The sequence below is a fragment of the Streptomyces sp. HUAS 31 genome, assembly GCF_028198125.1.
GTDB classification, from domain to species: Bacteria; Actinomycetota; Actinomycetes; order Streptomycetales; family Streptomycetaceae; genus Streptomyces; species Streptomyces chartreusis.
Genome location: NZ_CP116353.1, coordinates 5,971,973 through 6,026,664 on the forward strand (window position 1 = coordinate 5,971,973; position 54,692 = coordinate 6,026,664).

61 protein-coding genes (2 of these 61 running past the window's edge) are annotated in these 54,692 nt (G+C 70.3%); 35 read left to right on the plus strand and 26 right to left on the minus strand.

Annotation, left to right across the window (positions count from 1 at the left end):
* Positions 1-276: the beginning of a Maf family protein gene (locus PGH47_RS26740; protein WP_107903748.1), read on the minus strand. The gene continues 345 nt to the left of window position 1, outside the view; only the first 276 of its 621 coding nucleotides appear in the window; it begins with the start codon at positions 274-276; its stop codon lies off the left edge, out of view.
* A gap of 31 nt (positions 277-307) precedes the next feature.
* Positions 308-436, minus strand: a complete 129-nt coding sequence (gene mmpB / locus PGH47_RS26745; protein ID WP_093747104.1) for a morphogenic membrane protein MmpB — start codon at positions 434-436, stop codon at positions 308-310.
* 120 nt (positions 437-556) lie between these two features.
* Here mmpB and PGH47_RS26750 point away from each other — a divergent pair, with 120 nt between their 5' ends.
* Positions 557-1,687, plus strand: coding sequence for an SGNH/GDSL hydrolase family protein (locus tag PGH47_RS26750; RefSeq protein WP_271665523.1), 1,131 nt, complete (start codon positions 557-559; stop codon positions 1,685-1,687).
* Here PGH47_RS26750 and PGH47_RS26755 read toward each other — a convergent pair.
* Both PGH47_RS26755 and PGH47_RS26760 read right to left on the minus strand, forming a co-directional pair.
* Positions 1,684-1,893 carry an acyl-CoA carboxylase epsilon subunit gene (locus PGH47_RS26755; RefSeq protein WP_093747106.1) on the minus strand — a complete coding sequence of 70 codons (210 nt, stop codon included), beginning with the start codon at positions 1,891-1,893 and terminating at the stop codon, positions 1,684-1,686. The two genes, PGH47_RS26750 and PGH47_RS26755, sit on opposite strands and share 4 nt — an antisense overlap.
* A 17-nt stretch (positions 1,894-1,910) precedes the next feature.
* Complete coding sequence (locus tag PGH47_RS26760; protein WP_271665524.1) at positions 1,911-3,533, minus strand: acyl-CoA carboxylase subunit beta; 1,623 nt, start codon at positions 3,531-3,533, stop codon at positions 1,911-1,913.
* Between the two features lie 110 nt (positions 3,534-3,643).
* On the opposite strand from PGH47_RS26760, the gene PGH47_RS26765 reads away from it, so the two are divergent.
* The 5 genes from PGH47_RS26765 (at position 3,644) to hutH (ending at position 10,936) form a co-directional block, all read left to right on the plus strand.
* Complete coding sequence (locus PGH47_RS26765) at positions 3,644-4,504, plus strand: biotin--[acetyl-CoA-carboxylase] ligase (RefSeq protein WP_107903739.1); 861 nt, start codon at positions 3,644-3,646, stop codon at positions 4,502-4,504.
* Positions 4,505-4,700: 196 nt separating this feature from the next.
* The gene (locus PGH47_RS26770) at positions 4,701-5,831 is read left to right on the plus strand and encodes an adenylate/guanylate cyclase domain-containing protein (protein ID WP_126897847.1); all 1,131 of its coding nucleotides are present in this window, start codon (positions 4,701-4,703) and stop codon (positions 5,829-5,831) included.
* A gap of 1,388 nt (positions 5,832-7,219) precedes the next feature.
* A complete protein-coding gene (locus tag PGH47_RS26775; RefSeq protein WP_126897848.1) occupies positions 7,220-8,038 on the plus strand; it encodes an enoyl-CoA hydratase/isomerase family protein in 819 nt (272 codons plus the stop codon).
* 92 nt (positions 8,039-8,130) lie between these two features.
* A complete protein-coding gene (locus PGH47_RS26780) occupies positions 8,131-9,279 on the plus strand; it encodes a GGDEF domain-containing protein (RefSeq protein ID WP_271665525.1) in 1,149 nt (382 codons plus the stop codon).
* 88 nt (positions 9,280-9,367) lie between these two features.
* The gene (hutH, locus tag PGH47_RS26785; RefSeq protein ID WP_271668163.1) at positions 9,368-10,936 is read left to right on the plus strand and encodes a histidine ammonia-lyase; all 1,569 of its coding nucleotides are present in this window, start codon (positions 9,368-9,370) and stop codon (positions 10,934-10,936) included.
* A gap of 55 nt (positions 10,937-10,991) precedes the next feature.
* Here the strand turns inward: hutH and PGH47_RS26790 are convergent, their stop codons facing one another.
* Both PGH47_RS26790 and PGH47_RS26795 read right to left on the minus strand, forming a co-directional pair.
* Positions 10,992-11,753, minus strand: a complete 762-nt coding sequence (locus PGH47_RS26790; RefSeq protein ID WP_271665526.1) for a hypothetical protein — start codon at positions 11,751-11,753, stop codon at positions 10,992-10,994.
* A gap of 42 nt (positions 11,754-11,795) precedes the next feature.
* Entirely contained in the window at positions 11,796-12,134 is a 339-nt protein-coding gene (locus PGH47_RS26795) for an LPXTG cell wall anchor domain-containing protein (protein WP_256338233.1), read from the minus strand.
* Positions 12,135-12,282: 148 nt separating this feature from the next.
* On the opposite strand from PGH47_RS26795, the gene PGH47_RS26800 reads away from it, so the two are divergent.
* The 6 genes from PGH47_RS26800 to PGH47_RS26825 all read left to right on the plus strand — a co-directional run bounded on the left by PGH47_RS26800 (position 12,283) and on the right by PGH47_RS26825 (position 20,913).
* The gene (locus PGH47_RS26800) at positions 12,283-12,597 is read left to right on the plus strand and encodes a hypothetical protein (RefSeq protein WP_229914889.1); all 315 of its coding nucleotides are present in this window, start codon (positions 12,283-12,285) and stop codon (positions 12,595-12,597) included.
* A gap of 222 nt (positions 12,598-12,819) precedes the next feature.
* Positions 12,820-14,061: a L,D-transpeptidase gene (locus tag PGH47_RS26805; RefSeq protein WP_271665527.1), complete on the plus strand. Its 1,242-nt coding sequence runs from the start codon at positions 12,820-12,822 to the stop codon at positions 14,059-14,061.
* A gap of 165 nt (positions 14,062-14,226) precedes the next feature.
* Positions 14,227-15,693: an ABC transporter permease gene (locus tag PGH47_RS26810; RefSeq protein WP_271665528.1), complete on the plus strand. Its 1,467-nt coding sequence runs from the start codon at positions 14,227-14,229 to the stop codon at positions 15,691-15,693.
* A gap of 116 nt (positions 15,694-15,809) precedes the next feature.
* Positions 15,810-16,493 (plus strand): ABC transporter ATP-binding protein, encoded by a 684-nt coding sequence (locus PGH47_RS26815; protein WP_271665529.1) that lies wholly within the window; start codon positions 15,810-15,812, stop codon positions 16,491-16,493.
* A gap of 196 nt (positions 16,494-16,689) precedes the next feature.
* Positions 16,690-20,001: a S8 family peptidase gene (locus tag PGH47_RS26820; protein ID WP_271665530.1), complete on the plus strand. Its 3,312-nt coding sequence runs from the start codon at positions 16,690-16,692 to the stop codon at positions 19,999-20,001.
* A 141-nt stretch (positions 20,002-20,142) separates the two neighbouring features.
* On the plus strand, positions 20,143-20,913 hold the full coding sequence (locus tag PGH47_RS26825) for a group II truncated hemoglobin (protein WP_271665531.1): 771 nt from the start codon (positions 20,143-20,145) through the stop codon (positions 20,911-20,913).
* Between the two features lie 54 nt (positions 20,914-20,967).
* Here PGH47_RS26825 and PGH47_RS26830 read toward each other — a convergent pair whose 3' ends face one another.
* A complete protein-coding gene (locus PGH47_RS26830; protein WP_176575771.1) occupies positions 20,968-21,351 on the minus strand; it encodes a VOC family protein in 384 nt (127 codons plus the stop codon).
* A 202-nt stretch (positions 21,352-21,553) separates the two neighbouring features.
* Positions 21,554-22,594 (minus strand): NAD(P)-dependent alcohol dehydrogenase, encoded by a 1,041-nt coding sequence (locus PGH47_RS26835; protein WP_271665532.1) that lies wholly within the window; start codon positions 22,592-22,594, stop codon positions 21,554-21,556.
* A 183-nt stretch (positions 22,595-22,777) separates the two neighbouring features.
* Between PGH47_RS26835 and PGH47_RS26840 the strand changes: the two genes are divergently transcribed.
* Positions 22,778-23,710, plus strand: coding sequence for a helix-turn-helix domain-containing protein (locus PGH47_RS26840; RefSeq protein ID WP_271665533.1), 933 nt, complete (start codon positions 22,778-22,780; stop codon positions 23,708-23,710).
* Between the two features lie 9 nt (positions 23,711-23,719).
* Here the strand turns inward: PGH47_RS26840 and PGH47_RS26845 are convergent, their stop codons facing one another.
* Complete coding sequence (locus PGH47_RS26845; protein WP_271665534.1) at positions 23,720-24,184, minus strand: SRPBCC family protein; 465 nt, start codon at positions 24,182-24,184, stop codon at positions 23,720-23,722.
* Positions 24,185-24,348: 164 nt separating this feature from the next.
* On the opposite strand from PGH47_RS26845, the gene PGH47_RS26850 reads away from it, so the two are divergent.
* The 8 genes from PGH47_RS26850 to PGH47_RS26885 all read left to right on the plus strand — a co-directional run bounded on the left by PGH47_RS26850 (position 24,349) and on the right by PGH47_RS26885 (position 29,636).
* On the plus strand, positions 24,349-25,143 hold the full coding sequence (locus PGH47_RS26850; protein ID WP_271668164.1) for a carbon-nitrogen family hydrolase: 795 nt from the start codon (positions 24,349-24,351) through the stop codon (positions 25,141-25,143).
* Between the two features lie 127 nt (positions 25,144-25,270).
* Positions 25,271-25,690, plus strand: coding sequence for a YciI family protein (locus PGH47_RS26855; RefSeq protein WP_271665535.1), 420 nt, complete (start codon positions 25,271-25,273; stop codon positions 25,688-25,690).
* 5 nt (positions 25,691-25,695) lie between these two features.
* Positions 25,696-26,850 (plus strand): RNA polymerase sigma factor, encoded by a 1,155-nt coding sequence (locus PGH47_RS26860; RefSeq protein WP_271668165.1) that lies wholly within the window; start codon positions 25,696-25,698, stop codon positions 26,848-26,850.
* A gap of 68 nt (positions 26,851-26,918) precedes the next feature.
* A complete protein-coding gene (locus PGH47_RS26865) occupies positions 26,919-27,140 on the plus strand; it encodes a hypothetical protein (RefSeq protein ID WP_271665536.1) in 222 nt (73 codons plus the stop codon).
* A 33-nt stretch (positions 27,141-27,173) separates the two neighbouring features.
* Positions 27,174-27,680, plus strand: a complete 507-nt coding sequence (locus PGH47_RS26870; RefSeq protein ID WP_271665537.1) for a DUF6233 domain-containing protein — start codon at positions 27,174-27,176, stop codon at positions 27,678-27,680.
* Between the two features lie 209 nt (positions 27,681-27,889).
* Positions 27,890-28,234 carry a hypothetical protein gene (locus tag PGH47_RS26875; protein ID WP_271665538.1) on the plus strand — a complete coding sequence of 115 codons (345 nt, stop codon included), beginning with the start codon at positions 27,890-27,892 and terminating at the stop codon, positions 28,232-28,234.
* On the plus strand, positions 28,231-28,848 hold the full coding sequence (locus PGH47_RS26880; RefSeq protein WP_271665539.1) for a MerR family transcriptional regulator: 618 nt from the start codon (positions 28,231-28,233) through the stop codon (positions 28,846-28,848). Before PGH47_RS26875 ends, PGH47_RS26880 begins: the two co-directional genes overlap by 4 nt.
* Positions 28,794-29,636, plus strand: coding sequence for a hypothetical protein (locus tag PGH47_RS26885; protein ID WP_271665540.1), 843 nt, complete (start codon positions 28,794-28,796; stop codon positions 29,634-29,636). Before PGH47_RS26880 ends, PGH47_RS26885 begins: the two co-directional genes overlap by 55 nt.
* Before the next feature lie 70 nt (positions 29,637-29,706).
* Here the strand turns inward: PGH47_RS26885 and PGH47_RS26890 are convergent, their stop codons facing one another.
* The gene (locus tag PGH47_RS26890; protein WP_271665541.1) at positions 29,707-30,150 is read right to left on the minus strand and encodes a hypothetical protein; all 444 of its coding nucleotides are present in this window, start codon (positions 30,148-30,150) and stop codon (positions 29,707-29,709) included.
* Between the two features lie 89 nt (positions 30,151-30,239).
* Positions 30,240-30,761 (minus strand): ATP-binding protein, encoded by a 522-nt coding sequence (locus tag PGH47_RS26895; protein ID WP_271665542.1) that lies wholly within the window; start codon positions 30,759-30,761, stop codon positions 30,240-30,242.
* A 235-nt stretch (positions 30,762-30,996) separates the two neighbouring features.
* Here PGH47_RS26895 and PGH47_RS26900 point away from each other — a divergent pair, with 235 nt between their 5' ends.
* The 6 genes from PGH47_RS26900 (at position 30,997) to msrA (PGH47_RS26925) (ending at position 34,091) form a co-directional block, all read left to right on the plus strand.
* Entirely contained in the window at positions 30,997-31,221 is a 225-nt protein-coding gene (locus PGH47_RS26900) for a hypothetical protein (protein WP_271665543.1), read from the plus strand.
* A 151-nt stretch (positions 31,222-31,372) separates the two neighbouring features.
* On the plus strand, positions 31,373-31,651 hold the full coding sequence (locus PGH47_RS26905; RefSeq protein WP_269639910.1) for a hypothetical protein: 279 nt from the start codon (positions 31,373-31,375) through the stop codon (positions 31,649-31,651).
* Positions 31,652-31,729: 78 nt separating this feature from the next.
* On the plus strand, positions 31,730-32,110 hold the full coding sequence (locus PGH47_RS26910; protein ID WP_271665544.1) for an amphi-Trp domain-containing protein: 381 nt from the start codon (positions 31,730-31,732) through the stop codon (positions 32,108-32,110).
* Positions 32,111-32,273: 163 nt separating this feature from the next.
* Complete coding sequence (locus PGH47_RS26915) at positions 32,274-33,047, plus strand: DinB family protein (protein ID WP_271665545.1); 774 nt, start codon at positions 32,274-32,276, stop codon at positions 33,045-33,047.
* A gap of 20 nt (positions 33,048-33,067) precedes the next feature.
* Positions 33,068-33,328, plus strand: coding sequence for a hypothetical protein (locus tag PGH47_RS26920; RefSeq protein ID WP_271665546.1), 261 nt, complete (start codon positions 33,068-33,070; stop codon positions 33,326-33,328).
* A gap of 250 nt (positions 33,329-33,578) precedes the next feature.
* Positions 33,579-34,091 carry a peptide-methionine (S)-S-oxide reductase MsrA gene (msrA, locus tag PGH47_RS26925; RefSeq protein ID WP_030948957.1) on the plus strand — a complete coding sequence of 171 codons (513 nt, stop codon included), beginning with the start codon at positions 33,579-33,581 and terminating at the stop codon, positions 34,089-34,091.
* Between the two features lie 83 nt (positions 34,092-34,174).
* Here the strand turns inward: msrA (PGH47_RS26925) and PGH47_RS26930 are convergent, their stop codons facing one another.
* Positions 34,175-35,263: a MerR family transcriptional regulator gene (locus PGH47_RS26930; protein WP_271665547.1), complete on the minus strand. Its 1,089-nt coding sequence runs from the start codon at positions 35,261-35,263 to the stop codon at positions 34,175-34,177.
* A gap of 79 nt (positions 35,264-35,342) precedes the next feature.
* Positions 35,343-36,011 (minus strand): HEAT repeat domain-containing protein, encoded by a 669-nt coding sequence (locus PGH47_RS26935; RefSeq protein WP_271665548.1) that lies wholly within the window; start codon positions 36,009-36,011, stop codon positions 35,343-35,345.
* 130 nt (positions 36,012-36,141) lie between these two features.
* Here PGH47_RS26935 and PGH47_RS26940 point away from each other — a divergent pair, with 130 nt between their 5' ends.
* Entirely contained in the window at positions 36,142-36,861 is a 720-nt protein-coding gene (locus PGH47_RS26940; RefSeq protein WP_271665549.1) for a hypothetical protein, read from the plus strand.
* Positions 36,862-37,294: 433 nt separating this feature from the next.
* On the opposite strand, the gene PGH47_RS26945 is transcribed toward PGH47_RS26940, so the two are convergent.
* Together PGH47_RS26945 and PGH47_RS26950 are read right to left on the minus strand one after the other, a co-directional pair.
* Entirely contained in the window at positions 37,295-38,161 is an 867-nt protein-coding gene (locus PGH47_RS26945; RefSeq protein WP_271665550.1) for a GNAT family N-acetyltransferase, read from the minus strand.
* Between the two features lie 339 nt (positions 38,162-38,500).
* Positions 38,501-39,094: a DUF4291 domain-containing protein gene (locus PGH47_RS26950; protein ID WP_271665551.1), complete on the minus strand. Its 594-nt coding sequence runs from the start codon at positions 39,092-39,094 to the stop codon at positions 38,501-38,503.
* Between the two features lie 310 nt (positions 39,095-39,404).
* On the opposite strand from PGH47_RS26950, the gene PGH47_RS26955 reads away from it, so the two are divergent.
* Positions 39,405-40,178, plus strand: coding sequence for a hypothetical protein (locus PGH47_RS26955; RefSeq protein ID WP_271665552.1), 774 nt, complete (start codon positions 39,405-39,407; stop codon positions 40,176-40,178).
* Between the two features lie 127 nt (positions 40,179-40,305).
* Here PGH47_RS26955 and msrA (PGH47_RS26960) read toward each other — a convergent pair whose 3' ends face one another.
* Entirely contained in the window at positions 40,306-41,019 is a 714-nt protein-coding gene (msrA, locus tag PGH47_RS26960) for a peptide-methionine (S)-S-oxide reductase MsrA (RefSeq protein ID WP_271665553.1), read from the minus strand.
* A gap of 187 nt (positions 41,020-41,206) precedes the next feature.
* On the minus strand, positions 41,207-42,325 hold the full coding sequence (locus PGH47_RS26965; protein ID WP_271665554.1) for a hypothetical protein: 1,119 nt from the start codon (positions 42,323-42,325) through the stop codon (positions 41,207-41,209).
* A gap of 405 nt (positions 42,326-42,730) precedes the next feature.
* Between PGH47_RS26965 and PGH47_RS26970 the strand changes: the two genes are divergently transcribed.
* Entirely contained in the window at positions 42,731-43,885 is a 1,155-nt protein-coding gene (locus PGH47_RS26970) for a cystathionine gamma-synthase (RefSeq protein ID WP_093866061.1), read from the plus strand.
* Between the two features lie 20 nt (positions 43,886-43,905).
* Here the strand turns inward: PGH47_RS26970 and PGH47_RS26975 are convergent, their stop codons facing one another.
* The 3 genes from PGH47_RS26975 to PGH47_RS26985 form a co-directional block, all read right to left on the minus strand.
* Entirely contained in the window at positions 43,906-44,154 is a 249-nt protein-coding gene (locus PGH47_RS26975) for a hypothetical protein (protein ID WP_271665555.1), read from the minus strand.
* Entirely contained in the window at positions 44,151-44,663 is a 513-nt protein-coding gene (locus PGH47_RS26980; RefSeq protein WP_271665556.1) for a sigma factor-like helix-turn-helix DNA-binding protein, read from the minus strand. The genes PGH47_RS26975 and PGH47_RS26980 overlap by 4 nt, the downstream gene beginning before the upstream one ends.
* Positions 44,664-44,894: 231 nt before the next feature.
* Entirely contained in the window at positions 44,895-45,401 is a 507-nt protein-coding gene (locus PGH47_RS26985) for a MarR family winged helix-turn-helix transcriptional regulator (RefSeq protein WP_126897875.1), read from the minus strand.
* A gap of 163 nt (positions 45,402-45,564) precedes the next feature.
* Between PGH47_RS26985 and ilvA the strand changes: the two genes are divergently transcribed.
* The 3 genes from ilvA (at position 45,565) to PGH47_RS27000 (ending at position 48,868) form a co-directional block, all read left to right on the plus strand.
* The gene (gene ilvA, locus PGH47_RS26990; RefSeq protein ID WP_107903643.1) at positions 45,565-46,794 is read left to right on the plus strand and encodes a threonine ammonia-lyase; all 1,230 of its coding nucleotides are present in this window, start codon (positions 45,565-45,567) and stop codon (positions 46,792-46,794) included.
* Between the two features lie 195 nt (positions 46,795-46,989).
* Positions 46,990-48,009, plus strand: a complete 1,020-nt coding sequence (locus PGH47_RS26995) for an ATP-binding cassette domain-containing protein (RefSeq protein ID WP_271665557.1) — start codon at positions 46,990-46,992, stop codon at positions 48,007-48,009.
* 61 nt (positions 48,010-48,070) lie between these two features.
* Complete coding sequence (locus tag PGH47_RS27000) at positions 48,071-48,868, plus strand: ABC transporter permease (RefSeq protein ID WP_107903638.1); 798 nt, start codon at positions 48,071-48,073, stop codon at positions 48,866-48,868.
* 88 nt (positions 48,869-48,956) lie between these two features.
* Here the strand turns inward: PGH47_RS27000 and PGH47_RS27005 are convergent, their stop codons facing one another.
* The 3 genes from PGH47_RS27005 to PGH47_RS27015 all read right to left on the minus strand — a co-directional run bounded on the left by PGH47_RS27005 (position 48,957) and on the right by PGH47_RS27015 (position 50,799).
* Positions 48,957-49,442, minus strand: coding sequence for a hypothetical protein (locus tag PGH47_RS27005; protein ID WP_271665558.1), 486 nt, complete (start codon positions 49,440-49,442; stop codon positions 48,957-48,959).
* A 246-nt stretch (positions 49,443-49,688) separates the two neighbouring features.
* Positions 49,689-50,189 (minus strand): transcription elongation factor GreA, encoded by a 501-nt coding sequence (gene greA, locus PGH47_RS27010; protein WP_030951085.1) that lies wholly within the window; start codon positions 50,187-50,189, stop codon positions 49,689-49,691.
* Between the two features lie 211 nt (positions 50,190-50,400).
* The gene (locus PGH47_RS27015; RefSeq protein WP_125528530.1) at positions 50,401-50,799 is read right to left on the minus strand and encodes a DUF4307 domain-containing protein; all 399 of its coding nucleotides are present in this window, start codon (positions 50,797-50,799) and stop codon (positions 50,401-50,403) included.
* A 224-nt stretch (positions 50,800-51,023) separates the two neighbouring features.
* Here PGH47_RS27015 and mca point away from each other — a divergent pair, with 224 nt between their 5' ends.
* Together mca and PGH47_RS27025 are read left to right on the plus strand one after the other, a co-directional pair.
* Positions 51,024-51,884, plus strand: a complete 861-nt coding sequence (gene mca / locus PGH47_RS27020) for a mycothiol conjugate amidase Mca (protein WP_271668166.1) — start codon at positions 51,024-51,026, stop codon at positions 51,882-51,884.
* Entirely contained in the window at positions 51,877-52,113 is a 237-nt protein-coding gene (locus tag PGH47_RS27025) for a hypothetical protein (protein ID WP_271665559.1), read from the plus strand. The genes mca and PGH47_RS27025 overlap by 8 nt, the downstream gene beginning before the upstream one ends.
* A gap of 135 nt (positions 52,114-52,248) precedes the next feature.
* On the opposite strand, the gene PGH47_RS27030 is transcribed toward PGH47_RS27025, so the two are convergent.
* The 3 genes in view from PGH47_RS27030 to PGH47_RS27040 are tightly spaced (at most 4 nt apart) and all read right to left on the minus strand, a layout consistent with a single transcriptional unit that may run on beyond the window.
* Positions 52,249-53,226 carry a hypothetical protein gene (locus PGH47_RS27030; RefSeq protein WP_271665560.1) on the minus strand — a complete coding sequence of 326 codons (978 nt, stop codon included), beginning with the start codon at positions 53,224-53,226 and terminating at the stop codon, positions 52,249-52,251.
* Positions 53,223-54,512 (minus strand): hypothetical protein, encoded by a 1,290-nt coding sequence (locus tag PGH47_RS27035; RefSeq protein WP_271665561.1) that lies wholly within the window; start codon positions 54,510-54,512, stop codon positions 53,223-53,225. The genes PGH47_RS27030 and PGH47_RS27035 overlap by 4 nt, the downstream gene beginning before the upstream one ends.
* 4 nt (positions 54,513-54,516) lie before the next feature.
* Positions 54,517-54,692, minus strand: the final stretch of a protein-coding gene (locus PGH47_RS27040) for a DUF6879 family protein (RefSeq protein ID WP_271665562.1). 1,093 nt of this gene lie beyond the right edge of the window; 176 of the gene's 1,269 nt are visible here — the last part of the coding sequence; the start codon falls outside the window, past its right edge — the gene reads right to left on this strand; the stop codon is at positions 54,517-54,519.

A 54,692-nucleotide genomic window follows, 5' to 3' on the forward strand; every position in this document is an offset into this window, starting at 1 on the left:
GGCGTCGGCCGGCTTGCCCAGGGCCTCGCCGTCCAGGTCGAGGACCGAGTCGCAGCCGATCACGATCGCGCCCTTGACCTCGGGCCGCGCGGCGACGACGGAGGCCTTCGCCTCGGCCAGGGCCAGCGCCAGCTCGGCGGGGGTGGGTGCGCTCACGGCGTCCTCGTCGACGCCGCTCACGATGACCTCGGGGGCCAGCCCTGCCTGCCGGAGCAGATTGAGGCGGGCGGGGGACTGGGAGGCGAGGACGAGCCGGCGGCGGGGCTGATCAGTCATGCCGTCAGCGTATCGGCGGGCCCGGCCGGTCTCACCTCAGTCCGAGCACGATCATCGTGAGGACCATGGCCAGCGCCATGAGAACGCCCAGCCGCCGCAACATCTCCTGCATGTCGCGCAGTTCTTTGGGCGGCTCGTTCTCGGGGTCGGACCACAGCATGCCTTCCATCGTCGGTCGGGGATCCGGGGCGGCGCCTGAGTACGCATACTCAACTTCCCTATAAACGGTGCTACGGTTCCATTAGGTAAAGGTACTTCAGTTCCGTTTGGAGGGTGTGTCATGTTCACCGCTTCCTGGATCGCGTCACCTCAGCGCCCCAGCGAGGGCTTCACGCCCAACTGGTCCCGAGAGGGCTTCTGGCGCCAGTCGCTGCGGCAGGTCGTCCGGCTGTCGGCGGGCGGCGGCCTGGTGCGGGTACGGCTGTCCAACGCGTACGGCGAATCGCCGGTCCGCGTCGCGGGCGCGAGCGTGGGGCGCGCTGGCGAAGGGGCGGCGGTGCGGCCGGGGTCGCTGACACCGCTCACCTTCGGGGGCGCCGCTGGAGTCGCGATACCGGCGCGTGGCGAGGTCGTCAGCGACGCCGTACGACTCGCCGTCGCCGCCGGGGAGGCGGTGGCCGTGACGCTGTACTTCGACGCCGCCACCGGGCCCGCGACCTTCCACGCGCAGGCCTTCGCGTCCGGTCACCGGGGCGAGGGCGACCTGTCGCAGGCGTCCGGCGGTGAGGGGTTCGACGCCGTGAGCGAGTCCTGGTACTTCCTGTCGGCGGTGGAGACCGACGCCGGCCGCACGGACGCCGTCGCGCTCTTCGGCGACTCGATCACGGACGGGTTCGGCTCCGCGGTCGGCGCGGACCGGCGCTGGTCGGACGCGCTCGCGAAGCGCACGGGGCGGCCCGTCCTCAACGCCGGCATCGGCGGGAACCTGCTGCTCAACGACTCGGCCTGGTACGGCGACGGAGGCGTCCGGCGGCTGCGCCGGGACGTCCTCGGCCTGCCCGGGGTGGACACGCTGGTGGTTCTGCTCGGGCTGAACGACATCGGCTTCAGCGAGACGGACGAGCAGCCGACGTACAAACCGGCGCCGGTGGTGGAGGCGGCGGAGCTGATCGCCGGGCACCGGGAGCTGCTGCGGCAGGGCAGGGCGGCCGGGCTGCGGGTGATCGGCGGCACGCTGCTGCCGTTCGGCGGCTCGGACCACTGGGGCGAGCACGCGGCCAAGGTGGGCCACGAGCTCAACGAGTGGATCCGGTGCGCGGGGGAGTACGACGCGGTCGTGGACCTGAACCGGGCGCTGGCCGATCCGGAGGACCCGGATCGGCTGCGCCCGGCCTACGACTTCGGCGATCATCTGCACCCCAATGACGCGGGGTACGAGGTGATGGCCGAAGTCCTGGCGATCGCTCTCTAACCGGGCCAGTACGTACGTGCCCACGTCGCCGGACCCGGCTGTGGCAGTCGTTGGCGGGCGATGCGGGACGGGTCCGACCACCCGTCCCGCGGCTTGGGTGCGCCGGGCGGGATGGCTGCCTCCGCCGCGGCGCGGGCGCGGACCACCGCCAGTGCGGCGGCCAGCTCCTCCGGTGTCGGGTTGCCCCGTAGGACCTTGATGTTCATGGCGGCTCCCAGCAGGCCTAGAGGGGGATGTTGCCGTGCTTCTTCGGAGGCAGGGATGCCCGCTTGGTGCGCAGCTGACGCAGGCCGCGGACGACATGGCGGCGGGTCTCGGACGGCATGATCACCGCGTCGATGTAGCCCCGCTCGGCAGCGACGTAGGGGTTGAGGAGGGCGTCCTCGTACTCCTGGATCAGCCGCGCGCGCACCGCCTCCAGGTCCTCACCGCTCGCCTCGGCCTGGGCGAGGGTGCGCCGGTGCAGGATGTTGACCGCGCCCTGGGCGCCCATGACGGCGATCTGGGCAGTGGGCCAGGCGAGGTTGATGTCGGCACCCAGGTGCTTGGAGCCCATGACGTCGTAGGCGCCGCCGAAGGCCTTGCGCGTGATGATCGTGATCAGCGGGACCGTGGCCTCGGCATAGGCGTAGATCAGCTTGGCGCCGCGGCGGATGATGCCGGTGTGCTCCTGGTCCACGCCCGGCAGGAAGCCGGGGACGTCGACGAAGGTGAGGACCGGGACGTTGAAGGCGTCGCAGGTGCGCACGAAGCGCGCGGCCTTCTCGGAGGCGTCGATGTCCAGGCAGCCGGCGAACTGCATCGGCTGGTTGGCGACGATCCCGACGGGGCGCCCCTCGACCCGGCCGAAGCCGGTGATGATGTTCGGCGCGAACAGCGGCTGCGTCTCGAAGAACTCGGCGTCGTCCAGGACGTGCTCGATCACCGCGTGCATGTCGTACGGCTGGTTCGCGCTGTCCGGCACGATCGTGTCCAGCTCGCGGTCCTCGTCGGTGAGGGAGAGGTCCGCCTCCTCCTCGAACACCGGGGGCTCGGAGAGGTTGTTGGACGGCAGGTACGACAGCAGCTGCTTGACGTACTCGATGGCGTCCTTCTCGTCCCCGGCCATGTGATGTGCCACACCGGACGTCGAGTTGTGGGTGCGGGCGCCGCCCAGTTCCTCGAAGCCGACGTCCTCGCCGGTGACCGTCTTGATGACGTCCGGGCCGGTGATGAACATGTGCGAGGTCTGGTCGACCATGACCGTGAAGTCGGTGATGGCGGGGGAGTAGACCGCGCCGCCCGCGCAGGGGCCGACGACCAGGCTGATCTGCGGGATGACGCCGGAGGCGTGGGTGTTGCGGCGGAAGATCTCGCCGTAGGCGCCCAGCGAGGCCACGCCTTCCTGGATGCGGGCGCCGCCGGAGTCGTTGATGCCGATGACCGGGCAGCCGGTCTTCAGCGCGAAGTCCATGACCTTGACGATCTTCTGGCCGTAGACCTCGCCCAGCGCGCCGCCGAAGACGGTGAAGTCCTGGGAGAAGACGGCCACCGGACGGCCGTCGACGGTGCCGTACCCGGTGACGACACCGTCGCCGTAGGGGCGGTTCTTCTCCAGGCCGAAGTTGGTGGAGCGGTGCCGGGCGAACTCGTCGAGCTCGACGAAGGAGCCCTCGTCGAGGAGGAGCTCGACCCGCTCACGGGCCGTCAACTTGCCTTTGGCGTGCTGCTTTTCGACGGCGCGTGCGGAGCCGGCGTGCGTCGCTTCCTCGATACGGCGCTGGAGATCCGCGAGCTTGCCCGCGGTGGTGTGGATGTCGATCCCAGGGGTCCCTTGGATCTCGTGACGCTCTTCCGGCTCGGACATCGGGATGTGGCTCCCTGCCTGCTCAAAAGGGGGGACGGTTACTCATCCGTAGAGTAGTGGGGTGCCTACCAATCGGCAGTGCGGCGTTTACCACACCTAGGGTGGGTTGCATGACGCCGCGAGATGCATCAGACGACAGTCGTTGGTCGGATCTGGAACGGCCACCGCTCAACATCGCCGCGCTGCGGCGGGGGCTCGTGCGGGAGGGCGGCCTGTGGCGCCGGGTGGAGGTGGTGGAGCGCACCGGCTCCACCAACACCGACCTGGTGGACCTGGCGACCGCGGGCAAGGCGGAGGAGGGCACCGTCCTGGTCGCCGAGGAGCAGACCGCGGGCCGGGGCCGCCTGGACCGCAACTGGACGGCACCGCCCCGCTCCGGGCTGTTCTTCTCCGTGCTGCTGAACCCCTCCGAGGTGCCGGTGACCCGCTGGGGATGGCTGCCCCTGCTCACCGGGGTCGCCGTCGCCACCGGGCTGTCCCGGGCGGCCGGCGTCGACACGGCACTCAAGTGGCCGAACGACGTGCTGGTGACCGTCGGCGGCGAGGAACGCAAGACCGGCGGCATCCTGGCGGAGCGGGCCGGGGAGGCCGGCGTGGTCATCGGAGTCGGCATCAACGTCACCCTGCGCGCGGACGAGCTCCCGGTGCCCCAGGCGGCCTCCCTCGTGCTGGCCGGCGCGGCCAGCACGGACCGGGATCCGCTGCTGCGGGGAATGCTGCGGTCCCTGGAGGACTGGTACGGGCGTTGGCGGGCAGCCGTGGGGGACCCGTTGGTCAGCGGGCTCCAGGAGACGTATGCGGCGGGGTGCGCGACGCTGGGGAAGACGGTGCGGGCCGAGCTGCCGGGCGATCGGGCGATCACCGGGGAGGCGGTCGCCATCGACGGCGACGGACGGCTCGTGCTGGCGACGGAGGAGGGCGTGCAGGAGCCGGTGGGGGCGGGAGACATCGTGCACCTGCGGCCGGCGTGAGGAGCGTCCGGCGTGCGGCCGGCGGCCGTGCCCCGTCCCGTGACCGGGGACGCGGCCCCGAACCCCGCGCCGGGCACCTCACCAGCGGTAGTACGGCATGGTGGGCTTTCTCTTACGGAGTGAGCTGGCGCACACCTGCCGTAAAGTGAAGGGCCGGTCGATGACCGACCGCGGCAGATCGGAAGGGCAGCTAGGCGTGACCGTCGACGATTCGGGCTCCGGCACGGGCGCGGACGGCAGGGTGGACCCCAACGCCGCCGACCCCGGCGACGACCCGCTCGCCCTGCGTCTGGAGCAGCTCATCCTCGGCGCGGAGCGGCGCTACACCCCGTTTCAGGCGGCCCGCAGCGCCGGCGTCTCCATGGAGCTGGCGTCCCGCTTCTGGCGGGCGATGGGCTTCGCCGACATCGGGCAGGCCAAGGCGTTGACCGAGGCCGACGTGCTGGCGCTGCGGCGCCTGGCCGGTCTCGTCGAGGCGGGGCTGCTCAGCGAAGCCATGGCCGTGCAGGTGGCGCGGTCCACCGGGCAGACCACCGCCCGGCTGGCGGAGTGGCAGATCGACTCGTTCCTGGAGGGCCTGACCGAGCCGCCGGAACCGGGGATGACGCGCACCGAGGTGACGTACCCGATCATCGAGCTGCTCCTGCCCGAGCTGGAGGAGTTCCTCGTCTACGTCTGGCGGCGTCAGCTCGCCGCCTCCGCGGGCCGGGTCATCCAGGCCGCCGACGACGAGGAGATGGTCGACCGGCGTCTCGCCGTGGGCTTCGCCGACCTGGTCGGCTTCACCCGGCTGACCCGGCGCATGGAGGAGGAGGAACTCGGCGAGCTCGTCGAGGCCTTCGAGACCACGGCGGCCGACCTCGTGGCCGCGCGCGGCGGACGGCTGGTCAAGACGCTCGGCGACGAGGTGCTGTACGCGGCCGACGACGCCGGGGTCGCCGCGGAGATCGCGCTGCGCCTGATCGAGACGATGGCGGGCGACGAGACGATGCCGGAGCTGCGTGTCGGCATCGCGTTCGGCACGGTGACCACCCGGATGGGCGATGTGTTCGGTACGACCGTGAATCTCGCCTCCCGGCTGACGTCGATAGCCCCTCGTGACGCGGTCCTCGTCGACACGGCGTTCGCGGAGGAGCTCATTCGAACGGGTGAGGCGCCGGCGTCCGAGGCGGAGGCGGCCGAGGCCGCGGCGACGGCCGAGAAGGAGGGCGAGGAGCCTCCGGTGTACCGCTTCGCGCTTCAGCCGATGTGGCAGCGGCCGGTGCGAGGTCTGGGTGTCGTGGAGCCGTGGTTGCTGACTCGGAGGGCTTCCGCGGACGGCGAGTGAGTGCCGAAGGGCAGCGCCGCGGGGGTGGGGGTCGTCGGTCGGCTGCGGGCTCGTCGTGGCTCGTCGCGCAGTTCCCCGCGCCCCTGGGGTGCCGCGGTCATCTTGTGTCCGCGGGTCCGTCGTGGCCGGTCGCGCAGTTGCTCGCGCCCCTTGGGGGCGTTGCGGTCCGGGCGGTTCAGTCGTCAAGGGGCAGTGGGTCCACGCACAGGCCGATGATCGGGACGCAGACGGAGTTGTCGTCGGGGCGGGGCTGCTGAGTGGGGGGCGGGGTCGTCGGTGGTCGGCCCGTGTCTCGGGTGCGGGTGTGGTCGGGCGAGGTGCCCGGGGTGTCGTCGTCGGTGGCTCGGGGGCCTGCGTGCCCGGCTGGGCGGCCGGTGGCGTGGGGGCCGGGGCGCCGCCCTGGCCGTGCGGTGCGGTCGTCGTGGTCCGAGCCGGGGTGGGTACGACGATCGAGTCCGTCGTCGGTGCCGTGCCCAGGCCGCCCATCGCCGAGGTCGCCGACGGGGTCGCCTTCGGAGCGTTCGGCGTGAGGGTGGCTGCGGCGTTCGTCGAGCGGTCCGGTTCGGCGTCCGTGCCGGGGGCCGGGGCGGGGTCCGACTCCGCCGCGCCGAGGCCGCTGACACCGGAGTCCGGTGACATGCGTACGAGGCTCAGCGCACCGGCGGCCAGGGCGAGACCGCCGGCCGCGAGGAGGACCTTGCGCGGGCGGGGACGACGGTGCCGGCCGCGGGGGCCGAAGAGACGGGTGGCGGCGCCGGCGTTCGGTTGGGCTTCCGCAGCGGATTCCCGCACTTCCCGCCCAGCCTGCGCAGAGGTCCCGGCCGCTTTCGGTCGCACCTCTGCGGCAGCCCCGGCGGGCTGCCGTCGCGTTTCCCCGACGGCCCCCTGCGCCTGCCGCCGAGCCTCCGAGGCAGCCGCGGCCTCTTTCCGTCGAGTCTCAGCCGCGGCCCCCTGCGCCTGCCGCCGAGTTTCCGCGGCAGCCCCGGCTTCCTTCCGCCGAGCCCCCGCGGCGGCAGCGGCTTCCTTCCGTCGAGCCTCTGCAGCGGCCCCCTGCGCTTGGCGCCGGGGCTCCGCTGTGGACCCGGTCCCGGCGCGCCGGGTCTCCGCAGTCGCCGTGGTCTCCGCGATCCCTGCCTTCTCCCGTGTTCTCGGACCTCGCGCCGTTCCGCTCATCTCGACCCTCCCCTTGCGCTCGCGCCCCCAATGCGCCGTGGCGTCGCGCACGTTATGCGGTGGCATGGGTGATCGGGGGAGGGTTGGGCGGGATGTCACTCGAACGGGGTGTCGGACCTGGACAGGAGTGGCGGTCGTGGTGGCTCTTTCCCCGGAGGGGTCCGGCTGCGATGATCGGGGCGAGTGTTGTTAACCCGCGTTAACCGGAGGGCGTCATGACTGAGGAGCGGTTCGGGGAGTTCGTGCTGGTGCGGCGACATGGTGCGGGGGGTGCCGGAGGTGCCGGGCATGTCGCGGAACTCGCCCTCGACCGCCCCAAGGCCATGAACGCCGTCTCCACGGAGATGGCCCGCTCGATCGCGGCGGCCTGCACCGCGCTCGGCGCCGACCGTGACGTACGCGTGGTGGTGCTGACCTCGACGCACGAGCGGGCGTTCTGTGTCGGGGCGGACCTGAAGGAGCGGAATTCGTTCAGTGACGCCGATCTGGTGCGGCAGCGGCCCGTGGCGCGGGGTGCCTACACCGGCGTGCTGGAGCTGCCGGTGCCCACGATCGCGGCCGTGCACGGCTTCGCGCTGGGCGGCGGCTTCGAACTGGCGCTGTCGTGCGATGTGATCGTCGCCGACGGCACGGCCGTGGTGGGGCTGCCCGAGGTGTCCGTCGGCGTCATCCCGGGCGGCGGCGGTACGCAGCTGCTGCCTCGCCGGGTCGGCGCCGCCCGCGCCGCGGAGCTGATCTTCACGGCGCGCCGGGTGGAGGCCGCCGAGGCCCGTGAGCTGGGGCTGGTGGACGTACTCGTGGAGGACGGGCGCGACCGGGAGGAGGCCCTGGCCATGGGGTCCAGGATGGCGGCGAACTCGCCGGTGGGTCTGCGCGCCGCCAAGCGCGCCCTGCGTCTCGGGCACGGGCTGGATCTGCGGGCCGGCCTGGAGGTCGAGGACGCGGCGTGGCGTGCGACGGCCTTCTCGGGCGACCGGGCCGAGGGCGTGGCCGCCTTCAACGAGAAGCGCAAGGCCGAGTGGCCCGGGGAGTGACGAGCCCCGCTGGATCGAGCTGAATGCCTCGTGACCTCCCCGTTCGCCACGCCAACGTCCCAAATTCGGGCAAAACTCCCTAGCCTGGAGTGATGGGTGAGGACGGACGACTCACGGCCGTGGTGGCGTTGGCGCAGGGGATGGCGGCGGCACACACCCCGCGCGAGTCCTGGCGGGCGGCGGCGCTCGGGGCGTGCCGGGCGTTGGGCGGGAGTTTCGCCGCGCTGTCGGTGTGGGAGCGGGAGCTCGGGCGGCTGCGGGTGCTGGTGAACGTGGGGGATCGTGCCCAGGGCGAGGAGGAGTTCCCGGGCGGCGAGACCTATCCCGTGCACCAGTTCCCTGAGATCACCGAGTTCCTGCACGAGCGCTGGGTGGCCGGCGGTGAGCCCAACGCCTGGGTCGAGACGGCCGAGGGGCCTGCCGCCGGACAGCCCGGGTACTGCCATCAGCGGGTCGCCGCCCTCCGGCGCCGTGGCCGGGGGTGCTGTGTCGTCGCGCCGATCGTGCTGAACGGGCGGGCCTGGGGAGAGCTGTACGTCGCCCGGTCCGCCGGGGTGCCGGTCTTCGGCCGCGGGGACGCCGACTTCGCGACCGTGCTCGCCTCCGTCGTGTCCGCCGGACTGGCTCAGAGCGAGCGGCTGGAGGAGGCCAGGCGGCTGGCGTTCACCGACGCGCTGACCGGGCTCGCGAACCGGCGTGCCGTCGACGTGCGGCTGGAGGAGGCGATCGAGCGGCATCGCGACCAGGGTGTCGTCGTCAGCCTCGTGGTCTGCGACCTCAACGGGCTCAAGCACGTCAACGACACCCGCGGGCACGCCGTCGGGGACCGGCTGCTGGAGCGGTTCGGGTCGGTGCTCTCGCTGTGCGGGGCGATGCTGCCGGGGGCCCTGGCCGCGCGGCTCGGCGGCGACGAGTTCTGTCTGCTGGTCGTCGGGTCGCCGGCCGATGACGTGGTGAAGGCCGCGGACGAACTGTGCCGTCGCGCCGCGGAGTTGGAGCTGGGCGAGGGAGTGGCGTGCGGAGTCGCGTCGACGGAGGACCCCATCGGGCCCGTGCGTTCCGCCCGGCGGCTGTTCCGGCTGGCCGACGCGGCCCAGTACCAGGCCAAGGCGATGCGCGCCGACCGGCCCGTGGTGGCGGGGCGGGAGGGTGAGGACGACCCGGTGGTCCGGCTCGCGGACGCGGAGCCGTCGGGTGAGGACGCCGTGGAGCGGCGGCGCTTCCGGGGCCGCCTCCCGTAGGTCGCGTGTGTCCGGGCGCTGTAAGGGGTGTACCGCTCACCCACTAGTGACATCTTCGTCTTCACTGCGTACGCTCCTGAATATGGATATGCACACTGTGGTGGTGAGGACGTCCGGGGTCACCGCGTCCGACGTTCTTGCCGTGGCGCGGGGCGGGGCCCGTGTCGAGCTGTCGGCCGAGGCGGTCGCGGCGCTCACCGCGGCCCGCGAGATCGTGGACGCGCTGGCGGCCAAGCCCGATCCCGTCTACGGCGTCTCCACCGGCTTCGGCGCCCTGGCGACCCGGCACATCAGCCAGGAGCTGCGGGCCCAGCTGCAGCGCAACATCGTCCGCTCGCACGCCGCCGGCATGGGGCCGCGCGTGGAGCGTGAGGTCGTACGGGCCCTGATGTTCCTGCGGCTCAAGACCGTCTGCTCGGGACACACCGGCGTGCGGCCCGAGGTCGCGCAGACCATGGCCGACGTGCTCAACGCCGGCATCACGCCCGTCGTCCACGAGTACGGCTCCCTCGGCTGCTCCGGCGACCTCGCCCCCCTCTCGCACTGCGCGCTCACACTGATGGGCGAAGGGGACGCCGAAGGCCCGGACGGGGTCGTGCGGCCCGCCGGCGAGCTGCTCGCCGCACACGGCATCGCGCCCGTCGAGCTGCGCGAGAAGGAGGGGCTCGCCCTCCTCAACGGCACCGACGGCATGCTCGGCATGCTGGTCATGGCCCTCGCCGACCTCGACACCCTCTACAAGTCCGCCGACATCACCGCCGCCCTCAGCCTCGAGGCGCTGCTCGGTACCGACAAGGTGCTCGCGCCCGAGCTGCACGCCATCCGGCCGCACCCCGGGCAGGGCGCCTCCGCCGCCAACATGCTGGCGGTGCTGGAGGGTTCGGAGCTGACCGGGCACCACCAGGACGACGCGCCCCGCGTGCAGGACGCGTACTCCGTGCGCTGTGCGCCGCAGGTCGCCGGTGCCGGGCGGGACACCATGGCGCACGCCCGGCTCGTCGCCGAGCGCGAACTCGCCTCCGCCGTCGACAACCCGGTCGTGCTGCCTGGGGGCACCTCCCAGGCTTTCGGCACTGGGGGAGGGCGCGTGGAGTCCAACGGCAACTTCCACGGGGCGCCCGTCGCCTACGTCCTCGACTTCCTCGCGATCGCCGCCGCCGACCTCGCCTCCATCGCCGAGCGCCGCACCGACCGGCTCCTTGACAAGAACCGCAGCCACGGCCTGCCGCCGTTCCTGGCCGACGACGCGGGTGTCGACTCCGGGCTGATGATCGCCCAGTACACGCAGGCCGCGCTGGTCAGCGAGCTGAAGCGGCTGGCCGTGCCCGCATCCGCCGACTCGATCCCGTCGTCGGCGATGCAGGAGGACCACGTCTCCATGGGCTGGTCCGCCGCCCGCAAGCTGCGCACGGTCGTGGACAACCTCACGCGTGTCCTCGCGATCGAGCTGTACGCCGCCACCCGCGCCATAGAACTGCGCGAGGGCCTTGCCCCGGCCCCGGCCTCGCAGGCGGTCATCGAGGCCGCACGGGCCGCCGGCGTCCGGGGCGCGGGCCCGGACCGGTTCCTGGCGCCCGACCTCGCCGCCGCCGACGCGTTCGTGCGGGCCGGGGAGCTCGTCACCTCCGCCGAGAAGGTCACCGGACCGCTCCGGTGACATGGCAGGGGCCCTGTCGTACGACCGACAGGGCCCCGATCCGGCAGGTGCGGGTCTACTTCAGCTTGGCGGCCTGCGCGTCGATGACGGCGGCCGGTACGTCGTACGGCTTGTCCGTGATCATCAGGCCGAGGTTCATCGTGTAGTACGTGGCGATCGTGCTGCCGTGCCGCACCACCTCGACGTGCGTGGTGGCCACGTCGCCGTCCTCCGCGTCGCTCTTCGCGGTGAAGCCGACGGACTCGTCACCGCTGCCGGACCCCTTCTCGGCGGCGATCCCCGTCACCTTCTGATCGGTGCCCTGCATGGTGACCGGGAAGCCGCCGGAGCAGCTCTCCACCGCGTCCGACACGGACTTGAAGGTCTCCTCGGCGCCGTCACCGTCGTACGAGGAGAGCCCGACGACCGTCAGGGTCATGTCCATCGCACTGGTGATGGAGTCCTCGATCTCGCTCTCCGTGAGGTCCTCGAGCTTGGAGGCGCCGTCGGTGGGCTTCTTCTTCTCCTGCGTGACCATGACGGACGTCTCCGAGGCGGCCTCGCCCGGCGCCTGGCCGCCCATGGCGTAGGCCAGCGGCGCGCACTTCTCCTCGCCGCTCTTGACCTGGTCCTTGGACTTCGGCAGCTGCTTGCCGGACGCGTCCACCTTGTAACCCTCGACATCGCCCTGGGCGATGATCGACTTCTTCAACTCCGCGGCACTGAGCGCCTTCGCGTCGGAACCGCCGGAGTCACCCCCGCAGCCCGTGACAAGGGCGAGCGACAGCGCGCTCACGGCAACCGTGGCGGCTACACGCACGCCCGATGATCTCTTCATGGGCGGACTATGAAGCCCAGGTCAACGGGGCGTCAAACGAATTTAAAACCCGAGGCGTTCGCGGCGGACCGAGTAGGCGATGAAGCCCGCGCCGAGGGACAGGAAGAGCGTGCCGCCGATGACGTACGGCGTGGTGTCGAAGCTTCCGGTGTCGGCGAGCCGGGTGTCGTCCGCGGTGCTGCCGTCGGTACTCTCCGAGGCGGCCCGTGCCTGCTGGGTGACCTGCGTCGTGGGCGTCGCCGAGGGATCAACTCTCGCCGGCTCGTCGCCCGTCGCGTTGGCCGAGGGGACGAACCACAGGGCGCCCAGCAGGGCACCCGCGGCGGTGGCGGTCAGCAGCGATCGGCGTGCGGTGGACGACGATCGGTGAGCGGCGGGCACGGAATATCGATCCCCTTGTGGTGCTGGCGAATTGGCCGTGTGGGGCGATGTTAGTGAAAGTCGCGGGTCACGGGAAAGTCACGGGAGAAATGAGCCGTACTCTCCCCGCATGAGTACTCCAGAAACATCACGTTTTGTGCGGCTTCGCGTGGAACTCGTCCTCGAAGTGGACGACGCCGATGCCGTCACCACGGCCGCGCTGCGGCGGATCGCCGACGACAGCACCGTGCCGGTCGACGAACGGGTCCACGCCGAGAGCGCTGTGACGGAAGACACTGCGGAGGCCGTCGCGTATCTGGTCGATCCGTTCGACCTGGTCAGCGAGGTACCGGGGGTCGAGCTCGTCCAGGCCTCCTGGTCCAGCGAGCGCATCGAGTACGACCCTGATTCGCCGGACTGGGACCTCGACGAGGATGATGGCGAAGAGGACTTCGACGGCGAAGGGGCCGCGCGGGTCGGCTGAGACGTCTTGGGGAATTCGTGACCCCGGACGGCAACCGCCGCCCGGGGTTTCGTCGTCTCATGGGGCGCACTGACCGAACATCCGCACCACCTGCCACGGCGAACGTGGTGTGCCCCACACATCCAAGGGATGGGGAACGGGACGAACCGGTCGTAGCGTTGAAGATTCTTACGGGGACTCTCGGGCTTTTTGGGGATTCGGGAAAGTATGGAGAAGCGTGTGATGACGAACAGTAGGCGGCGCAAGGGCCTGACGGTCGCGTCCGCACTGCTCGGTGGTGTCCTGGCCCTCTCGGCCTGCTCCAGCGGCGGTGACGCCTCCGCGAGCGACGATGACACCTCGCAGGCCAAGGTCGACGAGGCGGCAGCCAAGAAGACCTCCGAGGCGCAGATCAAGATCACGCCGGAGGACGGCAGCGACAACGCCTCCATCAACAGCTCCGCCGTCACCGTGAGCAAGGGCTCGCTCACCGAGGTGAAGATGACGACCGCCGACGGCGCCGCCGTCGAGGGCCAGATATCCGCCGACAAGGCCAGCTGGAAGCCCAGCGCCCAGCTGCAGCGCTCCACGACCTACAAGGTCGCGGTCACGGCGAAGGACTCCAAGGGCCTGGAGGCCCACGAGAACGCCTCCTTCACCACGGTCTCCCCGAACAACAGCTTCCTCGGCTACTTCACGCCGGAGGACGGCTCCACGGTCGGCGTGGGCATGCCCGTCTCGATCAACTTCGACAAGTCGATCAGCAACAAGGCGGCCGTCCAGAAGGGCGTCACCGTCACCTCGACCAGCGGCCAGGAAGTCGCCTGCCACTGGTTCAACGACACCCGCATGGACTGCCGGCCCGACGAGTACTGGCAGGAGGGCTCGACCGTCACCCTGAAGCTGGCCCTGGACGGCGTCGAGGGCGCCAAGGGCGTCTACGGCGTCCAGGAGAAGACGGTCACCTTCAAGATCGGCCGCAACCAGGTCTCCTACGTCGACGCGAAGACCAAGCAGATGAAGGTCACGCAGGACGGCAAGACCGTCAAGACCATCCCGATCTCCGCCGGGTCCCCGGAGAACAAGACCTACCAGGGCGTCATGGTGATGTCCGAGAAGTTCAAGGAGACGCGCATGAACGGCGCGACCGTGGGCTTCACGGACGACGACGGCAAGGGCGAGTACGACATCAAGGACGTGCCGCACGCCATCCGCCTGTCCAGCTCCGGCACCTTCATCCACGGCAACTACTGGGGTGCCAAGTCCATCTTCGGCAGCGTGAACACCAGCCACGGCTGCGTGGGCCTGTCCGACACCAAGGGCGCCAACGACAAGGGCACCGCGGGCTACTGGTTCTTCAACAACTCCATCGTCGGTGACGTCGTGGTCGTCAAGAACACCGGCGACAAGACGATCGCCCCGGACAACGGCCTCAACGGCTGGAACATGGACTGGGCGCAGTGGAAGGCCGGTTCGGCCGTCTGACCGGACCCGGACACCGGGCGCACAGCCGCCTCACGGTTCACGCACAGGTAACCGATGCCGCCCCCAGGGGCGGCATCGGTGTTTCCGGGGCCGCCGCCAGTCTTCTCATGCATCTCTTATTTCGGCCTTATCCCTTCATCACGCGCCATCCCTAGCTTGCGGCCCATGTTCTTCACCTACCTGAGGCGCGAGCTGCGCCGCCGCAGAAAGGCGGCCCTCGTCGTCGCCTCCGGGCTCGCGCTGGGCATCGCGCTGGTCATCGTGGTCAACTCCGTGTCCTCCGGCATGAGCCAGGCCCAGGACAAGGTCCTGCAGTCGCTGTACGGCCTCGGCACGGACATGACCGTCACCAAGGCCGCCGAACCGGCGGCGAGCTCCTCGGAGCGCCCGCGCTTCCAGTTCGACGCGCAGGCCGACGGCGAGGACGAGGAGCAGTCCACCGACCGCGTCATGGTCCAGGGCTTCCAGACGCTGTCGAGCTCGACCGTCACCGAGGTCGGCTCGCAGAGCGGGGTCTCCGACGTCGTCGGCGGGCTGAGCCTCCAGGTCATCAAGGTCAGCGGACAGTTCACCCGCGGCCAGTTCCAGCAGGACCAGAACGGCGGCGGCCAGCAGGGCGGCCCCGGGGGCGGCGGCACCGGGCAGCCGCAGGGCGAAGTGCGCGGCGGCGGCGCCGACTTCGACGTCAACAACTACTCCGTCTACGGCGCCGACGTCACCAAGCCGGCGCTCGGCCCGCTGACCTCCTCGAAGATCACCAGCGGCCGTACGTTCAAGTCGACGGAGACCAATGCCAAGGTCGTCGTCGCCGACACCTCGTACGCCAAGGAGAAGAAGCTCAAGGTCGGCTCGACCGTCACGGTCAAGGGCACCAAGTTCAAGGTCATCGGCATCGCCACGCCGGACAGCGGGGACGCGGCCGCCAACCTGTACATCCCGCTGAAGCAGGCGCAGACGCTCGCCGACGCCAAGAACAAGGTCACCACGATCTACGTCAAGGCGACCGACTCCCAGCGGATCGACTCCGTCAAGTCGGCCATCCAGAAGAACATCTCCGGTACGACGGTGACGACCTCCGCGGACCTCGCGGACACGGTGTCCGGCTCCCTGTCCACGGCCTCCTCCCTCGCGACGAGCGTCGGCAAGTGGCTGTCGATCGCGGTGCTCGTGGCCGCGTTCCTGGTCGCCGGTCTGCTCACCTCCTCGGCGGTGTCCCGCCGGGTGCGGGAGTTCGGCACGCTCAAGGCGCTGGGCTGGAAGTCGGGCCGGGTGACCCGGCAGGTGGTCGGCGAGGCGATCGTGAACGGGCTGCTGGGCGGCGCGCTGGGCATCGCGGTCGGACTGGCCGGCGCCTACGCGGTCACGGCGATCAGCCCGACCCTGGAGGCACAGCTGGGCGGTGGTGGCGGCGGCACGGGCGGCGGCCCGGGTGGCGGCGGCTTCGGGGGCGGCGGCCCCATGCGGCAGACGGCGAGTTCGACATTGGACGTCGCACTGACGGCGCCGGTGAGCCTTACGACGGTCGCCCTGGCCGTGGGCCTGGCGGTGGCCGGCGGCCTGATCGCCGGAGCGTTCGGCGGCTGGCGCGCCTCACGACTGCGCCCGGCGGACGCACTGAGGCGCGTCGAGTAGCGGACGCGTTGCCGCAACACCCCCAGGGGCGCGGGGAACTGCGCGACCAGCCCCCACTCACCCGCGGCCGGACAGCAACTTCCACCACCGCGAACCCCACCCAGGAGCCACCCACCATGTACGAACTCAGAAACGTCACCAAGCGCTACACCCGGGGCAAGGAGACCATCAACGCCCTCGACGGTGTCGACCTCACCATCGCCGACGGCGACCGGCTCGTCATCCAGGGCCCGACCGGCGGCGGCAAGTCCACCCTGCTCCAGATGCTCGGCGGCCTCGACCGGCCCACCTCCGGCGAAGTCGTCCTCGACGGCACCGACCTGGCCAAGCTCCCCGAAGCACGGCTCACCAGGGTCCGCAGCGAGAGCATCGGCTTCGTCTTCCAGTCCTTCAACCTCATCCCCACCCTCACCGCCCAGGAGAACGTCGAGACCGCCCTCGTCCCCCTCGGCATGAAGGCGAAGCAACGGCGGGAACAGGCCGCCGAGGCACTGAAGTCGGTCGGCCTCGGCGAACGCCTCACACATCTGCCGTCCGAGATGTCCGGCGGCCAGCAGCAGCGCGTCGCCATCGCCCGCGCACTCGTCAAGGAACCGAAGGTGCTGCTGGCCGACGAACCCACCGGAAATCTCGACGAGTCGATGCGCGACGAGATCATGGACGTACTCGAACGCATGTGGAAGGAACTGGGGTTGACCTTCATCATGGTCACCCACGACTCCGCGATCGCGAAGAAGGCCCCGCGGCTGGCCACCATCCGCAAGGGCCGCATCAGTGTCAAGGAGAACGCGGGGGCGTAACCCCGCGACTGCGTAACGGAGTTCGCGCCGTCGCGTAACAGACGGCAGGCGCGCTTCTCATTCTCCTCTCATCTATTGAGGAGCCTGATCACCCCTCGGCATACTGCGTATTCCGGGGGGTGACGCGCGTGCGTACGGGACCACCCCCGGCCGGGTGAACGGGGAACTTCGCCCGGACCTTCTGCAAGGGGGAAACTTGCGCAGAAAAGTCAATAGAGTCGGCGCGGCCACGGTCGCCACAGCCGCCGCCGTCGCCCTCGCCGCGGGAATGACCAGCCCGGCGTCGGCCGAACCGGAGCAGCGCCCCACCGGGGCCACCGCCTCCCTCACGTCCCCCCACCGCATCACCCTGATCACGGGTGACCGGGTCTCCGTCGACTCCAAGGGCCGCGTGGTCGGCCTGGAGCGGGCGAAGGGACGCGAGCACATACCCGTACAGATACGCCAGGCCTACGGACACACCCTCGTGATCCCGGCCGACGCCGCCCGGCTGCTCGCCGGCGGCAAGCTCGACCAGCGCCTCTTCGACATCGCCGAGCTGAGCAGGTCCGCGACCCGCACCTCCCAGGCCAAGGGCCTGAAGGTCATCGTCGGCTACCAGGGCGCCGCGGCCGGCGCCAAGGCCGACGTCCGTGACGCGGGCAAGCTGCGCCGGACCCTGAAGTCCCTCAACGCGGACGCCGTGCAGACCCCGCACCAGGACGCGCCCGAGCTGTGGGACGCGCTCACCAACGGCGACCGGACGGCCTCCGGCATCGCGCACGTCTGGCTGGACGGCGTCCGCAAGGCCAGCCTCGACAAGTCCGTGCCGCAGATCGGCGCCCCCAAGGCATGGGCGGCCGGCTACGACGGCAAGGGCGTCAAGATCGCCGTTCTGGACACCGGCGTCGACGCGACCCACCCGGACCTCAAGGACCAGGTGATCGCGGCCAAGAACTTCACGCCCGCCGCCACCGCCGAGGACAAGGTCGGCCACGGCACCCACGTCGCGTCCATCGCGGCCGGCACCGGCGCCAAGTCCGGCGGCAAGTACAAGGGCGTCGCGCCCGGCGCCGACATCCTCAACGGCAAGGTCCTCGACGACACCGGCTCCGGTGACGACTCGGGCATCCTCGCCGGCATGGAGTGGGCCGCCGAGCAGGGCGCCCAGGTCGTCAACCTCAGCCTCGGCGGCATGGACACGCCGGAGATCGACCCGCTGGAGGCGGCGGTCAACAAGCTGTCCGCCGAGAAGGGGATCCTGTTCGCCATCGCGGCCGGCAACTCCGGTCCGGAGACGGTCGGTTCGCCCGGCAGCGCCGAGGCCGCGCTCACCGTGGGCGCCGTGGACGACAAGGACGCGCTCGCCCCCTGGTCCAGCACCGGCCCGCGGGTCGGCGACGGGGCGATCAAGCCGGACGTGACCGCGCCGGGTGTGGCCATCACGGCCGCGTCCGCCAAGGGCAGCCTCATCGAGCAGGAGGTCGGCGAGAACCCGCCCGGCTACCTGACCATCGAGGGCACCTCCATGGCGACCCCGCATGTCGCGGGCGCCGCGGCGATCCTCAAGCAGCAGCACCCGGACTGGACGTACGCCGAGCTGAAGGGCGCGCTGACCGGCTCCGCCAAGGGCGGCAAGTACACACCGTTCCAGCAGGGTTCGGGCCGTATCCAGGTCGACAAGGCCATCAAGCAGTCCGTGATCGCCGAGCCCGGGTCGGTGAGTTTCGGCACCCAGCAGTGGCCGCACACCGACGACAAGCCCGTCACCAAGCAGCTGACGTACCGAAACCTCGGCACGAAGGACGTCACCCTCCAGCTCGCCGCGACCGCCACCAACCCGGGCGGCCAGGCGGCTCCCGCGGGCTTCTTCAAGCTCGCGGCGACGAAGGTGACGGTCCCGGCGGGCGGCAAGGCCTCCGTCGGCTTCACCGTCGACACCAAGCTGGGCGGGACCGTCGACGGCGCCTACTCCGCGTACGTCACGGCGACCGGCGGCGGCCAGAGCGTGCGCACCGGCGCCGCGGTGCAGCGTGAGCTGGAGTCGTACGACGTCACGGTCAAGCACATCGGCCGGGACGGCAAGCCGGCCCCCGAGTACAACACCGCCCTGCTCGGCTTCTCGGGCCTGGCCGCGAACCGGGGCTACCAGGTTCCGCTCGCCGAGTCCGGCGTCACCAAGATGCGGCTGCCCAAGGGCTCGTACCTGCTGGACGCCTGGATCGCCAAGGACTGGGTGAACCTGGAGGGCGGCCTCGACTGGCTGGTCCAGCCGAAGCTGAACGTCACCAGGAACACCTCCGTGACGATCGACGCCCGCACCACGAAGTCGGCCGACATCACCGTCCCGGACGCGCAGGCGAAGCAGGTCATCGCCAGCAGCAACTACTTCTACGACCCCGCGGGCATCGGCATCGGCGTCGGCCTCGACTCCTACGCCAACCTGCGCATGGCCCACCTCGGCCCGGAGGTCCCGACCGGTCTGACCCAGACCTGGAACGGCCAGTGGACCAAGGGCGCCGGCGCCGAGTACGACGTCGCCACCACCGCCAAGGTCAAGAAGATCCAGGGCGACAAGGTCCGCCACTTCAAGGCGGCCGAACTCGCCAAGGTGACCAACAACCTGGGTGCCTCGTCGTCGAACAAGACCGGCGCGCTGCTCCCGCTGGGCGTGTTCCCCGACGACGTCGTGTTCAGCTCGCCGATCGAGCAGAAGCTGACCGGGGCGCGGACGCTGTACCTGTCGACGTCCGAGAAGATCCAGTGGACGTTCGACTTCGAGCAGCACGCCGGAGTGGACGCAGAGGGCTTCCCGATCATCGACGCGTACTACACGCTGGGGAACCCGCAGACCTTCAAGGCGGGCCAGAGCTACACGAAGACCTTCAACACGGCCGTGTTCGGCCCGCACATCAACAAGGACTTCGGGCTCTTCCGCGAGGGCAACGACATCTACGGCTTCCTGCCGCTGTTCGCCGACGGCAGCAAGCACGCGGGCTCGTCCGAGTTCAGCGCGGTCAGCACCAGCCTGTACCGCAACGGCGCCAGGCTCGCCACCAACGACGACCCGTTGTTCGGTGAGCAGATGTTCCGCGTGCCCGCCGGGGACGCCGAGTACAAGCTGACGACCTCGGTCAAGCGCAGTGTCAAGGTCGCGGCCGCCTCCACGCGGATCGACGCGAGCTGGACCTTCCGCTCCAAGAGGTCGGCCGCCGAGCAGGTCAGGCTCCCGGCCTCCACGGTCCGCTTCGACGCCAAGACCGGGCTGGACAGCCGGGTCGAGGCCGACAAGAAGGTGACGTTCCCGGTCACCGTCGTGGGCTCCGCCGCGGGCGCGAACCTCAAGTCGCTGCATGTGTACGTGTCGTACGACTACGGCCAGACCTGGAAGAAGCTCGAGGTCAAGGACGGAAAGATCACCGTGAAGAACCCGGCCAAGGGCAAGGCGATCTCCTTCCACGCCAAGGTCGCCGACAAGAAGGGCAACAAGGCGACGGTCTCGATCTACAACGCCTACTACGGCAAGTAGCGCGTACTCGTGATCGGAGAAAGCCCCGCCGGAGGCACTGCTCCCGGCGGGGCTTTCGCGTGCGCCGGTCCTGAGAAACCCGGTGGCGACAGACTCGGCGGAGGACGAGCGTCCGGTCGGATTTCGTGTTTCGGTGAGGCCATGACGGCTCACACGGTCGAATACATCAGGTACCGCATCCCCGAGCAGAAGTCGGCGGAGTTCCTCGCCGCCTACACCCGCGCCGCGGCCCAACTGGCCGCCTCGCCGCACTGCATGGACTACGAACTCGCGCGCTGCGAGGAGGACTTCGAGCACTTCGTCCTGCGCATCACCTGGACGTCGACGGAGGACCACCTGGAGGGCTTCCGCAAGTCGGAGCTGTTCCCCGACTTCCTCGCCGAGATCCGCCCGTACATCACGCACATCGAGGAGATGCGCCACTACAAGCCGACGGCGATCCGTGGCGCGGGCGCCTCGGTGCCCACGCTGTACGCCTGGGCCGGCGGCGCGGAGGCGTTCTCCCGGCTGACGTCGGCCTTCTACGACAAGGTGCTCAAGGACGACCTCCTGGCCCCGCTGTTCGAGGGCCTGGACCCGCACCACGCGGAACATGTGGCGCTGTGGCTCGGCGAGGTCTTCGGCGGCCCGCCGGCCTACTCCGAGACCCAGGGCGGCCACGGCCACATGGTCGCCAAGCACATGGGCCGCGGCATCACCGAGCCCCAGCGCCGCCGCTGGGTCAACCTCATCCAGGACGCCGCCGACGAGGCGGGCCTCCCGACGGACGCGGAGTTCCGCTCGGCGTTCCTGGCGTACGTGGAGTGGGGGACCCGCCTCGCGGTGTACTTCTCGGGCCCGGACGCGGTGCCGCCGACGGAGCAGCCGGTGCCGCGGTGGAACTGGGGGGCGGCTCCGCCGTATCAGGGCTGACGGTCCGGCGGGCGGCGGGCGGCGGGCGGCGGGCGGCGGGCGGCGCCGAGTGCGTCAGCCGCCGCTGCCGTACGGCCTCGTCAGGATCTCCAGGTTGTGGCCGTTCGGGTCGTCGAAGTAGGTGCCGCGGCCTCCGTCGTTGTGGTTGATCTCGCCGGGGCGGCGATGGTACGGGTCCGCCCAGTAGGTCAGGCCGGCCTCCCGTATCCGGCCGAAGATGGTGTCGAACTCGTCCTCCGACACCAGGAACGCGTAGTGCTGCGGCGTGATCGCGCCGGGTGAGTCGAGGTAGTCCAGGGTCACACCGTTCGGGATCTCGACCGGGACGAAGGGGCCGTACTGCGGGCTCACCTCCAGGCCCAGGATGCCGGCCAGGAACGTGGCCGACTCCTTCTTGTCGCGCGCGGCGACGATGGTGTGGTTGAGCTGGACGGTCATCGGGGCTGCCTCCTCGTGGTGCACGGTTCGGACTGGCTCCTACGCCCTTCACGCTAGGCAGCGCCGCCGCACCGCACATCGGTCGCTGGGAGGGAGATGCGCTACTCCTGAGGTACTCGGCCGCAGGTTCGTGGCGTACTCCGACCGCCGAGAGGGCCCCGGAGCAGTGCGGCTCCGGGGCCCTCGGTCAGGGACGCTCAGATCAGATCGTCGCGGTGTCGATCACGAACCGGTACCGCACATCGCTGCCGAGCACCCGCTCGTAGGCGTCGTTGATCTCGTCCGCGCCGATCAGCTCGATCTCGGCGCCGATGCCGTGCTCGGCGCAGAAGTCCAGCATCTCCTGGGTCTCGCGGATGCCGCCGATGCCGGACCCGGCGAGAGTCTTGCGGCCCATGATCACCGAGAACAGGTTGAGCGCGACGGGCTCCTCGGGGGCGCCGACGTTCACGAAGGCGCCGTCCGTCTTGAGCAGGGACAGGTACTGGTCCAGGTTCAGCGGCGCCGACACCGTGGACAGGATCAGGTCGAAGCTGCCGCGCAGTTCCCGGAACGTCTGATCGTCGCTGGTGGCGTAGTAGTGGTCGGCGCCCAGCTTCAGGCCGTCGTCCTTCTTGCGCAGGGACTGCGATAGCACCGTCACCTCGGCGCCGAGCGCGTGCGCGAGCTTCACGCCCATGTGGCCGAGGCCGCCCATGCCGAGGATCGCGACCTTCTTGCCGGGGCCGGTGTTCCAGTGGCGGAGCGGGGAGTACGTGGTGACGCCGGCGCAGAGCAGCGGCGCGGCCACGTCCAGGGACAGGCCGTCGGGGATGCGCAGGACGAAGCTCTCCGCGACGACGATCTTCTGCGAGTAGCCGCCGTAGGTCGGCTCGCCGTCCTTGCCGACGCCGTTGTACGTCTGGATGTTGCCCTTGAGGCAGTACTGCTCCAGGCCGGCCAGGCAGTTCTCGCACTCACGGCAGGAGTCGACCATGCAGCCGACGCCCACGCGGTCGCCGACCCGGTACTTGGTCACACCCGGGCCGACCTCGGAGACGATGCCCGCGATCTCGTGGCCGGGGACCATCGGGAAGATCGCCTCGCCCCAGCCCTCCCGGGCCTGGTGGATGTCGGAGTGGCAGATACCGGCGAACTTGATGTCGATCAGGACGTCGAACTCGCCGACCTCACGGCGTTCGATGGTGGTGCGCTCCAGCGGCGCCTTGGCGGCGGGAGCTGCGAATGCGGCAACGGTGGTCATGCCGGGGTTCTCCTAGCGGGGGTTTCGCGCCCGGCTGCCTTCTGGTCCTGCTTTCCGTCCGGGCACGTTTTTCACCCTGCCGAAGGGCGCCGCGGCCACCCAGACCTCAGTCGTACGTACGTCGGCGGGTCCTACCACTGACGGGGACAGGCTGGTGTGCGTACGACGAGGAATACTCGAAGCATGGACGAACGGCCCGGTTCCTCGACGGGACCCGCAGCGGACACCGCCGCCGACCCGCGGGCCGGCCTGGACCGGCGCGCCGAGCTGAGCGAGTTCCTGCGCACCCGGCGGGCCCGGCTGAAGCCGGAGGACGTCGGCCTGCCCGACTACGGGCGGCACCGCAGGGTGCCCGGCCTGCGGCGCGAGGAGCTGGCGCAGCTGGCAGGTGTGTCCGTGGCGTACTACACGCGCCTGGAGCAGGGCAACGGGCGCAACGTCTCGGCGGAGGTCCTCGACGCCATCGCGCGGGCGCTGCGCCTCAGCGACGCCGAGCACGCGCACCTCACACACCTGGCGAAGCCGAAGCGGCACAAGAAGAAGCCGGTGTCCCGCACCGAGCAGGTGCGGCCGGTGCTGCGGCAGCTGCTGGACTCGTTCGACGGCGTCCCGGCGTACATCTCCGGCCGGCGCTCCGACATCCTCGCCTGGAACGGGATGGCGGCGGCCGTCTTCGGCGACTGGTCGGAGCTGCCGGCGCAGGAGCGGAACTGGGCGCGGCTGGTGTTCCTGCGGCCGGAGTACCGCGAGCTGTTCGTGGAGTGGGACCAGAAGGCGTTCGACATCGTCGCCTTCCTGCGCATGGACGCGGGCTGCCACCCGGACGATCCGCGCCTTTCCGCCCTGGTCGGCGAACTCTCCGTCAAGAGTGAGGAGTTCCGGCGGCTGTGGGCGACCCACGACGTCAAGGAGAAGAGCTACGGCGTCAAGCCCCTGCGGCATCCCCTGGTGGGGGAGCTGACCCTGAACTTCGAGTCGTTCCGCCTGACCGACGGCTCGGAACAGACCCTGATCACCTACCACCCGGAACCGGGCTCGCCGTCGGCGGAGGCGCTGCGGCTGCTGGCGAGCTGGGGGGCGGACGCCACGAGGGCGGGGACGAGCGCGTCGGCCTGACCGCGCGCGTCAGCCGGCGCGGCCCTCGACCGCGGCGGCGATGTCGTCCAGGTCCTTCGCGATGGCCTTGGCCACGGCCCGGGAGCCGAGGCTGCCGAGGAGCTTCGCGAGTACTCCCGCGACACCACCGGACGTCACGCCGGTGAACGTCATCCGGACCGTCGTCGCCGACGGTCCCTCCGCCCGCAGGGCCCATTCCGAGACGTAGTGCGTGCCGTGCGACTCGGCCTCCACCACATACCGCTCGGGCGGCTCGCAGAGGGTCACCCACATCTCCTCGGTGGCCTCCTTGCCGAACATCCGCCGCGTCTCCCGCCATCGCGTGCCCACGCCGAACGCGCCCTCCGTGAGGACCTCGACGCCCGACACACCACCGAGCACGTGCACCATGCCCCTCAGATCGGTCAGGGACTCCCACACACTTCCCTGACCTGCGGCGATACGACGCTCCACGACGACGCTGGTTCTGGCCATGCCCCCATGAAAGCAGCAGGGTCCGACAACCGCGCGGGCTCGGCGCGGACGGCACCGGGCGGGGCGGAGGGGGCGTCCGGGGCGCGAGATGTGCGTGCGGCTCCGTACGCTCGTGGGAGAGGGTTTCCTCGAACCGTGCCTGAACGGTCTCGGAGGTGACAGCGATGCGTGCCTCGCTGATCCAGCTGTCCGTGGACGCGTCCGAATCCGCCGACGAGCGGCGCCGCAGGGCGGCCTCGCTGGTCCGTGGCCGCAAGGGCGACGACCTGGTGGTCCTTCCCGAGCTGTGGACGGCCGGCGCATGGGCCTACGACCGCTGGGGAGCGGACTGCGAGGCGGTCGACGGCCCTACTGCCGAGGCCATGTCCGCCGCCGCCCGCGAGGCCGGCGCATGGCTCCACGCCGGCTCGATCGTCGAGCGGGACCCGGACGGGACGCTCTACAACACCGCTCTCCTCTTCGACCCGGCCGGCGAGCTGCGCGGCCACTACCGCAAGATCCACCGCTATGGCTTCGACACCGGCGAGGCGACCATGATGGGCGGCGGCGAGGACGTCGTCACCGTGCCCACCGACCTCGGTGTGGTCGGCCTCGCCATCTGCTACGACCTCCGCTTCCCCGAACTCTTCAGGGCCCTGCTCGACGCCGGCGCGGAGCTGATCGTGGTGCCCGCCGCATGGCCCGCGGCCCGCCTCGAACACTGGCAGCTCCTCACCCGCACGAGGGCTCTGGAGGAGCAGGTGTTCCTCCTCGCCTGCTGCGCGACGGGCAAGCACGGCGGCATGCGGCAGGGCGGGCACAGCGCGATCGTCGACCCCTGGGGCACCGTCCTGGCCGAGGCGCGCACCGCGGAGCAGGAGGAGACGGTGACGGCGGACCTCGACATGACCGAGGTCGCCCGCATCCGCACGGAACTACCCGTACTGCGCGACCGGGTCCTCGACCGGGCTCGCTCGTAGGGATTCCGAGACGTCAGGAAAATTGGTGGGAATTTTTTTCGGCGGCGATGTCGAGAACCCGCGCCCGGCTCCGTCCCAGAGGTGAACGCGACCACAATGGGTCGCACCCGCACCGAGGAGAAGGACGATGGCCAAGTACCTGCTGCTGAAGCACTACCGCGGAGCTCCGGCATCGGTCAACGACGCGCCCATGGACCAGTGGACGCCGGAGGAGATCTCGGCCCACGTGCAGTACATGAACGACTTCGCGGCCCGGCTGGAGAAGACCGGCGAGTTCGTCGACAGTCAGGCACTCGCCCCCGAAGGGTCGTGGGTCAGGTACGACGGCGAGGGGCGCCCGCCGGTCACGGACGGCCCGTTCGCCGAGACCAAGGACCTCATCGCCGGCTGGATGGTGATCGACGTCGACAGCCACGAGCGTGCCGTCGAGCTCGCCGGGGAACTGTCGGCGGCCCCCGGTGCGGGCGGCAGGCCGATCCACGAGTGGCTGGAAGTACGCCCGTTCCTGGGCGCCCACCCCAGCAGCACGGAGTGCACCTTCAAGTGACGCAGATGGACGAGGCCCTGCTCAGGAGTCTCACGCCGAGCGTGCTCGGCATCCTCGTCCGCCGCGGAGCCGACTTCGCGGCGGCCGAGGACGCCGTGCAGGACGCGCTCGTCGAGGCGATCCGCGTGTGGCCGGCCCAGGCGCCGCGGGATGCGAAGGGCTGGCTGGTCACCGTGGCCTGGCGCAAGTTCCTCGACGCGAGCCGGGCGGACACCGCCCGGCGCCGGCGCGAGGACCTCGTCGACGAGGAACCGGCACCCGGGCCCGTGACCGGGGTGGACGACACACTGCGGGTCTACTTCCTGTGCGCCCACCCCTCCCTGACCCCGTCGTCCGCGGTCGCGCTCACGCTGCGCGCGGTCGGCGGGCTGACCACACGCCAGATCGCCCAGGCCTACCTGGTGCCCGAGGCGACCATGGCGCAGCGCATCAGCCGGGCCAAGCGCACCGTCTCCGACGTACGGTTCGACCAGCCCGGCGACGTCGCCACTGTGCTGCGCGTGCTCTACCTGGTCTTCAACGAGGGCTACTCCGGCGACATCGACCTCGCCGCCGAGGCCATCCGCCTCACCCGGCAGCTCGCGGCCGCCATCGACCACCCCGAGGTGGCGGGCCTGCTCGCCCTCATGCTGCTCCACCACGCCCGACGTGCGGGCCGGACCGCGCCCGACGGCAGCCTCGTACCCCTCGCGGAACAGGATCGCGGCCGATGGGACCGCACCCTGATCGCCGAGGGCATCGACATCCTCCAGGCCGCCCTGGCCCGCGACCGGCTGGGCGAGTTCCAGGCCCAGGCCGCCGTCGCGGCGCTGCACGCGGACGCGCCGACCGCCACGGAGACCGACTGGGTGCAGATCGTGGAGTGGTACGACGAGCTGCTGCGCCTGACCGACAGTCCCGTGGTCCGCCTCAACCGGGCGGTCGCCGTGGGCGAGGCGGACGGCCCGCGCGCCGGCCTCGCCGCACTGGCGCCACTGGACGCGTCGCTGCCCCGGCACACCGCGGCCGCGGCCTACCTCCACGAACGCGACGGCGACCTGCCGACGGCGGCCCGCCTCTACGTCGAGGCCGCGCGGAAGGCCGCCAACCTGGCCGAACGCGACTATCTGACGCGGCAGGCGGCGCGGCTCAACACGCGCCTGGGTGGGGGTGGCCGGTAGGGGTGGCGACCGGTGGTCCTGAGGGTCCGCGATGGCGCAAGAAATCGAACACATGATTGAATCGAGGTATGCGATCGTTCCCCGACGACCTCGTCCAGGCACAGCAGGAGTGGAGCGCCACGTACCACCGGCTTGCCGACGGGCCGGGCCGAACAACCGAGCTGCGCCGCCGCCTGTACCGGCTCTCGACCGAGGTGCTCTTCCATCCCTACTGGCGGGAAGGCGGCCGTACACCGGCGGCATGGGCGGAACTGCGGAACCTGGGGCGGGGAGGAAGGAGCCTGCGGTGACCGGCTGCATCCCGCACGAGGACGCTGCGGGCCATGGCCGAGCTACCACCTGACGCACGACGGCTGCGGGCGATCCTCGCGTACCTCGACGAACAGATCGCCGGTCACGAGACCGTCGGCATCTACCTGCGCCTTCAGCGTGAAGCCGTCCGGGCGGAGCTGACGCGCGTCGAGAGCCGTCAGGTCGCCGGGCCGCCGGAGCCGCCCTCCGAGCTGCCGAAGTCCTCCGGGCCGCCGGAGTCGTCCCGGTCGTCGAGGTCCGCCCGGCCTCTGCAGTCCCCTCGGCCACGGCAGGCGCCCGCTGCCCTCTCGCCGTTCGCCCCCTCCCGGGAGATGCGGCAGTCGACGGGCTTCGTCGTCCAGCAGAAGCGCACGCCGAACGGTCCCGAGCCCGCCGTGATCCACACCGGCGACTGCACGATGATCGAGGGCACGCCGCACCGGATCGGCGACCACGACGCCCGCGCGGCCCTCACCGACCCCAACATCGAACCGTGCGCCTTCTGCCGCCCGGACAGCGAGCTGGGGATCTTGGACTAGGCGCCACTCGCGACTACTGGATGTTGGGCGATTTCGGCCGCTTGCAACCGGTACTCAGGTACAGGTTTACCGTCGGAAGTGACGGAAGCGTCCCCGGAAAGGGGACGGACGACGGCGCTCGATGGCGCGTGACGAGGCGGGATGACGCGTGATGAGGCGGGATGACGCGTGACGAGGCGGGATGACGCGTGATGACGGGAGTGGCTTCGATGACCGGACCGGAGTGGGTACCCCCGGCGTGCACCTTGCCGACCAAGGAGCAGCCGTTGCGGCTGGCCGAGTGGGACGCCCTGTTCGCCACGCGGACGGCGGCGCCGTACCGGCCGGACGCGCTGCGGGTCCGCCTCGAACTCCCGTCGGGCGCGGGCAGCGAGGAGCGAGCCCGTGACTTGGCGGCTCGCGAGAACGACTGCTGCTCTTTCTTCGACTGCACGGTGACCGGCACCCCGGAGAGGGTCGTACTGGACATCGCGGTGAGTGAGGAGCACGAGGCGGTGCTGAGCGCCCTCGCCGCACGGGCGGATCGAGCGGCGGCGCCGGGAAGAGCCCGATGAACGACGTGGTCGTGGCGAGTGGCGGGGCCCTGCGCAGTGGTCAGGTGGCCCATGAGGCCGGGGTGAACATCCAGAACCTGCGCTACTACGAGCGTCGCGGCCTGCTGCCCGAACCGGATCGCAGCCCGGGTGGTCACCGCCTGTACGGGGGTGAGGCCGTGACCACGCTGCGGATCATCAAGGCCGCTCAGCGCCTGGGCTTCACGCTGGAGGAGGTGGCCGAACTGCTGGAGGCGGGCCGCCACCGGCACGGCCGTCCCGTCCCCGGTCTCCAGGAGCGTGCGGCGGCGAAGCTCGCCGAGGTCGACGCAAGGATCGCGGACCTCACGACGATCCGCACCGCACTGGTCACCGCCGTGGCAGCCGGGTGCGACGACCTGACGGAGTGCGCCACGAGCGCCCGCTGCCCCATCCCCTTCACCGACCTCGCCGAGGAGAACCGCCATGCCGGTCCTGTCGCCGCCACCTCACCGGACAAGGCGCCGCCCCTGGTCGCCACCGCTACCGCCGACGGCGTTTCGCTCGCGGGACCGCGTTGTGGGCGATCTAGTCTCGGCCCGTGGGACAACCTGAGCAACGCGCCGAGGGCGCGGGACCGTTCACCACTCGGCTGACCTGGCATGTTCCGGGCGGCGGCACGGCCGTGTGGGAGTCGCGGCTCGCCCGCCGGCGGGGAGTCATCGCCGTACGTCCTGCCGGTGCACCCACCAGCCGGCACACCAGGGCCGACGAGGCCGGGCTCGGCCGCCTGCGTCGGCTCAACGCCACGGCCGCGACGGCCTTCATCATCGGCGGTGCCCTGTTCGCGGCAGGTGCCGCCGTCGCCCAGATCGGCTCCGGCGACGCCACCACCTGCGCCTCGATCTACTTCGCCGGCGGACTGTCCTTCAACACCGGCGGCTACGTCTCACTGCTCCAGGTCGTCAACGCCCCGCGCCATGTGCCCGGCGGCGAAGGCCGGCTCGTCACCCGGCCCTGGCGCTGGTGGAGTTACGAGCCGACGCGGGTGGACTGGCTCAGCGCGGTCGTCCTCTTCGCCGGCACCCTGGTGTTCGGCGTCAACCTGCTGGACTCCTTCCTCCAAGGGCTGAGCGTCCAGCAGATCAACCGGCTGATCTGGACCCCCGACGTGATCGGCTGCGTGCTCTTCCTGATCTCCGGGCATCTGGCGTTCGTCGAGATCTGCCACGGCCGGTTCTGCTTCCGCCGCCGCAGCCTCGGCTGGTGGATCGTCGCCGTGAACCAACTGGGCTCGGTCCTCTTCATGGTCTCGGCGATCGCGGCCTTCACCCGCCCCACGACCGGCAGCCTGATCAACGCGGACATCGCCAACTGGACCACCTTCCTGGGCGCCGCGTGCTTCTCCGCGGGCGGCGTCCTACAGCACCTCGAACGCCCCTGACGCGCAGCACCTCGAACGCCCCTGACGTGGCGCATCGACGAGGCTTCTGGAGGCCGCCGTCCCCCGCCCTTCAGTCGCCCGAGTGCCCCCAGAAGTGAATCTCCCGGGGATCGCCCTCGTCGTCGTGCAGCACCGCGCACCGTCCGATCCACCGTGACCGCGGAAAGACGTCGAAGTCCTTGACGTGCGCACGCGTCAGCTTGTCCGTACCGAGCAGCTCCCGTGCCTCCTCGGCCGTGACGGGCTCGACGGTGTTGTAGTCCGGTATGTCGTCAGGCCCTACGACACGGAAGATGTCCAGGATCGAGTGCGTGCCCGCCTCCTGAACCAACTCGTCCGCCCACAGCTCCTCCAACGACCCCGGCCGGGGCTCCCGCTCCTCCTCCGGCCGCCAGTCGCCACCGTTGACCCAGTAGTAGTCCCCTGCCTCGAACACCTCACGCCGCAACTGCTGAAGCGCGGCGTCGAGATCCTCCTGGTACGGCACGTAGTAGTCCCACCCCGAAGCCCCCACCGGCCCTCATCCCCTTCCGCGTCCACGTTCCCCCGGGACGCCGGAAGCTAGCAGCCGCCGCTGACAACCAGGTCGTGAGCGGGGAGACCTCAGCTGCCCAAGGACGCGGCGACCTGCTGGGCGGCCTGGGGTGGGGTCAGGTGGGTGGTGTCGATGACCTCGGCCTCCTTGTGGAGCCAGGTGCGGGCGGCCTCGGCGTAGGGCTCGAGGTAGGCGAGACGGAACGCGGAGGGGCCCATGACCGTGTCCCCCTCGATGCGCCCGCGGAGGGTGTCCTGATCGGCGTGCAGGACGAAGTGGCGTACCGGGATCGCGTGTTGGGCGAGGCCCGCGCTGATCTCGCGCCAGTACTTCTCGACCAGGACCGTCATGGGCATCACCAGGGTGCCGCCGGCGTAGTCGAGGACGCGTCGGGCGGTCTCGACGACGAGGGGCCGCCATGGCGGCCAGTGCTGGAAGTTGTCCGTCTCGGGCAGCCCGGGGGTGATGTCTATGAGTGTCTCGCCGACCTTCTCGGCGTCGAACACCCGTGAATCCGGGATCAGTTGCTGCACGAGCGCGCTGGTCGTGGTCTTGCCCGCACCGTGGGTGCCGTTCAGCCATACGATCATGGGTCCCGATGCTAGGGCGAGCCGAGGGGCGAGGGGCGGCTGCGGCAGGAGATCGGGTGGGGCGGAGATCCGGGAGGCTTCGGCGGGCGCCGGGGTTGGGCGCTGGCCCTGAAAATCGAACACGTGCTTGAATTTGAGCCATGCAAATGTTCCCCGACGACCTCGCCGAGCCGTGTCGGCGCCCTCGATGACGCGCTGGCATGCGGGGGCGTACGACCCGGATGATCCTGAAGGCATGGCCGGACCGATACGCGTGACCGTGCATCCGCCGTCGCCCTCGGGCGGTCGGCGTGTGCGTGTGGACGGCGAGATCCTCGGGCTGGCCCACAACGTGGGCGATGTCGCGGAGTTCCTCCGCCGCGCCGGGCTGGAGATCGATCCGGCGGACGTCGCGGGTGTGCCCTGGATCGACTGGCGCGGCGTCGGGCCCGAGCGCTGGGGTCCGGAGGCGGATGGCTGACCGGGTCCGGGGGCGGGTGACTGACCCATCAAGGACCCCGGCCCCAGGCGCCGGGCCCCTGGCGCCGGGCCCCTGGCGCCGGGCCCCTGGCGCCGGGCCGCGGTCGACGTTTCGGCGTGCGCTCCATGCGAGGGAACGAGACATTGGAGCCGTGGCCTTGTGGATGACTTGGGAACTCGAAGGGGTCGGCGCCGCCTCGCAGGCCGTGGAGAACGTGGACGAGGCTGCTCGGTGGCTGGTCGGCTCGGTCGAGCGTTCAAGGCGTGCTTTCGAGGCCGAATGGCGCTGGCGGCGGCTCATGGACGCGGCGCTCCGGGTGCGCGCCCAGATGCTGGAGGAAGGGCGCGAGAGCGTGGCGGGCGGCGCGTCATGGAGCTCGACGGACGAGGGTGTGGAGGTGCTGCTCGCTGTCCGGGAGGAGCAGGGCTGAGTGCGGCGCGGTCCGCCCATGTCCGTACAGCGCGCCGGAATGAGGCTCAACAGTTTCGTGCCGCATCGGAGGGCACCCATGAAAGACCTCAAGTACGAGCAGAAGCGCTCGCTGTCCCGCCAGGAGGCCGCTGACCAGCTCACGGCCCTCGCGGACGCGCTGAGGGAAGGCGGGGAGGCCGAACTGGAACTCGGCGCCGGAACTCTGAGCCTGCGGATCCCCGACGACCTTCGCAGCGAGGTGGAGGTCGAGATCGGCGGCGGGGAGATCGAGCTGGAGATCGAGTTCAAGTGGCCGACCGCATCGAAGCGGGCGGCGTCGGCGGGGACGGAGGCGGCCGCGACGGCGAAGGCCGCGCCGCGGAAGAGCGCGTCCACCGGCGCACGCCGTAGCAGCGGCACGGGTACGGGCAGGACCAGCAGCAGGAGCACGAAGCGGTCCGCCACCAAGACAGCCTGAGCAGACGCCCGGCTGCTCCCCGGCGTGTCAGCGGCAGAGATCCACGGATTCGATTCGCGGCGCTGGTCGCGGGTGCGGCGGCGCCGGCGTTCTCCTTCTCCCGACGGCCTCGACAGCAGGTGTGGTGGGCCCTGGGCCTGACCCCGCACGCCGTGGGCGTTCCGTGGGTGCTCCTCGCCGGCCCGTACCTCTGAGCGGTGCGCAGGCATACCTCGCGAGCAGCATCCTCACCGACGATGTGGTCACCGGCCTGTCCCCGCTGCTGAGGACAGCGCCGGAGGTACGGGTCCACGGCACCGTCCGAACTCACCGGGTGCCGCGGGCCACGCACCTCGCCCCCACGCGCCCGCCCCTCGCCGCCGACGTGACAGGACGACCCATGTACGAACTCAACGCGCTGCTGCGCGAGTACGACCGAGCCCGCGCCTACACGGACCACCTCTGGAGAGACCTCACCCCTGACGAGGTGACCTGGCGTCCGCACGAGGACTCCAGCGCCATCGGCTGGCACCTCGGCCACCAGGCCCATGTCGCCCACTTCATGATCCGCAACCTCACCGCGGCCGAGCCCAGCCCCGACCCGGAACTGGACGGGCTCATGGACTCCGCGAACCCGGAGAAGTTCCGCGGCGCGCTGCCCACGGTCGAACGGCTCACCGCGTTCCGCGACACCGTCGCCGAACGCGTCCACGCCCGTATCGGCGACATCGCCGCCGGAAGGGTCGGCGCGCCCGACCAACTGACCGTCGTCGGCTCCCACCTGCTGCTCGCGCTGATCAACCACGAGTACCAGCACGACCAGTGGATCAGCGAGGTCCGCGCCGACGCCCTCGGCCACCCGCTCCCACCCGACCCCACCGCGGACCGACTCACCCGCGTCGACGGCTACCTCGTCCTCAACCCGTACGACGGCGGCGACACGGCAGGGCGCAACTGAACGGGCGTTGCCGGTGGCGGGTGCTGACATGCCCGCAACGCCTCGCGGACGAGCCGTGGCCGTACTGCGCGGCCCCCGCGGACGACTACCCGAGCCGGCACGATCTGCCCGAGGACGTCCGGGACACCTGGGAACCCCGCTTCCGGACGCCCTCGGGCGGCGGCGTCATGCGGCCGTCCGACTCCGACGGCATCGCGACGAAAGCCGGCGGCCGGCCCGCCCGGATACAGCCTGCCGACTGGCCGGACTGCGCCGGCGGACACCGCATGGGCACCTGCTGACCATCACCGGCGACATCCGGCTCGGCGACTGCGGCGGCGTCTGCTTCTTCCATTGCCGCCGGTGCCCCGGCCTTCCGTGGGACCGGCGCTTCGACTGCCACTGAGCGCGGAGACCGGTGGCCGTACGGAAGGCGGTGCGGGCGTGGAATCGGCTGGAACCCTCGAGCGTTGAGGAGGGTGGGCTTGGACGCCGGTGGTGTGCGTGCGGAGTAGCCCGAGTGACCGAGCTGACAGGTATTGGAGGGCCGTGATGGCTGCGCAGACGCAGAGGGCCGTGCTGGCGGGCGGATGTTTCTGGGGGATGGAGGAGCTGATCCGCCGGCTTCCGGGCGTGACGGCGACCCGGGTGGGTTACACCGGGGGTGACGTGCCGAACGCGACGTACCGTAACCACGGCACGCACGCGGAGGCCATCGAGATCCTCTACGACCCGTCGAAGACCGACTACCGTGCGCTCCTGGAGTTCTTCTTCCAGATCCACGACCCGAGCACGAAGAACCGCCAGGGCAACGACATCGGCCTGAGCTACCGCTCGGCGATCTACTACGTGGACGACGAGCAGAAGCGGATCGCCGAGGACACGATCGCGGACGTGGACGCCTCCGGCCTGTGGCCCGGCAAGGTCGTCACCGAGGTGGAGCCGGTCGGCCCCTTCTGGGAGGCCGAGCCCGAGCACCAGGACTACCTCCAGCGTTACCCGGACGGCTACACCTGCCACTTCCCGCGCCCGGGCTGGAAGCTGCCCGCCCGCGCGGAAGGCTGAGCGAACGCCGGGCGGCCCGGCCGGTCGGAGGAGACTCCGCGGCCGGGCCGCGCCTGCATGCGCGGCGCGCCGGTATTGCCACGTCAATGTGCGTCGCGTAGGCGAAGCAGATAGGTCGCGGTGACCGCGACAGCGCGGTCCGTGTCCCGGGAGAGCTCGATGAGGGCACGTGAGGCCGTGTCCCCCGGGATGTCCGCGAGCGACTGGGTCAGCCGTACGCGTGCGGGGGCTTCGGCGGTGCCGTGGGTGGAGTGGCCGGCCGTGCCGCCGACCTCAGGGAGAGGCTGGGCGGTGCCGGTGCCGGTGCCGGTGCCGGTGCTGGTACTGGTGTCGGTGCCGAGGCGGTTGACGAGTCCGTCGGCGATCCGGTCCGCCGTCGCCGTATCGCTCGCCAGCACGCTGAGGGCATCGGCGGCGTCGGTGTCGTTCCGGCCGTCCACGATCATGTCGATGAGCACCGGGATCGCATCGGCCACGCCGCGAGTGCCGAGGGCCAGGGCCGCATGGCCCCGCACCACGACATCGGGGTGTGCGAGGGCGTCCCGCAGGTGGGTGGTGGGTTCGTCACCGGCCAGCTCGGCGAGAGACCGGACGGCACGTTCACGCACCGCGGCCACGGGTGAGTCGAGACCCTTCGCCAGCAGTGCCGTGCCGTCGGCGCCGGATCGAGCCAGCGCCCACCGAAGGGCTCCGGCGACATTCGGCTCCGTCTCCCGGAGCACCGCCTCGACGAGGGCCTCCACCGGCACCTCGTCACCGGCGGACAGGGCCGCGCGCTGACGTGCGGCGGGGCTCTTCGAGCCGAGGGCCTGAAGGACGGCGACGGCCTGGAGCACGTCCTCCCAGCCGGCCGGTTCCGTTGCGTCGATACGGCGGAGTCGCGTGAGCAGATCGGTCTCGGCCGCGATGCGTTCGCGCGTCTGACGGATGAGGTCGTCGACGAGTGCCGAGGGCGTGAATCCGGGGTCGTCGAGCGCGCGTCCGATCTCGCGCAGCGACAGACCCAGCGACCTCAGGCTCTCGATGTGGAAGATCCGCCGGATGTCCTCACCGGAGTACTCCCGATAGCCGGAGCCGGTACGCCCCGACGGCCGCAACAGCCCGAGCGACTCGTAGTGCCGCAGCATGCGAGCACTGACCCCGGACCTTCGCGCCACCTCACCGATCAACACGTCCCACTGTCCCTCCGGGCCGGACTCACGATCAACATGTCCTACTGCCTCTCCCGTGCGGGCCCGCGATCAACACGCCCTACTGCCCCTCCCGACCGGACCCGCCAAGAGCCACGACGCGCTTCGCCTCCTCGATCGCGAACTCGAAACCGGCATCAGGGTCGCGCAGCAGCCGCTCCGTGGCGAGCGCGTGGGTGCGCACGCGCGGGTCGGGGGCCGCTGCCGCAACGCGCAGCGCCTGCTCCACGACCTCGCCGAGCGCGACCAGCGCCCGACTGAGACTCAGCTGCGTCTCCCGCTCACCTCGCCCGAGCTGCGTCGCCAGTACCGAGGCCAACCCGGACTCCTCTCCTTCCGGCACCAGTACGACCGCAGCCCGCCACGCGCTCCGCGCCACCTCGTCATCGGCGTCGGCCAGAAGCGCCTGCGTGATCGCCGGCCACCCCCGCCGGTCCCCGATCTTGGACAGCGTGTGCAGCGCCTGACTACGAGCTTGCGCCCGCTCCGAACCGACCTCGCGGAGCAGTTCGGGGAGCGTCACGGAAACCGGGTGGCGGGTGAGCGCCCAGGTCAGCATGTCGCGCACGAAGAAATCCGACTCGACCGCGCACCGCTCGACGAGCTTCCCGACAAACCCCGCCTCCGGCGCCGAGCCCACCACCAACGCCGCCCGCAACCGCACGGCCGACCGCTCGTCGTCCAGCCCCCGCAGCGCGTCTTCCGCGCCCGCACCCTGCCTCGTGGCCACAGCAACCACCTCCTGAGCAGGCAGTGAACGCCTTGTCACCGTGTCAAGGTCAAAGCCTTACGGGCGACGGCTGACGTGGCGCTCCTGTCGTCCGGCTTCGCCGGCGATCAGGAACCACTTCAATGGCACCGTGACCAATACACCGACGGCCGGCGACAGGACCGTGGCCGGGCACGTCCCACTCGACGACGTCATCAAGGAACTCGGCCGACGCAGACCGGTTTTCCACTCCGAGGCCGACCTCCAGCACAGTTTCGCCAGGCTGCTGTGGGAACTGGACCCGGACGTGCACTCCAGGCTCGAAGTACCTCAGCGGCACCAAGACAGGACCGAGTACCTGGACCTGCTGTGCTTCAGCGATACGGCCCGTACCGCGATCGAGTTCAAGTACTTCACCCGGCGATGGACGGGCACCGCAGGCACGCCGCCGGAGGACTACGCCCTCAAGGGACACGCGGCCACGGACCTCGCCCGCCTGCACTTCGTACGGGACATAGCCAGGCTGGAGCGCTTCTGCCACCGGCCGGACCAGAACGGTCTGGCCATCATGCTGACCAACGACCCGGCCCTGTGGAGCGTCCCCGGCCCGGGGCGAGGCCGGACGCGAGACCGGGAGTTCCGGATCCACGAAGGAAGGGAGCTCACCGGCACGCTGCTCTGGGCCGGAGGCACGTACAAGCGCAACACCTGCACGTTGCGAGGCACATACGGCCTCGACTGGGAGCCGTACTCCGAACTGGAGGGATCAGGCGGCGAGTTCCGCTACATCGCCGTGCACGTCAGCCCGGACCAGGACGACCTCGACGACCTCGACGACCTCGACGACCCGACCACACCCGGACAGACCTGAACACCCGAAACCCTGCACGGCCCGAGACGGAGCCCGGTGGGAGGCATGCGCCAGGGCGGTACGCATGATCGCCGCCGCCCGTGGCGCCCGACCTCGACGACCCACTCGGAAAGATCATCCTTCGGCTTGCGCGACACCGATCGGACAAGTCCCGCCCGTGCCGCCGAGCCTGCAGCCGTCGGTTCGTCTTCTGGCTGAGGCCCCGCAAGCCACTGGAGCCTGATTGGTCTGCCGCCTCCGGCGCGGGCGCTTGGTATGAGCTATGCGGATGACGGATGGAACCGCCCTTGTCTGCCGGGCTCCCTCGGAGTTGGAGCAGTGGATGTCCGATCGAGCCGAGATCAGAGCCTCGTGCGGCTGTCGCACGAGGCTCTGGCGCGCATGGCCGCCGTACGAGGTGTGCGGAACGGTGAGACGGTCCGCGGATTCGACGTCAAACCTGCCGGATCCGGTCGGCGACCTCCGGCCTCGCCGCGAACCCGGCCGCCTTGTACGTGGCGACGCCGCCGACGTTGGAGCTTGGCGTGCACACGCGCACGCTTGACGAGCCCATCTCTCGCAGTGCGGCCGCCCCAGCGACGGTGATCGCCCGGCCAAAGCCGCGGCCGCGCTGGTCCGTGTGGACGCCCATGGGCTCGACCAGTCCCGGCTTCCCCGGGCCGGCCGACCAGACCGTCACCACCGCTGCGGGGTTGCCCTGGTCGTCGTAAGCACCCAGGCAGCGGGCGTCGGCGTAGAACGGTGCCGCGGACATCTTGTGCCGGTACTCGTGCGTCGGCCTCGTGGGGTTGAACGCGGACCGCAGAACGTCGGCGAAGTCCTGTGCCTGCTCAAGGCCGATCTCCTTGAGCCTCACGCCGGGGTCCTCCACCACTTCGACGAGGTCGCGGAAGAGCGGCGTCCATGGCTCGTCGACGCCCCAGCCCTCCTTGGTCAACAGGTCATGGAGCAGCAGGCCCTGCGGCGCCTCGATGGACACCGTTCCTTCCGGCAGCACGCCGCGCTCGGGCAGCGAGAAGTCCTGGACGAGTCGCCGCGCCAAGTCCTCGTCCTGGAAAGCGTCGGAAGCGACCGTCATCCGCACGAGCGTCGGCGAATCCAGCATCCCGACGGCGAGGATCCGTCCGTTCCGGCTCCAGGTCCGGACCGCCGCGGCCGCCTCGGCCGTTCCGAACCGGTAGTTCCAGCCGATGTCCCCGGGATGCAGCTGCATCGGCGCTTCGTCGTGCTGCCACTCCCGCAGCGCCGCAATGGCCTCGCGCACTCCGTCGGCCGACGGCGTCCTCAGCACAATTGTCATAGCCGGGATACGACACCCCCGTCTCGGTGGCGGGCAACCGATTAACTGACCAGGTGCTTCAAAGTGATGGTGGCGGGAGGTCGATGGCGAGTCCGGTCCCGGCGAGGGAGCGGTCGAGGACGTCGGGGCGGTACTGGAGGCGCTTGAGCTGTGTTCCACGTGTGCCCATGGGCAACACTCGACCGCGTTCACCCCGGACGCGTAGGCGGGCAGGGTGAACAACGTCAGCCACGTGGTGCGTCGATCAGATCGCGCATCGTGTGGGAAACATGGGTGTTAATGCGGTCTCACACGAACACGACCCGTACTCCGGAGCCGGCGGCCGGGTGGATGAGACAGTCATCCGCGTAGGTGGGCAAGAAGCTCGCCTTCGGCGGGATATGCGTGTTCCTGGGGCAGCAGTCGGGTGGCGGAGTCCAGGTCTCCGCCCTTGACGAGGGCGTTGATCTCGTGGGCGAGTGGGGTCACATCGCGGATGGCGACCGTCCATTCGTCCGCGTAGCGTCGTACGGCCTCACCGGAGAGGCCGAGTTGCAGGGATCGGTAAGGCAGCGGCTGAAGGTGCAGGTCCCGCTCGGGGTCCCACTGCACACGAGCAGGCGCACGCTTCAACTCACGCTGCCAAGTGGCTCGGTCGGGGTGCACCCCGCGGGCGTAGCTCGACAGGCACGCGTGGCGCAGCGCCCACTCGAAGCCGTCACGAGCGATCTCGACAGCGAGGACGGTCTCCTGCCCGGGCTTCGCGCCCCAGCCGCAGCGGTACATCATCCACAGGAACGAGGGCTTGATCCACGTCATCCTGTCCCGCTTCCACACGGAGGGGAAACGGCCCTCGCGGGCCGCCGGCAGGCCTATCTCCGGGGAGTACGCCTGGTAGACGGTGATCGTGGACTCGGCATAGGCCGCACGGATCACGCGTTGCGGTTCTTCCATGGCGTACAGCGTGGCGCCTGCCGGATCAGGCGGACACTGATTTTCGACCGCCGTGCCTTGTGGAGAGGGCGTGGAGAGGGCTCGCGGGCGCGCGGTGCGGTTGGCGGTGCCACGGCCGGCCTCTTCGAAAACCCGGGCCCACACCGGCTACTTGTCCGCGACCTCCGGCACAGAAGCGATGCCCGTCGGGCAGGACGACCCCCGGTTCGTCTCGAACGGGGTGCTTGGCTTGGTCCCCTTCCCATCCAGCCTGCGGTACCCCGCGTGACCCCCGTACCCTTGACCTGCGGCACAGGCCAACCTCGCCGGGGTGATGGAGATGCTCGATCTTTCCTCCGCGCTGTCCGATGTTCCGCCTGTACGGGGCCGGGCGCCATGGCCCCATCACGAGTACGTCAAGGGCTGGGGCGTCTTCGGACTTCCCTTCGATTCCGGTCACGTGCTCGCCCTGCGCGTCTTTCCGGAGAACTGCTTCGGTCCCTACCGCACGCTGTGGCATCGCGACCCGAACGGCAGCTGGTCGATTCACGTCGACGGGCCACGCCTGGACACCGCGTGCCCCAGGTACTACGGCGCCGCCTGCGACCGCACAGGCCATGCCCGGATCGGGCTCACGTGGGCGGGCCCCGCCACCTTGCGGGTGACGATGGATTCGCCCTCCCTGGACTGGACCCTCACCGCCTCCGCGACCCGACTGCTCGGTCTCCTCAACGGCATCAGTGCGGCCCTGCCGCTCGCCTCCTGGCGCCCTCGACCCCTGGTGCGGGCTCGCGAGCGTCTGGCCCGTGCGCTGGGAATGGGGGACCTACAGCTGTCCGGCACGATGCCGAGCGGTCACACCGGAACGCTCATGCCGCAGCGCATGTATTTCGTCGACGACTCGCATGGCACATTCGATGGCATCGACCTCGGGCGCCCGACCCGGCTGAGGGAGAGCCCGCGCATCGGTGACGTGCCCCTGCCGGCCCGCGGCGTTCTGGCCGTCGGCCAGGCGGTATGGGAGATTCTCGACCCGGCGGAATATGAGCGCACTCGCACCGAGACCGCCGGGGACCCCACCACGCCGGGGGCGGGAAGTCCGTGACGACCAGCGAGTGGCCACCGAACGGCGAACGGCCCGGGGAATCCAAGGTGGCATCCGCCCAGCGGAGGTGATCGTCGGCCCACGGTGCGCTTGTCGGCGCCACACCGGACCTCGTCGAACACCCGGGCTACTTGCCCCTGACCTCCGGCACAGAAGCGATGCCCGTCGGGCAGGACGACCCCCAGTTCGTCTCGAACGCGGTACTCAGCTTGACTCCCGTGCCGCCCAAGCCGCAGTAACCCGCCGGGTTCTTGTCGAGGTACTGCTGGTGGTATGCCTCCGCCGGGTAGAACGGGCGGCCCTCTGACGGGAGGATTTCTGTGGTGATCTTGCCGTAGCCCGAGGCTGTCAGGACCTGTTGGTAGGCGTCGCGGGAGGACTCGGCCGTCTTGGTCTGGGCCGGGGTGTTCGGGTGGATCGCCGAGCGGTACTGGGTGCCCACGTCGTTGCCCTGGCGGAAGCCCTGCGTGGGGTTGTGGGACTCCCAGAAGGTCTTCAGGAGGCGGTCGTAGGAGATGACGGTCGGGTCGTGGACCACGCGGACGACCTCCGTGTGGCCGGTGAGGCCCGAGCAGACCTCCTCGTAGGTGGGGTTCTCGGTGTAGCCGCCCTGGTAGCCGACCAGCGTCGTCCACACACCTGCCGGGAGCTGCCAGAACTTGCGCTCCGCACCCCAGAAGCAGCCCAGCGCGAAGTCGGCTGTCTCCAGGCCCTCGGGGTAGGGGCCGAGGAGCGGGTTGCCGAGGACCGTGTGGCGATCGGGGACCGTGAAGATCGGTTCCGGGCGGCCCTGGAGCGCCTGCTCGGGGGTGGGCAGGACCGGCGTACGGCCGAAGAACATGGCGGTTCCTTCCGGTGCGGACCTCGCGTGTCTTGTGGGTGGGGGACCGAGGTGGGTGCGGTGCGTCGCGGTCCCCGTGCAGCGGCAGCCCTTGAACGTCCCCGTGCGCGGCATCCCTTCAACGTCCTCGTGCAGCGGCATCCCTTCAACGTACGGCTGAGGGATCGGATTCCGCCCCGTGCCCCGTTCAGTGCGGCAGCGTCGCCGGGCTTCCGCCGTTCGCCTCGTAGCCCGCCACCGCCAGTGCCCGGTAGACCGCGAACTCCGCGGCCGGGTCGGCGGACAGCGTCCACGGGAGGGCGCCGACATGGCCGTCCACGTGGAGCAACTGGTCCATGGCCTCCGCCCAGCGTTCGCCGCGGACCAGGAAGAAGACCAGCAGGTGGCGTACGTGCGCCAGCATCGGGTCGTCCGAGCGGGCCGCGTGCACCGCGAACAGGGCGCCGTGCATCGCCTTCGTCACGACCTCGCTCTGGTAGAAGCCGCTGACCAGGTTCACCTCGGGCAGGTGCTCGAAGACCGCGAAGAGCGGCATCGCGGCGAGGAGGGAGCCCTGGGGAGCGCGGGCCGCCGCCGCTTCCGCGAACTCGTAGGCCAGTTGGCGGGAGCCGTGCCACTTCTCGCACCAGTAGTGCAGAGCCGCCAGGTGGGCACCCATGTGGGACGGGGCGCGGTCCAGGATCTTCAGCCAGAGCTGCTCGAACTCCGGGCGGGGGTAGGCCAGTCCGCGGGCCACCGACAGCTCGATGATGTAGGGGATCGGGTCACCGGGGGCCAGCAGGGCCGCCTCGCCGCACGCCGATCTCGCCTCCTCCATGATGATCCGGAACTCGTCCGTGCCCGGGGTCGCCGTGCGCCACGCCTGCTGCACCAGGAACTCCGCGTGTACGGCCGCGCCGCCCGCGTCCTTGGGCTGCTCGGTGCGCCACACCCGCAGCCACTGGCCGCCGGGTGCCTCGCTGACGCCGCCCGGGCGCTGCTGCAGCTCCAGCGCGGCGGCGCCGGCGAATGCCTGGATGCGCTGCCAGCGCTTCTCGCCCTCCGCCTCCGTGCCGGCCAGGAGCTGTGCGGCGGCTCGGTAGTCCTGGGTGCGCTGCACCAGGTCGAGGACGTCCAGCAGGTCCTGGTCGGGGCCGGGCATGCGGATGTCCAGCTCCTCCTGCCGTACGAAGCCGTAGTTCGCCGGGTCCGCGGCGTCGGGGTGGCCCGGCGGGACCTGCTCGATCATGCCTCGCCTGCGGCGCATGAACGGCACCAGCACGAAGCCGATCATGAGTAGCGCGACCAGGACCCAGAGAATCTCCATGCCTCCAGCGTTCCAGACGCCGCCGACAAATGGCCAACGAGGTCGGGGTGCCTGTGGAGAAAGGGTTCTGCGGGGGGGGGGGCGAGTGTGGGCGTTCGTCGTCCTGTGCGGCCTCGGTGGGTGCGGGCCTGTATGCCTGCGACGGCCCGTTGCCGGGCTGTGGGGGTTCGCGTGGCGCCTGCGGTCCCGTGGGTGGGTCGGGGCCGTGCCGGGGGGTGTCCGTCCTCGGTCGGGCGGTTGCTGTGTATCGGCAGGGCGCCCCGCGTTGACGCCCGCCGCTGCGGGCGGACACCCCCGGCCCGTCCCCGTGCCGCCGTGGGCGGGTGCGGGCGCTTGGGGGTGCGCCATCGGCCGTTACTGACGCCGTCCGGCATCAGGAGCGTTCGCGGACTACGCTCGTTGCTCATGAGCGACAGGCACATCAGTCAGCACTTCGAGACCCTCGCGATCCACGCGGGCAACACCGCCGATCCCCTCACCGGCGCGGTCGTCCCGCCGATCTATCAGGTTTCGACCTATAAGCAGGACGGCGTCGGCGGCCTGCGTGGGGGCTACGAGTACAGCCGTAGCGCCAATCCGACCAGGACCGCCCTGGAGGAGAACCTCGCCGCCCTGGAGGGCGGTCGTCGCGGGCTTGCGTTCGCGTCCGGACTGGCGGCCGAGGACTGCTTGTTGCGTACGCTGCTCAGCCCGGGCGATCACGTGGTGATCCCCAATGACGCGTACGGCGGCACGTTCCGGCTGTTCGCGAAGGTGGTCGCCCGGTGGGGGGTGGAGTGGTCGGTCGCCGACACCAGCGACCCGGCCGCCGTGCGGGCCGCCATCACCCCGAAGACCAAGGTCGTCTGGGTGGAGACCCCCTCCAACCCGCTGCTCGGCATCACGGACATCGCCGCCGTCGCGCAGATCGCGCGGGACGCGGGCGCGAAGCTGGTCGTCGACAACACCTTCGCCACGCCGTACCTCCAGCAGCCGCTGTCCCTCGGCGCGGACGTGGTGGTGCACTCGCTGACCAAGTACATGGGCGGTCACTCGGACGTCGTCGGCGGTGCGCTGATCGTCGGTGACTCGGATCTGGGCGACGAACTGGCCTTCCACCAGAACGCCATGGGCGCGGTCGCCGGGCCCTTCGACTCCTGGCTGGTGCTGCGCGGCACCAAGACGCTGTCGGTGCGCATGGACCGGCACAGCGAGAACGCCACGAAGATCGCCGACATGCTGACCCGGCACGCGCGCGTGACGCGTGTCCTGTACCCGGGCCTGCCCGAGCACCCCGGTCACGAGGTCGCCGCCAAGCAGATGAAGGCGTTCGGCGGCATGGTGTCCTTCCAGGTCACGGGTGGGGAGGAGGCCGCTGTCGAGGTCTGCAACCGCGCCAAGGTGTTCACGCTCGGCGAGTCCCTGGGCGGCGTCGAGTCCCTCATCGAGCACCCGGGCCGCATGACCCACGCCTCGGTGACCGGCTCGGCCCTGGAGGTGCCCGCCGACCTGGTCCGCATCTCCGTGGGCATCGAGAACGTCGATGATCTGCTGGAGGACCTCCAGCAGGCCCTTGGCTAGAGGTCCTGCTGAAGGGGCTCTCACCAGCCCGTCAGGGGTGGAGTCGTCTCCGACGGCGGCTCCACCCAGGGCTGGGCCATCAGTGCCCACACCACGAACGCCACCGTCGCCGCGAACAGCAGCAGGTACGTCAGCCGTAGCGTGATCCTCCTGCGGCGCAGCAGGTGGCCGCCGCGTCGGACGACCTCCGTGTACAGCTCGGGCGGCACCGGTGGCGGCGTGCGCTCCATGATCTGTCGGGCGGCCGCTTCCCGTTGGGTGCGGTTCACGGTGACACCGCCTTCGCGCCCAGTACGGCCGGGGCGGGCCCGCGCGGTGGATGCAGCAGGGTCGCCGTCGCCCGGTCGCAGATCGTGTGGACGCGCTCCCTGGGCAGGCCCAGCAGCGCTGCCGTCTGCTCCTCGGCCACACCCTCGTACAGCCGCAGGACCAGGACCAGGCGTTCCTGCGGGGTGAGGCTCGCCAGCGGGCCGGCGGCGTGCGTGCGGGAGCGGCCGAGGGCGCCCAGGCTGCCGTACTGGTGCCAGGCGGCGCGCGAGAAGCGGGTGGCCAGGTACTGGCGGGTGCGGTCGTACGGGTCCTCGCCGCGCAGTCGGTCCCAGCACGCGTACGTGTGCGCGAGGGACAGCGTCAGCAGGCGCCGCGCGCGCGGGTTGTCGTCCCTCGGCTCCGCGGTGAGCAGCGTGGCGGCATGCAGCAGCCGCCCGGCCGCACCCGCGACGAAGGCCTCGAATTCCCGGTCCCGGCGGGCGTCCTGGACCGCCTTGCGTCGTCCCACCGCCCCTCCCGCCTGACCGCGCTCTGAGGAACCGGCCCCGGCCCCGCGCGCGACACGCCGGTCGCGCACGAGGAGGACCCGGTTTCATATGAGGCCAGCGACGGCCCGGGGTCAAGAGCCGGGAGCGGATCATCCGTGCACGCGTGCGTGCCGGACGGACAGCGCCGGTCCTCTTCGCCCGGTCCCGATGCGTGCCGGTCGGTCGTTCGGCTCCGTGCCGGTTGCCTCGGGTCAGGTCGCCGCGTTCGGCTCCGTGCCCGCGATTCCCTGGGCCGCCATCCGGGTGGAGAGCGCGACGTTGAAGCGGGTGAGGAGCGTGCAGAACGCCTCGCGCTCCTCGGGCGCCCAGTCCTGCGTCAGTTCGGCCATCAACTGGCGTCGCGACGAGCGCACTTCCTCCAGTCGCGACTGCCCGCGCGGAGACAGCTGGAGCACCACCGCACGTCCGTCCTCGGGGTGCGAGGTCCGCTTGACGAGCCCCGTGTCGACGAGCGGTGCCACCTGCCGGGTGACGGTCGACGAGTCGATCCCCATGCTTGCCGCGAGCGCCTTGACCCCCATGGGGCCTTCCTTGTCCAGGCGGTTGAGCAGCAGGTATGCGGCGCGGTCCATGGAGTTGCGCACCTGCCCGACACCACCGAGCCGGGTCTGTTCGGCACGGCGGGCGAACACCGCCACCTCGTGCTGCAGCGTGTCGAGGAGACCGCTGTCAGCGACGGTCGTCATGTCCATCGACATTTCAGGTGTTGTGGGCATGGCCGGGGGCTCACTTCATGAAGGGGGTGCTGGGTTGGGGGACAGGGTACGCGGCCCGGAGGCGGGGTGTACCGGCGCTGCGCAAACCCATCTCGGTGCTTGGTCACACCCGGGCTCCGCGCCTGTGAACTGCGAGACTTGTGTCATGAGCTACCGCACGGCTGACTCCTTGCCTCCCGTCACGCTCGACGACGTACGGGGCGCCCAGAAGATGCTCTCGGGCGTGGCACGGGTGACGGCGATGGAAGGCAGCAGGCACCTGTCCCAGCTGGTGGGTGCGCCGGTGCACCTGAAGTGCGAGAACCTTCAGCGGACCGGATCGTTCAAGCTGCGCGGCGCATATGTCCGGATCGCCGGGCTGCTGCCGGAGGAGCGCGCGGCGGGGGTCGTGGCGGCGAGCGCCGGCAACCACGCGCAGGGTGTCGCCCTGGCGTCGTCGCTGCTCGGCGTGCGTTCGACCGTGTTCATGCCGAAGGGCGCGCCGCTGCCGAAGATCAGCGCGACACAGGACTACGGCGCCGAGGTGCGCCTGCACGGGCAGGTGGTCGACGAGACGCTGGCGGCGGCGCAGGAGTACGCGGCCGAGACCGGCGCGGTGTTCATCCACCCCTTCGACCATCCCGACGTCATCGCAGGTCAGGGCACGGTCGGCCTGGAGATCCTCGAACAGTGCCCGGAGGCTCGCACGATCGTCGTCGGCATCGGCGGGGGTGGGCTCGCGGCGGGCATCGCGATGGCCGTGAAGTCGCTGCGGCCCGACGTGCGGATCGTGGGCGTGCAGGCGGCGGGCGCCGCGGCGTACCCGCCCTCGCTCGCGGCCGGGCACCCGGTCGCCGTCGACAACCCGGCGACGATGGCCGACGGCATCAAGGTCGGCCGGCCCGGTGACGTGCCGTTCCGGATCATCGGCGATCTGGTGGACGAGGTCCGCACGGTCTCCGAGGACGAGCTGGCCACCGCCCTGCTGCTGTGCCTGGAGCGGGCCAAGCTGGTGGTCGAGCCGGCCGGGGCGAGCCCGGTCGCGGCGCTGCTGAGCGACCCCGGCGCCTTCGAGGGCCCGGTCGTCGCGGTGCTGTCCGGCGGGAACGTCGACCCGGTGCTGCTGGAGCGCGTCCTGCGGCACGGCATGGCCGCGCAGGGCCGCTACCTGGCCGTACGTCTGCGGCTGACAGACCGGCCGGGTGCGCTCGCGACACTTCTCGGGGTGTTGTCAGTGGTGGACGCTAACGTCCTCGATGTGAGTCACGTACGGACCGACCCGCGGCTCGGGCTCACGGAGGCGGAGGTCGAGCTGCACCTGGAGACGAAGGGGCCCGTGCACTGCGTCGAGGTCGGCCAGGCCCTGCGCGAGGCGGGCTACACCGTCATCGACTGAGGCGCGAGCGGTCGCGCCGAAGGGCGAGGCGGAGGACGGAAGTCCAGGTCGCAGGCTCTTGGTCACTCATTGGGGTAAGTCCATTGAGAGACGCGATACATCGCGTTATGGTGTGTCTCGATAATCCACCGCTGAGACGAATGAAAAGTGCAAACCTAGCCTTTCCGAAGCTTCCCCGATGACGTGGAGACTCATATGCCAGGCGCCATCTATGCCGAAGGTCTGGTGAAGACCTTCGGCGACGTAAAGGCTCTGGACGGCGTGGACTTCGATGTCCCCGAGGGCACCGTCCTGGGTCTGCTCGGGCCGAACGGCGCGGGCAAGACGACGGCCGTCCGCTGTCTGACGACACTGCTGCGGCCGGACAGCGGCTCCGCGATCGTCGCGGGCATCGACGTCCTGAAGAATCCCGACGCCGTCCGCCGCTCCATCGGCCTGTCCGGCCAGTTCGCCGCGGTCGACGAATACCTCACCGGCCGCGAGAACCTCCAGATGGTCGGCCAGCTCTACCAGATGAAGGCCAAGGCGGCGAAGGCCCGCGCGGACGAGCTGCTGGAGCAGTTCGACCTCGCCGACGCCGCCGACCGGCCCACGAAGACCTACTCCGGAGGCATGCGCCGCCGACTCGACCTCGCGGCGGCCCTGGTGGTCTCACCTCCAGTGATGTTCATGGACGAGCCCACCACCGGCCTCGACCCCCGCAACCGCCAGCTGCTGTGGGAGGTCATCAAGCGACTGGTCTCCGGAGGTACGACGCTGCTGCTGACCACCCAGTACCTCGAAGAGGCCGACCACCTCGCGCACGACATCGCCGTCGTCGACCACGGCCATGTCATCGCCACGGGCACCTCCGACCAGCTCAAGGCCCGCACCGGCGGCGAGCGCGTCGAGGTCGTGGTGCACGAGCGCGACGACATACAGACCGCCTCGGAGGTGCTGCGCGGCTTCGGCAAGGGCGACACCACGGTCGAGGACCACATGCGCAAGCTCACCGTCCCCGTGACCGGTGGCGCCAAGCTGCTCGCCGAGGTCATCCGCGAGCTCGACACCCGCGGCATCGAGATCGACGACATCGGGCTGCGCCGCCCCACCCTCGACGACGTGTTCCTGTCCCTCACAGGCCACGTCGCCGAGGTCAAGAACGAGGAGAACGGCAAGCAGGACAAGGCCACGCAGGACAAGGCCAAGCAGGACAAGAAGGAGGCCGCGAAGTGAGTGCCGTCACCGCCGCCGCGAGCGGACTCGGGGCCCGGAAGGGGCTGGTCAAGTGAGCACCATGAACGACTCCCTGGTCATCGCCAGACGGAATCTGATTCGCATGACCCGGATTCCCGAGATGATCCTTTTCGGGCTGATCCAGCCGGTGATGTTCGTGATCCTGTTCACGTACGTCTTCGGCGGTTCGATGTCGATCGGCGGCAGTACCGACCCGGACGTCTACAAGAACTTCCTGATGGCCGGGATCTTCGCGCAGACCGTCACGTTCGCCACCGCCGGGGCGGGGGCCGGTATCGCCGATGACATGCACAAGGGGCTCATCGACCGGTTCCGCTCGTTGCCGATGGCGCGGGGCGCGGTGCTGACCGGCCGCACCGTCGCGGATCTTGTGCAGACGGCTCTGACCTTGCTGGTTCTCGCGATCGTGGCTCTGCTCGTCGGCTGGCGCCCCGGATACGCGGAACCGACGAACTTCGGGAAGGTCATGGCCGGCTTCGGCCTGCTGCTTCTGCTGGGATACGCCTTCACCTGGATCGGCGCCCTGATCGGCCTGTCCGTTCGCACGCCGGAGGCGGCGACGTCGGGAGGGCTGATCTGGCTCTTCCCGGTGACGTTCATCTCGAACGCGTTCGTGGACTCCAGCCAGATGACTCCCTGGCTGCGGCACATCGCCGAGTGGAATCCGTTCAGCGCGACCGTGCAGGCGTGCCGTCAGTTGTTCGGTGACCCCGGGCTCTCCCAATCCGATGCCTGGCCGATGCAGCATCCGATCTGGGCGTCGGTGATCTACTCGATCCTGATCGTCGTCATCTTCCGCACGCTCGCGGTGCGCAAATACCGCCGGGCGGACGGTTGACCGTCCATCGTCCGGCACAACGAGAAGGCCCCGTCACACAATCCCTGGACGGGGCCTTCTTGTTCGCCGACCTACGGCGGAGGTCGGCTCAGGCCGGCAGACAGGCCGGGACGTCCGCAGTGGACGAAATCACCTCGGCCTGCAGCCAGCCGGCCGTGGGATAGCCGTTGACCGCCGTGACGACGAGATAGAAGATGCCGTCGCCGACGGGGCTCTGCACGGTGCACGCGGCAGAGACGTTGGTGCCGCCGATCAGCGGAGTGATGACGTCGGCGTTGTTCTGCGGGGCGGCGAGAAGGTTGGACGTCTCGACACCGACCTGGGGGAGGGTGTCGGCTCCCGTGAGGCCCCCGCGGCCGACGGTGTGGTTGCTTCCCGTGACGTGCCCGGTGCCGGTGAGGATCTGTCCGCACGACGCGTAGGTGTTGGTGTTGTTGTTTCCCTGAATGTTGATGTAGCACGGGCCGGACTGGTCACCCGTGTTTGCGGCGTGGGCCGCGGTGGCCGTACCGACAGTGCCGACGAGAGCCAGAAGCGACGTGGCCATGGTCAGCGTGAGGCGCTTGAGCAGCATGTTTCACTCATTCCACATGATCGCACTGAGGATTGCGTCGTCATCGTGGCTTTTGGCCTGATTTGGGTCGTGGAGGCGTGACCGAGGCCTCGCCCGGTTGGCTCACAACGGCCAATGCAATGAGCCGAGTTGTCGGTGAGTATGACTTTCGGCCCGGCGGCACCCCGGCGGCATGACGAAGCCCCCGGCGCCGGGAAGCGGCGGGGGCTCGTGGAAAGGCCGGTGCTGAAGGTCCCGAGGGCGGGATCAGCCGTTGTAGGGCTCGGCCTTGAGGATCTTCACCGAGGCGATCTTGCCGTTCGGCAGCTCGTACTGGGCGTCCTCGCCGACCTTGTGGCCGATCACGCCGGAGCCCAGCGGGGACTGCGGCGAGTACGTCTCGATGTCGGAGCTCGCGTACTCGCGCGAGGCGAGCAGGAAGGTCGTCGTGTCGTCCTCGTCACCGTCGAAGGCGATCGTCACGACCATGCCGGGCGCCACCGCACCGTCCGCCGACGCCGGCGCCTCGCCGACCTGGGCGTTCTCCAGGAGCTGGGTCAGCTGGCGCACACGGAGCTCCTGCTTGCCCTGCTCCTCCTTGGCCGCGTGGTACCCGCCGTTCTCGCGCAGGTCGCCCTCCTCGCGCGCGGCCGCGATCTTGGCGGCGATCTCCGTGCGCGCAGGACCAGACAGGTACTCCAGCTCGGCCTTGAGCTGGTTGTACGCCTCCTGGGTCAGCCAGGTGACGTTCTCGCTGGTCTGGGTCACAGGTGCTCCTCGTCGGTACTGGGAATACAAAGCATCGCCCTACCCAGAAGGATGTTCCTTCACGGAAGGGCGAAACCACGAGCCTAACAATTCAAAGGCCGAAGGGGGAGGACATAAGCCATCAGAATCGCATCAACGCAGGTCAGCGCCTACGTATTACGGGCCGATCCGGTCGATGTCGATCAAGGTCGGTCGGATTCGGGCGGTTGGATCAGTCGGAGTGGCAGCCGAGCAGTTCGGCCGTCGTCCCCTGGGACGTCGTACGGAGCGTGACGACCTTGTCGATCCGGGTGGCGTCGCCGTCGAAGCGGAAGTCGGCCCGGCCCACCTCGGCACCGTTCTCCGCCTGGGAGCGCAGGGTGCAGTAGCCCGAGGCGCCGGCGTCCTTGCGGACCTCCAGATGCACCTTCACCGCGTCCGTCTGGGCGTCGAACTCGATCACCTCGGCGCTGATCTTGTTCTGGCCGACGTAGTAATAGGCGAAATAGCCGATCAGCGCGAGGAGCAATGCCCCGAGGACGCCGCCGACGACCTTGAGTGTGCGGTCGGCGCGCGCGTCCGAGGAGCGGCCGTAACGGCCCTCGGGTACTCGGGTGCTCGCCGTACTCATGATCGTCCTCTCCGCCGGGACGGGACCGATGTCCCGATAGCGGGCCTTGGAGCTGTACCGCGGAATTATCCGCCCCTCGATTCGGTCACTATAGAAGCCTCCCGCCCGCCACCCGACCACCGCCCCTCAACGACGTCCCTGCGGGACGGCCCCTACTTCATTGCCCCGGCTCACACCGGGGCGCCGACTATGAGGATTGAGTCTTGACTGACCAGCTGCGACTGATGGCCGTGCACGCCCACCCCGACGACGAGTCGAGCAAGGGCGCGGCCACCATGGCGAAGTACGTGTCCGAGGGGGTGGACGTGCTGGTCGTGACCTGCACGGGCGGGGAGCGCGGCTCCATCCTCAATCCGAAGCTTCAGGGCGACAAGTACATCGAGGAGCACATCCACGAGGTACGCAAGAAGGAGATGGACGAGGCCCGCGAGATCCTCGGGGTGAAGCAGGAGTGGCTCGGCTTCGTCGACTCCGGCCTGCCCGAGGGCGACCCGCTGCCGCCGCTGCCGGAGGGCTGCTTCGCCCTGGAGGACGTCGACAAGGCGGCCGGTGAGCTGGTGAAGCAGATCCGTTCGTTCCGTCCGCAGGTGATCACCACCTATGACGAGAACGGCGGCTACCCGCACCCCGACCACATCATGACCCACAAGATCTCGATGGTGGCCTTCGAGGGCGCCGCGGACGCCGAGAAGTACCCGGAGGCGGAGTTCGGCCCGGCGTACCAGCCGCGGAAGCTCTACTACAACCAGGGCTTCAACCGCCCCCGCACCGAGGCGCTGCACCACGCGATGCTGGACCGCGGTCTGGAGTCGCCGTACGGGGACTGGCTCAAGCGGTGGGACGAGTTCCAGCGCGCCGAGCGCACGCTCACCACGCATGTCCCGTGCGCGGACTTCTATGAGATCCGCGACAAGGCGCTGATCGCGCACGCCACGCAGATCGACCCCGACGGCGGCTGGTTCAAGGTCCCGATGGAGATCCAGAAGGAGGTCTGGCCGACCGAGGAGTACGAGCTCGCGAAGTCCCTCGTCGATACCTCCCTCCCCGAGGACGACCTGTTTGCGGGCATCCGCGACAATGCCTGACATGAGCGCAAGCGCAAGCCTGGCAATGACACAGCTCGTCACCCTCGCCAAGGAGGTGGACGAGGACAAGGTCACCCCCGGCGTCCTCGGTTTCATCGTCTTCGCGGTGATGGCACTGGCGGTCTGGGGCCTGATGAAGTCCATGAACCGCCACATGAACAGGGTCGAGTTCACGGAGGTCCCGGATCCGAAGGCGGCCGACTCCCGGGACGCGGACGCGAAGAGCTGACCCTCGGCACGCGATCCACCGCCGGCATGACTTCACGACAGCCTGTCCGTTTCGTGAAGTCATGCCGTGACGTCCGCCTGCCCCCACCTCCGAGGCACGCTGCCACGTGCCGGGGCGAACTCCGCGGTCTCGGGATCACCGGGAGTGGTCGGCCAGGGACAGCAGCAGGTGCGCGGACTCGGGCCGCAAGTGGTCCGAGTGCGCGCCGGCGGGGCCGGACCCCCGGACGAAGACCTCACCGGCATCGACGCTGACGAACTGGTGGTCGAGGCCGCGGAGCGGATAGCGCTCGTCAGGCGGCAGCATCCGGATCGATGAAACGGGCTCGGGGGCGGTCCCGATGCCCGCGTACCCGATGCCGGCCCGCCGCTCCGCCCGTAGATGCCAGAAACCGGTGGCCCGGTCGTGCTGGGAGTACGTCGCGACGACCGGTCCGCGCAGGGGCGCCTCGGCGAGTGTGGTGAAGCTCGTGGCGAAGGCGTCGCGCGGGGCCGCCATCTGCAACAGCAGCATCGAGTCCACGGTGAAGGGCCGCCCGTGCGGCTTCGGCGTGCTCCACCCCAGGGTGGCCGGTTCGTCGCCCGCCGCCCACTGCACCGCCTCGCACAGGAGGCGACAGCCGAAGGAGTGGCCGATCAGGTGGAGATACTGGCCTTCCCGGTTGGCGAGCACGGGCGGGGCCGCCGGATCGGGGCGTCGGCTGTCCAGGTAGCCGAGGAGGCTTCCGATGACACGGGCGGCGTGGCCCTGCGTACTCATGGCGTGCGCGCGGTCGCGGATACGGCGGTAGCCGCCCAGAGACGGCAGGGAACGGGACGGCCAGCGGATCAGCACGGTCCAGGGGCGCCAGGGCCGCAAGCCGGGGTACAGGGCCGGTCGCCGCTCGTGCTGGGCTGTGGTCAGGTCCAGCAGCCGCCGGGTCGTGGCGTGCGCCGAGTCGGGCGAGGTCTGCCAACCGTGGACATAGACCAGCAGGTCGGTCGCCCAGGCGGGTGGGGACAGCCGTTCGGCGAAGTGGGTGGTGAGCCGATGGGCGGGCACGGGGCGCGATCCCGTCGGAGTCTCCTCCACGAGCCAGCCGGTGGTGTCCAGGTCGATCACCGTCAGCGTCACAGTCCGCGCTCCAAGCGATTGTCCATCCCACAGTGCAGGGCGTAGGCGAGGCCCAGTGGATTGCGGTGGACGTCGGCGAAGTGCCGTGCCAGGTCGTGGGCGATCGTCCCCGCGGTCTCCTCGCCGGACAGATAGCGGGTCACGTACAGCAGCGCGTACTCGGCCGCGAAGAGCTGGGGCATCTCTATCTGCGGTCCCAGCACTCCGGCGGCACCGGCCTGGATGAGCGCCCCGCCCAGATACGCCAGTTCGGCGTCGCCCGGGATTCCGGCGTAGCAGGCGTTGAGCAGCACGAGCGGGTTGCGGCGGAGCAGGGTGCCGTCGGCGGCGCCCTGGCGGGCCAGCAGCGTGTGCGCGTCGATGTCGCGTCCGTCGCTCAACTGCACCACGAGGAGCGGAGCTTCGGTTTCCGCGCTCCGGAACCGCCCGTGGCACCAGAAGTACATGAACTGCTCGTCCAGTTTCCCCGCCACGATGTCGTCCAGCAGGTCCTGACGGGTGCGGCGTTCCACGAACGTGGTGTCCGTGCGCAGTACGGCCGCGACCTCGGCGGCCTTGGTCCGGCCCGCGGCGTCGACTCCGGTGTCGTGGTTCAGGCTCACGGACGGCGAGGCGAGGGGGAGCATGGGCTCCTGAGGGTCGGGGAGTTCGGGGTAGTACCCGCCCGTCTGCTCGATCTGGTGGCGGTGCCCGAGGAAGCGCAAGAAGAGGGCGTCCAGGTCACTGCCCGCGGTCGGGTCCCGCGGCAGGCACAGCAGCGGCCACGGCAGGAACAGCACGTCCGAGTCGAAGCGGACGCGCAGGTCCTTACGGCCGAGTACCTCGATCAGCACCTGGCGTACCCATAAGGCGCGCAGATTGAAATCGGCGAGGAGCACGTCGAACAGGAGATGGGCGCCCTGCGTGGCCAACTCGTCCAGCACCGGGCGCAGTTCCTCATCCTTGCCGGTGAGGTCGACCTGCGTGGCGTACGGGTGGTCGGGGCGCCCCGGGTCCGGCTTCCCGTCCGGCATCCACGGCCGGGCGGAGACGAACTCGGCCTGCCAGCGCCGGCGCAGGGCCAGGCCGAGCCGCTGTACCTTCTCGGGCCGCACGTCCAGGATCGCCAGGACCTCGCCGTACCGCCCGGGCGGCACCTGGGGCCCGTACACGCGGACGCGGAGCCGGTCTCCGCCGTACTGGTCGAAGGCGACGACCACGTCCGGGTGTCTCGCGGTGGGAGGGGGGAAGCGGGTGAAGTCATGGCTCGGGTTCCGGACGACGTGTGTGTCGAGGGCGCGGGGCACGCGATCACCCCACTTCCGCGTACAGGGCGACGGGGGTGGCCGGCGCGTCTCCGGCCGGCCCGTCGGTGACATGGACCGTGGTCTTGACCCGCTGGAGGACGGTGCCGGTCGCGGCGTCGTGGACGGTGACGGCGATCCGGTGCGTTCCGGACCGCTCGGGTGTGAAGAGGACCTGGCCCG

What these genes read in the sequence shown, in the direction of transcription:
- mmpB (WP_093747104.1), bottom strand. Translation starts at nt 436, where the DNA reads ATGCTGTGGTCCGACCCCGAGAACGAGCCGCCCAAAGAACTGCGCGAC.
- PGH47_RS26750 (WP_271665523.1), top strand. Translation starts at nt 557, where the DNA reads ATGTTCACCGCTTCCTGGATCGCGTCACCTCAGCGCCCCAGCGAGGGC.
- PGH47_RS26755 (WP_093747106.1), bottom strand. Translation starts at nt 1,893, where the DNA reads ATGAACATCAAGGTCCTACGGGGCAACCCGACACCGGAGGAGCTGGCC.
- PGH47_RS26760 (WP_271665524.1), bottom strand. Translation starts at nt 3,533, where the DNA reads ATGTCCGAGCCGGAAGAGCGTCACGAGATCCAAGGGACCCCTGGGATC.
- PGH47_RS26765 (WP_107903739.1), top strand. Translation starts at nt 3,644, where the DNA reads ATGACGCCGCGAGATGCATCAGACGACAGTCGTTGGTCGGATCTGGAA.
- PGH47_RS26775 (WP_126897848.1), top strand. Translation starts at nt 7,220, where the DNA reads ATGACTGAGGAGCGGTTCGGGGAGTTCGTGCTGGTGCGGCGACATGGT.
- PGH47_RS26780 (WP_271665525.1), top strand. Translation starts at nt 8,131, where the DNA reads ATGGGTGAGGACGGACGACTCACGGCCGTGGTGGCGTTGGCGCAGGGG.
- hutH (WP_271668163.1), top strand. Translation starts at nt 9,368, where the DNA reads ATGCACACTGTGGTGGTGAGGACGTCCGGGGTCACCGCGTCCGACGTT.
- PGH47_RS26790 (WP_271665526.1), bottom strand. Translation starts at nt 11,753, where the DNA reads ATGAAGAGATCATCGGGCGTGCGTGTAGCCGCCACGGTTGCCGTGAGC.
- PGH47_RS26805 (WP_271665527.1), top strand. Translation starts at nt 12,820, where the DNA reads ATGACGAACAGTAGGCGGCGCAAGGGCCTGACGGTCGCGTCCGCACTG.
- PGH47_RS26810 (WP_271665528.1), top strand. Translation starts at nt 14,227, where the DNA reads ATGTTCTTCACCTACCTGAGGCGCGAGCTGCGCCGCCGCAGAAAGGCG.
- PGH47_RS26815 (WP_271665529.1), top strand. Translation starts at nt 15,810, where the DNA reads ATGTACGAACTCAGAAACGTCACCAAGCGCTACACCCGGGGCAAGGAG.
- PGH47_RS26825 (WP_271665531.1), top strand. Translation starts at nt 20,143, where the DNA reads ATGACGGCTCACACGGTCGAATACATCAGGTACCGCATCCCCGAGCAG.
- PGH47_RS26830 (WP_176575771.1), bottom strand. Translation starts at nt 21,351, where the DNA reads ATGACCGTCCAGCTCAACCACACCATCGTCGCCGCGCGCGACAAGAAG.
- PGH47_RS26835 (WP_271665532.1), bottom strand. Translation starts at nt 22,594, where the DNA reads ATGACCACCGTTGCCGCATTCGCAGCTCCCGCCGCCAAGGCGCCGCTG.
- PGH47_RS26840 (WP_271665533.1), top strand. Translation starts at nt 22,778, where the DNA reads ATGGACGAACGGCCCGGTTCCTCGACGGGACCCGCAGCGGACACCGCC.
- PGH47_RS26845 (WP_271665534.1), bottom strand. Translation starts at nt 24,184, where the DNA reads ATGGCCAGAACCAGCGTCGTCGTGGAGCGTCGTATCGCCGCAGGTCAG.
- PGH47_RS26850 (WP_271668164.1), top strand. Translation starts at nt 24,349, where the DNA reads ATGCGTGCCTCGCTGATCCAGCTGTCCGTGGACGCGTCCGAATCCGCC.
- PGH47_RS26855 (WP_271665535.1), top strand. Translation starts at nt 25,271, where the DNA reads ATGGCCAAGTACCTGCTGCTGAAGCACTACCGCGGAGCTCCGGCATCG.
- PGH47_RS26860 (WP_271668165.1), top strand. Translation starts at nt 25,696, where the DNA reads ATGGACGAGGCCCTGCTCAGGAGTCTCACGCCGAGCGTGCTCGGCATC.
- PGH47_RS26865 (WP_271665536.1), top strand. Translation starts at nt 26,919, where the DNA reads ATGCGATCGTTCCCCGACGACCTCGTCCAGGCACAGCAGGAGTGGAGC.
- PGH47_RS26870 (WP_271665537.1), top strand. Translation starts at nt 27,174, where the DNA reads ATGGCCGAGCTACCACCTGACGCACGACGGCTGCGGGCGATCCTCGCG.
- PGH47_RS26875 (WP_271665538.1), top strand. Translation starts at nt 27,890, where the DNA reads ATGACCGGACCGGAGTGGGTACCCCCGGCGTGCACCTTGCCGACCAAG.
- PGH47_RS26880 (WP_271665539.1), top strand. Translation starts at nt 28,231, where the DNA reads ATGAACGACGTGGTCGTGGCGAGTGGCGGGGCCCTGCGCAGTGGTCAG.
- PGH47_RS26895 (WP_271665542.1), bottom strand. Translation starts at nt 30,761, where the DNA reads ATGATCGTATGGCTGAACGGCACCCACGGTGCGGGCAAGACCACGACC.
- PGH47_RS26900 (WP_271665543.1), top strand. Translation starts at nt 30,997, where the DNA reads ATGGCCGGACCGATACGCGTGACCGTGCATCCGCCGTCGCCCTCGGGC.
- PGH47_RS26910 (WP_271665544.1), top strand. Translation starts at nt 31,730, where the DNA reads ATGAAAGACCTCAAGTACGAGCAGAAGCGCTCGCTGTCCCGCCAGGAG.
- msrA (WP_030948957.1), top strand. Translation starts at nt 33,579, where the DNA reads ATGGCTGCGCAGACGCAGAGGGCCGTGCTGGCGGGCGGATGTTTCTGG.
- PGH47_RS26945 (WP_271665550.1), bottom strand. Translation starts at nt 38,161, where the DNA reads ATGACAATTGTGCTGAGGACGCCGTCGGCCGACGGAGTGCGCGAGGCC.
- PGH47_RS26950 (WP_271665551.1), bottom strand. Translation starts at nt 39,094, where the DNA reads ATGGAAGAACCGCAACGCGTGATCCGTGCGGCCTATGCCGAGTCCACG.
- msrA (WP_271665553.1), bottom strand. Translation starts at nt 41,019, where the DNA reads ATGTTCTTCGGCCGTACGCCGGTCCTGCCCACCCCCGAGCAGGCGCTC.
- PGH47_RS26965 (WP_271665554.1), bottom strand. Translation starts at nt 42,325, where the DNA reads ATGGAGATTCTCTGGGTCCTGGTCGCGCTACTCATGATCGGCTTCGTG.
- PGH47_RS26970 (WP_093866061.1), top strand. Translation starts at nt 42,731, where the DNA reads ATGAGCGACAGGCACATCAGTCAGCACTTCGAGACCCTCGCGATCCAC.
- PGH47_RS26985 (WP_126897875.1), bottom strand. Translation starts at nt 45,401, where the DNA reads ATGTCGATGGACATGACGACCGTCGCTGACAGCGGTCTCCTCGACACG.
- ilvA (WP_107903643.1), top strand. Translation starts at nt 45,565, where the DNA reads ATGAGCTACCGCACGGCTGACTCCTTGCCTCCCGTCACGCTCGACGAC.
- PGH47_RS26995 (WP_271665557.1), top strand. Translation starts at nt 46,990, where the DNA reads ATGCCAGGCGCCATCTATGCCGAAGGTCTGGTGAAGACCTTCGGCGAC.
- PGH47_RS27000 (WP_107903638.1), top strand. Translation starts at nt 48,071, where the DNA reads ATGAACGACTCCCTGGTCATCGCCAGACGGAATCTGATTCGCATGACC.
- PGH47_RS27005 (WP_271665558.1), bottom strand. Translation starts at nt 49,442, where the DNA reads ATGCTGCTCAAGCGCCTCACGCTGACCATGGCCACGTCGCTTCTGGCT.
- PGH47_RS27015 (WP_125528530.1), bottom strand. Translation starts at nt 50,799, where the DNA reads ATGAGTACGGCGAGCACCCGAGTACCCGAGGGCCGTTACGGCCGCTCC.
- mca (WP_271668166.1), top strand. Translation starts at nt 51,024, where the DNA reads ATGGCCGTGCACGCCCACCCCGACGACGAGTCGAGCAAGGGCGCGGCC.
- PGH47_RS27025 (WP_271665559.1), top strand. Translation starts at nt 51,877, where the DNA reads ATGCCTGACATGAGCGCAAGCGCAAGCCTGGCAATGACACAGCTCGTC.